This window comes from Sphingobacterium arenae (assembly GCF_014692505.1).
GTDB lineage: Bacteria > Bacteroidota > Bacteroidia > Sphingobacteriales > Sphingobacteriaceae > Sphingobacterium > Sphingobacterium arenae.
Map to the genome: position 1 here is coordinate 173,015 of NZ_JACNYK010000002.1, position 57,671 is coordinate 230,685.

The following is a 57,671-nucleotide window of genomic DNA, read 5'->3' on the forward strand; positions in this document are numbered from 1 at the left end:
ATTTACCTAAATATCCTCCTATCTTTTTCCCTTTCCTCCTTATTTTGTCGTAACATAACACGAAACAAATGGGATGGCTTACAATTTTTAAAAAGAACAAAGATACACGAAAAGTAGCTGAAGTTCCATCCGTTCCGGATAACGTATCACCAGCGTCTGCTGTGAACAACAAGTCGCAACTCAACGGAGCATCCGTACACGATGAGCAAGGTATTTTTCTCATTTATAATTACCTGCAACAGGATTTTGAAACACGAGGATATAACGATGCACTGACCAGCCCGGATGAAGGCTATCGAAATGATAATTTAAAATTGATTAAATACGACTTGGAGATTTTAATCCATCAAGTCAGAACCTATCATGATTCGCTCATGAAGGACATCGAGTTTCACATACATTCTCGTGAACGCGCCGGACTAGTAGATTTGGTTGATGAATTAAGAATCAAACAAACGGATCTAGTCGATCACATAGATAAGGTGAGGACGTTTGAACAAGCATTGCAAACGGATACAGGTCTGTGCGAGCGTGCGATCCTTTCGTACAAACGAGGCTTTATGAAAGGCATGGCTTCCATCACCCAAACCTATTTATTAACGAAGAAATTTTGAGCTTATGAAGGACTGGTGGTTAAAATTCGGGTGTTTTTTAACAGGCTTTAATTATAATCTCGTTAAAAATTCCAGTGAGCAATCGGCAAAAAATGTCAAAAAATACACTTCGGCCATGTTGCTTATTGTTTTGGTGTGGTTTTTCATCGGTTATAGTTTCGCGACGCGTTATCTCCACTTGGCAACTTGGGGTGGCGTAGCCGGAGGGTTATTGATGAGTTTTGTTGTTATCCAAATAGAACGCATTATTATTCTATCGACACGTGTCAGTACCTGGTCCAGCCTATTTCGAATATTACTTGCTTTGGTAATGTCGATACTGGGTGCTTTTATTATGGATCAGATTACCTTCAAAGATGATATTGAATTGCGAAAAGCGCAGGTCATGGATGAACGGGTAAAAATTGCCGTCAAACAATCAGAAGAAGATATACAGAAACAGATTCAGGATCTAGACACCATGATTGCCGTCGCCAATTCAAGATACGAGACCGTAAGCGAAGACCTTAAAAAGAACCCGGTCATTGTAACCTCGTATACCAATCGCAGTGTCACGAGAGATAGCGAAGGAAAAGAAGTAAACAGCACCCACTCGACAAACAAATCAGTCATGGAGAACCCTAAGAAACTGGAAATGGAACAGTTGCACAAACAGATCGAAACGCTACAAAATAAAAAATTTGCATTGGCAGCTTCCATTACATCTATTAAAGAACGAAAAGAACAGGAGTTAAAAGCTTCTACTGGTTTTTTAGATGAACTGACGCTATTGCACGATGTAGTTACCTCGTCCTCCATAGGATTATTTGTTTATTTGCTTTTTCTATTCTTTTTTCTTGCTATTGAATTGTTTGTACTGGTCATGAAATTAACTGACAGCGATTCGGATTATGATAGACTACTTCGACATCAAACAGATATCCGCATGCAAATGTTAGAGAAACTCCGCATACCTTAAACAAAGGTATATTAGAAATTGTTATTCATATATTAAATATCTAAAAACAAATAAATTATGTCATTCAAAGAAACATTTATCGTAAACGGTGAAAACCTGCTAAAAAAAATCAAAGAGATTATTGCCGAGGGCAACGTCACTAAAATTAGTATCTCCGATAAATCTGGAAAAGAAATCATGAGCTTCCCTGTCACTATTGGTGTGGTAGGCGTCGTATTTGCTCCTATCTTTGCGGCCATAGGCGCATTGGCCGCACTTCTTACCGAGTGTAAAATCACAGTGGAAAAACGAAAAGATGACGACGTTCCTCCTTCCAATGAGCCACCAGCAGAAGAGCCACCTCAAGAAGAAGGAACTATTGTAGAGGTAAAGTAGACGCATAAAACTATTTGTCGATTAACATGTTATTATTTAACAAAAGACAAAATAGTTATGTCGTTAAAATTTGAGTACAGCGTACATATTGCTGACAGCCCGTTCTGGGCGTTTGCTATCCATGATGGCCATCAAATCGACCCGGCTGTCGAGCAATTTATGCTGTTAGATGAAACCCAACGTTTAAGAGAGGAAGACCCGTATACGGCCTCGATGGCAGAATTAGGGGTTAATCAACTTGTTGTCGGCACCTCTCGCTTTCAATTAGATATTAACAGAAAAGAAGAGGACGCTGTATATATTAGGCCAGAACAAGCATGGGGATTGACAGTTTGGGACAGTTTACCGTCTACCATTTTAAAAAAGTGCCATGACGAGTATAAGAATTTCTATCAAAACGTAGATCGATACATACACCAAACTATCGATCAGCATGGTTTTTTTGTTGTTTTTGATGTACATACGTATAATGCCCAGCGAATCAGTGAAAAACAATCCATAGATAAGCCCGCCAATCCACAGATAAACTTGGGCACACATTACAATCGTGAAAAATGGAGATTGGTAATTGATAGATTTCTAGATAGTGTGCGAAGTCAGCAATTATTGGGGGAAGCAATTGATATTCGGGAGAATATAAAATTTAAAGGCGGCTATCTCGCACAACACATCCTCCAAAAATTTGGTGAACGGGGTTGTGTTTTATCAATTGAATTCCGAAAAGATTTTATGAACGAATGGACAGGGCTTCCCTATCAGCCTGTTATTCTAGAATACAAACAGTTATTACTCCACGCATTAAAAGATTTGCAAAAATTAGACATATATGGAGTTTAAGGATAAAATATTGCCCCAACTATTACAGGCAATTAAAAGCAGAACACCGATACACAAGCAAATCCCCAATAAAGGAAAAATAGTTTTCAACAAGATCGTTCCTTACCTGTTTATTTATCGTATACCCGATTCTGGCAAAGATTATGTGCTATCGGAATTAACAAAGTCAGAATTAGCCAGTATACTATTTTTACCAAATAGTGTTGATGATCAAGTAAATCTATGGGTTCCGAAATTGGCAACGGCACTAGCAAATGAGTTTGGCACTTGTTTGCTCATTGAAGTATGGAGTGCCACAGAGGACCAAAACACCGATTTCGCCATTCATCTTTCACAGAAAAATGCATTGGTATTAGCAGAGTACCTAAAGAAAAATATAGAAACGGAGGCACCGGAGATCTCGGTTGAACTCCAGAAAGAAACAAAACTACCGCGCCCGCCTAGACTTCCTCTTTTAGTAGATACGACCGACACAAAAAATAATATCGTCCTGTCCTTGGGGATATCGGTTCGGAAAAGATATGAAAATATCGATGGCACACGTTTACCATTACTGGCTCGGGCTTTTCGAGAATCTTTAGCAAAAGGCCTTTCGCGCTTATTCTTTGAATTTGTGCGGCTGTATACGACAGCGAAGGCTGCGCATTTTAAGATGAAAGGCCAAGAAAAGCTTAACGCAGAGATATACGATATCGACCGTGCATTAGCGAAAGAAAGCCAAAAGTTTGATTTTTTATTATTAACGACGCCGACCAACTCTCATGAAGCGTGGCTACAATTTAGAAAAGACAAATATAGAAAGGCGCCGGTTTTTCATTACCGTCCGATTCCGATCGATCCGGATATCGTGAAACGAAATCTGTACGATCTACGTATTGAGGATATTTATGATCCCACGATAGCCTATCTTTTTAGGGATAAACGACGCGAGCTTGATGACATGATGACCATGCTCGCGTCTCGGGGAACTTCCGATTTCAAATACGGAAGTTTAATGGTTTTTGGAAATGTTGATGAGCAACTCTATGAACTGGCAAAGGCCGTTCTTACCGTCATCGAAAGCATCACGCAACCTGAAAGACAAGAGCCGGAAGATGATTTTTTAGATGCTAAAGCGTTTGCGCAACTGGCAGAGGAAGAAATATCTTTTCTCCAACAACAATCTGCTGGTTTTAAAACGAGCGTGCGTGTACGTGATGATATTGCCGGCGTTATGGTTAATCACGGTGTTTTAAATATAAGTAAGCAATACAAAATAAGTAAACGGAGAGCGCAAGCATTGATTCAACATGAAGTGGGTACTCATATCATCACTTATTTCAACGGAAAAGAACAACCATTTAGTTTTTTCAGGTTGGGTGTTCCGGGATACGAACAACTTCAAGAAGGACTTGCGGTACTTGCAGAATATTTGGTCGACGGACTCACCAACGAGCGATTACGCATATTAGCTGGACGAGTAATCGCCGTACGCCATATGCTGCTCGGGTATTCTTTTGTAGAAACATTTGACATGTTGCACGAAGAATATGCTTTCGGTACCGGCACAGCCTTTACATTGACCATGCGGGTATACCGCTCGGGCGGACTCACGAAAGACACCGCTTACCTCCAAGGGTTTAAAGAGCTTATTCAATACATCCAAGAAGGTAAAGATTTAGATCTTCTCATGATAGGTAAGATTCGGGAAGACTATTTGCCCATTGTGCACGATTTAATTCAACGCGGCATACTGAGACCTCCACGTATTAAGCCGCGCTACTTACAGGCCCCCTACACAGACAAACTAAAGGATTTAAATCAGTTTGCCAGTATTTTTAAAATGATTAATTACTAGTATTAGATACAATATATGAACATTGCATTTTTAATCAACCAAACGCACAAAGAGGAAACTATTTTTACAACGACTTTGCTTGCTTTCAAAGCTCACAAGCGTAGGCATACGGTATTTTATATAGGATTAGCTGATTTTACATATCATAATGAACATAATATCGGTGCCCATTGTCGAGTAGTAGAATCATCGGAAAACATAGACAATCAAGAAAGTTTTCTACAAATAGTACGTAAAAAAGAAAAACAGTATATCGACGCGTCGCAAATGGATGTATTATGGATTCGCTACGACCCTGTCGTCGATATGATCAATCGTCCGTGGGCACCTCCTACTGCATTACAATTTGCGCAGCTTATAAAACGGCAAGGAACATGGGTTATCAATGACCCGGATAAGTTGGTAGAGGCAACCAACAAATTATATCTGGAGTACTTTCCCAAACAAATTCGTCCGAAAACGATGATTACCCGCTCTTATGAGGATGTTGTCAATTTTTTAGATAAGCAAGATTATCAAATTATCTTGAAGCCACTGACAGGCTCCGGTGGAAAAAACGTTTTTCTAGTAAAAAAAGATGAACGGCACAACCTAAAACAGACGGTCGAAGTGATTATACGCGATGGCTATTTATTGGCGCAAGAATATCTGCCCGAGGCAGCTAATGGCGATATACGCTTTTTTCTTTTGGATGGCGAACCCATACAGATAGACGGAAAGTATGCATGTGTTAACCGGGTACAGCAAAAAGGTGATATCCGAAGCAATATTCATCAAGGCGGAAGAGCCCAGCATGCACATATTGACGATACTATTTTAGCCACAATTTCCCAAGTCGCTGAAAAACTTAAAGAGGATGGTATGTACTTCGTAGGGCTTGATATCGTGGGAGATAAAATAATGGAAATCAATGTCTTTAGTCCAGGAGCACTCAATTTAGCCTCAAAACTAAACAACGTGGATTATGCAGATATCGTTTTAGATAAGATAGAGAAACAGTTGGAGAAGCAGAAGAAATAAATATTTCTTGTCATAATTTTTGCTAAAAAACTGCCGTTCAATAGAATTAAATTGTTATTTTTAGCAAGAACCTAATGACGTGTTTTATGTTTACTAAATTAATTTCTGTAGATAATCAAAAAATTGGCACTGTCGATTTTTATGCATATGTGATTAAAATACAGAACGACGAGGTCGGTTTTGCCATCTTTATAGATGAGCTTCCAACCCCGTTACTCTATTTTTACCGCGATAGTATAGACAGTATAACATTTAAAATTGATAACGAACAATTTTTAGGTATCGTCAAAAACAGTAAGTTTCCTAGTGAAATGCGAAAAGAACTCTATAAAGAATTTGAATTCTTTCTGCGCACAATGGAACAACGCGCTACTGCTTACTTATTTAAAAATGCTACAGTGAAGTATATAACGAACTCACGCGATATTATCCGGTACAAAAATTATTATATTTCTGCTAGCGTCGATTAGTTCAGGATCACAACTTCTACCCTTCTGTTTTGCTGACGACCTTCTGGTGTTTTATTATCGGCGACCGGATTCATCTGCCCCAAGCCTTGGGTGCTAATACGCGATGGCGAAACGCCTGCATCCTCTAAAAATTTCTTAACAGAATTTGCTCTTTTTTCAGATAACCATTGGTTATAGCCTGCTTCGCCAGTAGCATCGGTATGCCCATCTACACGAAGCTTTTTCGTTGTATCGTTGATCAACAATTTTGATAGTTTACTCAACTCTATCTTTGCCTTATCTGTTAGAAAAGAAGAATTGGTTGGGAACAGAACATCGGAGGAAAGCGTAAATTTAATTCCTTCGCCTGTACGAGTAGCATCTTTAAACTCACCTTTTACATTTTTTAAACCGTCGTCCGTTCCATCCTTGGAAACAACCGCGCCAGAATTGACCATAATAGCTTGTTGCTTACAAGACGTTATACCAAGAGCAACGATAACGGAAAATGCCACAGTACCTAGATATTTCATGAAATTTGCTTTTTTAAGTATTCCTGTAAAGGTAGTAATTTTCATCTAAATAAATTACGTATTAAATCTATAGTGAATCGTTCCACTCGGTTGTACTTTGAAGACGTGCAACCAATGTTCTTTATCGTTTATCTGCTCCGAATAACTTCGTTAATAATGCCTTGATTTCCGGTATTTCTTTATATAAATTCCATATCAGTCCGGAGCGTGCATTTTCTATACAAATAGTAATAGCAGCCTGATTTGTGGCAAAATATTCATCCGAGACGTCACTGTTTCGTAAATCAAGCCATGCTCGAAATCCATATTCCGTAAAAAAGTTCTCCCCGTAATTATTATACAATGCCAATACCGCTTTTTCGCCTTCATCCTTCAACATAAATATGGAAGAAGGTGCAATAGCTGGATTTATACGGTAGCTTCCTATACTATCCATACGTTGATAGAACCCCCACACATCAGAGTTGGTGGATCCTACACCTATTTCATTATCCCGACGTTTACGCACTTTAATATAATTACCTATAGCTTCTTCATAATTGACATTGCTATCGCGCAATAACTTCGGATCGATGGTGAAAAACGGTTTATATAAATCTAATAAAGTTGATCCGGAAAAACCAAACACAAGATGTTCTCCATACATCATCGTATCCTGGAATACAGAAACTCTGGGGGCCATGTTCTCTGTTCTCTTTTGCAAAGGATTCATGGCAAACCGTAAACTCCGCATAAATGTCATGACCGTATCTTTGGCCAAACTATCCATCTTATTATAGTCTGATGAATAGGTCAAATCAATATATTTAACACCATTTTCGTATGCCGAAAGGGGAATAGCATATTTGGGAGAGCTCATGGCCAATAAGTACGCATTCATGGATTCGTTGATACCGCCAAGGGTTGGATAGTGATACGAAGGGTCAACTAGTGATATTTTTTCTACCAGTACGTCGTTATATCCCTCAGCTAACAACTGATTCCATTTGATATTTTCCCACAGGGCCGTTATTCGTTTTCGCAGATCTACTTCTACAGTCTCTTCCTTTGAAAAATACTGGCGCGCGACCAATAGCGCTTCTATCATCGAGGATGTAGCCAATATATCGTAAGTTGCCTCGTTATTACGGTGTTCCGGCAAACCTGTACGGCCATCGAAGTAGGCTGGGAAGACACCTAAATGATTTTGTGCTTTTGCTAGAAAATACACCATACGGGAAATTCGTCCTACTGCCAACGATCGGTTAATCCGCTCTTTTTCTACTCCTACAATAAGACTTAAGATGGCATTCCCGCTTTCTTTCACCGATACGACAGCACGCTCTTTCATACGAAATGGCAAATACATTCCGCTATTAATATCGTAATTTTCCGCAAAATAATTGACATGTGTTTCTTGTACAAGATCCAACAATTCCGCTTTCTCCAACATTTTCGTCTTTACCTCTTTTATTTTGGAGAATGGTGATTCTTCGTAATCGTAATCTACCCAAGCTATTTTATAATAATAGGTTTTATTCACCTCGGGCACATAGTCCAGACAACCTTGCATCGATATAGGACGTATACCCACTGCCTTAAAATTTTCGTTATCTTCAGATCGATAGATTTTAATATAACGGATCGAAGGGGTTAACGGTAATTGCCATTCCAAACGGACTTGTTTGTCATAAGCTATTGCAGAAGAGAGTATGGCGGGAGAAGAGAGTTTTACCCGCGAAACATCTTTTGTCAAAAACTCTACTTGGTCAATAAAAAGATGATGCATCTCGTCGTCAGCGGCATTCTGGGTAAAACGAAGTGCCCTAATCGATTCTTTGACGTGTAGATTTTTAAAATCGGCTATTGGAATCCGAACATCAATCCACTTATTGTAATCGAAATGCTTGACATAAGACCCCAACTGCAGTTGATTTGTCTCGGACTGCTTTTGTTGAATACTTATTTTCGGGAGATTATCCGTCTTTGTGTTTTCAGACTTAATAAACAACTTAAGTACAAGGTAGTGTGAACGCTCGACTTCGTAATGGAGCTTTTGTCGACTATATTGTAGATCGACTTGCCACTCGCCGTTCACAGCAGACTTGTATTGTAGAGAAAGTGCATTACCTGGCGTGAAATACAATGTATCTGATACCAATAAATGATGATTCAAATTCTCCACCCAAGAATACCCTGTATAAGTTACTTTGCTTTTAGCATATATACCTTTTACTAAACTATTGTCGAAAACAACTTCGGGGTAGGTATCGGCATATCCTCTTTCCAAAGTAGCGATACTACCCATTAACACCAGAACAAACAAATAGAATTGCTTCATAACAAATATCGATCTTCGACAAAAATAAGCAAATATTACACCATTTAATTATTATCAGCTACTTTAAAGCCTTCGGTAAGAAAAATATTACGCACATTTTTAGATGGTTAGCACGCGTTGTATTAAAAAGCACAAAAATAATTTCAGGAATAAGATTTTCTCTCTATATTTGCATCGTCGCAAGCGAAAGTAGCTCAGTTGGTAGAGCACAACCTTGCCAAGGTTGGGGTCGCGAGTTCGAATCTCGTCTTTCGCTCAGTTGCCTAGGTGGTGGAACTGGTAGACACGCAGGACTTAAAATCCTGTTCCCGTTAAGGGAGTGCGGGTTCGATTCCCGCCCTAGGTACTTGGGGAAGCAATGCATTAGTATTGTTTCCCTTTTTTATTTATAGAAATCACGAATTAAAGCACTATAGGTAGATTATATTTTCCGCGATCGGCATTATAAACCTCGGTCATAAATTGATAAAATTTCACGTATTTTTCTTTGGGATAGGCTCCTTCATACAGTTGGATCATCCGATAACTTGTCAATACACCGTCCGCTATCGACGTGCGAAACTCATATACGCCCATCTCCGTTTCCAATCGTTTATGGGCCGGTATGGCTAAGGTATCAAGATTGCCCGGCAATGTATAGTGTAGGATATCTATATCTGTATAACCACGATTGATATACAGATCGTTCTCTCGATTTCGTGTTGCTGGTATGGATCGTGCTTGATTGAATATATTTGGATGTAGGATGGCATGTGTTCCCGACATTACCACATAATTTTTTATCTTAAGATCCAATGTTTCACAAAAGGCAATCGAATCTTTATCTTCTGCAATTATTTCGTAATCAATTTTCTGAAAACTGATGTTATCTATGTCGTACCAGTTCTTTAAGTTACGCAACTGATCCGATTGATTTAGAAGGGCATTGTAATAATGGTTATCAAACTGTGCTCCCTTAAACGTGGTCGTTAAATGACCTTCTAATGATCCATCTTCCAGTATTATAAAATGCCCCTCTCTATACTGTAGGCTTTCGTCATCGGAAAATTTGGGTGTACGCAGAAGCTTCCCTCCTTCTTCCGAGCAAGCGATAACTAATCGATCGTCTGTGAAATCGCTTAAGAATCCAAAGGGAATTTTCTGATTGGTACATTCCAGCCAAGTCGTATCATTTTCAAAAGGTATACACAGAATAATATGATTCCCATCAGAAACATTTGCAAAATTGGCCGTAATATCTCTTTTATACGACCCGGCCTCTACAACACAGTAATAAGAAGGAATATCAACAATATCTAATAAACTCTGCATATAGTTCACTAGGGCTTTACAATCGCCATACCCTAGCTGATCCACCGTTTCCGCAGGAAAGGGTTCGATTCCTCCAATCCCTACTTGAATACTGATGTACCGTGTTTTATCTTGCATATATTTATACAGTACCTTCGCCTTATCTTTGGGTGAATCGACACCTCTCGTTAATTCTTGTCCATGTCGAATAGTTGTTTCGGGTAACCTACGTTTATCTGCTAACAGGTGCTCAAAATTCCATTTACCAAACTCTTGCCAGTTCTTAAAATGACCTGTTTTCCTGAAATATTGAAAATTTTCGGGTACAATTCTGATACGCGTCGCCTGAAGATCACGTGGCGGGCTATAAGGTTCGGATCGAAGAGCAGGAATGCTTTTTAACTCCCAAGTATAAGTTTTAGTTTTTCCGAGTTCTTCTACTAACGCTTCTCCATCATAATTTTGCTGGTGTATACGAATCTCATCTGTCGGACGACACCGAAAAATATAGCTACTCTGTTCAATCGCGACGTCGTAAGCATGATCCGGCATCCAAGACGGAATCAACAGGTTTTGGTTCTCGTTAATTTCAACACTGTAAGCAATGGTGTACGGATAGCTATACACCGCTGGATTATACGCTTTCATCCGGGTATCATCATATAGATTACTTTCACCCGAAGCACTTCTATCTCGAAAGTCTTTCAAGGAAAACTTTCCGATTGAAATACCAAATTCATTAAATATCTCCCCCTTTACACTTCTTATTTTTCTAGACTTATTATAATATAACTCGATTCCTCCATGTTCGTCACCGTTTCGATTATAAACAGTCACCGCGCGCATTATCCGGATAGTCATATCGTTGATATCTTTCATATCAATTTCTATCTGCTCGTTTCTAACCGTTGCGTCCGCGCGTTCTTTCAAATGTTCGTCAATTAGATCTACAGAATACCGATTTTGCCCCATTACACACAGGTAAACGGTACCTGTCAATAAGAGAACTAAGCAGAATCTCCTTGTCATAGCTTATTTTTTTTAAACGTAAAATCTACTTTCTGATGTTGAATTATTCTGGAGTAAAACTCCTTGAGATGAAAATATTCTTCGACCTCATAAATAGCTTTATTCAGGTTCAGGTCTTGTTTGAGCACTAAATTACCTTCAACGTATTGCGAGCGAAAGGTGTATCTCGCAGCGGCCTCTGGAAGCGCTAAAGCGATATTTTCCGGTTGATGCTCCATATCAAAGTCTGGTGGTAAATGAATGGCAATGGAGTAGGTTTCTTTCTTCTTAGACCCAAGATCGACAGGATAATTCCGTTCTTCCAAATTAAAGGGGTTCTTTGTCACCCTATTCATTAATATAGGATTGAAGGAGAAATACTTTCCGCGTATGCTATTGGTAAAATCCATACTGATCTCGTAACTTTCGATAAGGTCGTTATCCAGACTATCCAATTGATAGATATTTCCATCTTCAATTTGCATATTGGCCGAGTTGTTCATTCGCTCTTCAATATAGCTATCCAACGATGAAAATTTCTGAATATAATTTCGATGATTCAGCGCATCTAGTCCCTTATAGATAACCCGAAGTTTTCCTTTGAATTGACCTGTTTCATCTATTTTTCCAGTGATATCAAAATGAGTTGCTGCATCGATCTCATTTTCTAACCTTATCCATTCGGAAGATTTTTTTGAATAAATAATACGCCCACTTCCGTTAATACATCGCAGTGGCAACAGACCAAAGGGAAGATTTTCTTCTGATGCATCTAAAAAATAATTTTTACCATTCACTCGAACCTGCGCTACCAAATAATTAAAATCTGATATTACGGGGTGTATAGTTTTCGGCAGACCATTTTCGCGAGTAGATACCAACACAGGGTATACTTCAATTCCTGCCGCAGCACAGGCAGAAATCAGCGCCAGATTAATATCGCCAACATTTCCGTTTCTTCTTTCTAAAGCGTCTTTTACACCAAATTGACTGTATTTTCCGTATACCTTATTCCACCTGATCTGGCTTTTTATGTATTCGTATATTTTACGAGCCTTATTTTCGTCAGAATCACTCTCTGTATATATTCTGGAAAGAATATGCTTAAAATTATTTTCTCGATTAATCTGCCCACCAAACAAACGGTTAGTCAATAACTCCCGATCAACATCCTTCCATTCTTTCGTAAGGTTCTGGCGCGCTCCACTTGTTGAATAATATTGCATGAGTTCAAAGTTGATCGCCGACTTATAATTTTTGGGTGCCAACATATAACTTTCTTCATGAAAGGCAGGGATATCTGCCATAATATAAGTTAATTGTGAACAATCTTGCCGACGTCCGTTCAATAAGAAATAGTCTTTTAGCAATTTTGATTTTTGGTCAGTTAATTTATATGGACCAAGGAGTGTTACATTATAGTTGTAGAGAGCCGGAATTATCGCCGTATATTCACTATAAAGTTTAGGTATATCGTCTTGATATTCCCACGTCCTATAATTAAAAATATCGGGTGATTTTATCTCATATTCAATATCAATAATACAGTTCTCTTTAATGTTCGGTAAGGTGAATTTGCTAAGGTTTACAAATTCATTGATTTTTTCGTGAAAGATGGCTCCCTTATCCATCTTCACTGTATGTATCTTCCCATCTATATAATGTGTATATCCGTGAATCTCATCCACGGTTTCAAATTTATTTCCGATTTTATAGAGGGGAATAACGTAGTTAGCTTCTTTAAACCCTTCTTTATCCAATATCTTAATCCGGACGCCATAACGATGTATGACACGTAACTCTCTTTCTGCTTCGTCCACCTGTATATCCGATTTCCCTTTTTCAATGATAATCACCGCATGTGACGTGGAATCTATTATCGGTGAATTAGGAATTTCGAAATCGCGAAAAGAAATCGAAGGCAATCCACTCGTTTGGGCATAGGTGTCGGATAAAAGCACTTGCAAAAACCAAACAAGGGCAAGGAGTCTATATATCATAATTAGGTATTTTTTTGTGAATATAACAAAAAAATACCTTTAACATAGCTGTACCATTTTTTTTCTAAGATACCCCTGCTATTTTAGTCGTTTTCAGCGCTTTTTAGTATATAAGCAATTGACGCTAAATTACTATCCACGATTTTTCTTTACCCAATCTGCATAAGCATCAATCACCTGTTTGAAAAATCCTTGGCTCTTTTCTAAGACCTTCCCGTTTTCATCAAATAGTTCGTGAGCACTTCCTATATATATCTCCGGTTGCTGCATTACGGGCATATTCAGAAACACCAAGGATTGACGTACCGTATGATTAGCAATAGAAGCGGCTAACGGACTTAAAGAGGCACTTGCTACTGCAGACGGCTTACCATCCCAAACGCTTTGACCGTAAGGTCGAGACGCTACATCTAAGGCATTTTTTAACACACCGGAAATAGAACGATTGTATTCGGGTGTGAACAAAAATACACCGTCATACTTTTTAATCTTCTCTCGAAATGCCACCCATTCCGAGGGGGGATTATCGTTATCCAAGTCTTCGTTATAATGTGGTAATTGTCCGATCTCTACAATTTCCATTTCCAAACTGTCGGGGGCTAACCTAATCAAGTTTTCAGCTACTTTCTTATTGAAAGAATCCTTGCGAAGAGATCCTACTAGGGCTGCGATTTTGTATTTCATAACTGTTCATTTATTTAACTCACATGAATTCATTTTTTATCCCATATAATTGGAACACATCATATAAGAGGATCTGTACAACTTTTAATCCAAATTTATAAATTACAAACTAGGCAATGAAAAACCAAGATTACATAGCTAGCACTTAGGATAGCTTTGGTAACACCTTCTCAATATCCAAACGTTTGTTTTCATATTGTTTTGGAAGCTTCAGATTACTCCCTAACTCTGCCAGCGGTTCATCAATATCAAATCCCGGATTATCCGTCGCGAGTTCAAAAAGAACACCTCCCGGCTCTCTAAAATATAAGGAGAAGAAATAATCTCTATCTATTTTAGGCGTTACAATGAATCCAGCTGACAATATTCTCTCTCGATACTCCATCAGCACGTTATCGTCCTTAACTCGGAAAGCAATATGGTGGTTTGTTCCTGCAGCATTATATCCTTGAGGGGTAGACGGATCTTCAACAAGATCCACAAGATTTGCTGTATCTATCGCACTCGTCGCAAAGCGAAACCTATTATCCTCTTGCTTTTGTAGTTCGTATCCCAATATACCTGTCAATACGTTCGATGTAGCTTCTGTTCTTCGCAATGTCAGCGTGACATTATGAAACCCTTTTAACCCTACATCTTTGTTAATATCTTCTGTCGTCCATGCTTCGCGGTTATCGCTTGTATGGCCTTCGATAAATTGAAGTTGCAATCCGTCAGGATCTCGGAAAGAAATAAGTTTTTCTCCAAAAACACTGTATTCCTCATAAAGGATATCTTTCTTTTTCAGTCTTTCTTTCCAAAAATCCAATGCGCCGTGCGGAAGAGCATATCCGATATGAGTGGCCATCCCAGTCCCATTTCTACCCTGACGTATCCCTTCCCACGGAAAGAAGGTGAGAATCGTTCCCGGAGTTCCAGTTTCATTACCAAAATAAAAATGATAAGTTCCCGGATCATCAAAATTCACTGTCTTTTTTACCAGACGTAGTCCTAACACCTTTGTATAGAAATCCAGATTTTGTTGCGCGTCGTTGGCGATTGCGGTTATGTGGTGCAACCCTAATATGTTGTTTTTCATAACAATTACGATTTATTACATAACGAAGATACAGTTTGCTGAATTGAAAAAAATTGATCTAGGTTAAGAAGAAGGATTTTTGTTTATTTGTAGCGGTATCTGAGAATTTCCACCATAAGATATCCATAAATTGACAAGTTGAATTCAGCAAGTTTCGGGTTTTAAAAAAGCTCTTTTCTGCTGAGATTTGTTAAAAAAACAAGACGGATGAACGCACAACAAGAACTTGATTATAACAGAATTGCTGAGGCAATTGAATACATCAGAAATAACTTCAAAGCACAACCTACGCTTGATCAAATCGCTGATAATGTTCATTTAAGTCCTTTTCACTTTCAACGATTGTTTAGTGAGTGGGCAGGAACAACACCTAAAAAGTTCCTTCAATATATCAGCATTGGACACGCTAAAACATTATTGAAGGATAAACAAGCAACTCTTTTTGACGCGGCTTTTGAAACTGGACTTTCAGGGACAGGGCGACTACACGATTTATTTGTTAAAATTGAGGGAATGACTCCAGCCGAATATAAACATGGTGGAAAAAGTCTTATTATTAATTACCGCTTTGCGAATAGTCCCTTTGGAAACCTCATTGTCGCCTCTACCTCTAAAGGGGTTTGCTATATGGCATTTTACGTCGATAAAACCAATGCAATCATTGATTTAAAGGGAAAATTCCCGAACGCAGAATTTCAACAAAAATCGGACTCCATACAGCAAAATGCGTTGTCTATTTTTCAAAATGATTGGAGCAAACTCGGAGACATAAAATTACATTTGAAAGGGACAGACTTTCAATTGAAAGTTTGGGAAACACTTTTGAAAATTCCAATGGGACGACTTTCTTCCTACGGGAACATAGCGGAACAACTTGGCAATCCAAATGCATCAAGAGCGGTGGGTACAGCCATTGGAAGTAACCCTGTTGCTTTTCTAATTCCCTGTCACCGGGTAATCCAATCATCGGGTAATACAGGCGGTTATATGTGGGGGAGCACAAGAAAAACGGCAATCATCGGTTGGGAAATTGCAAAAACGAAAATGATCGAAGAATGAAGCTATTTGACGAATTCATTGATAGAAAAAAAAATTGGCTGCCCCACGATGGGACAGTAAATTATTACGGGAAGCTATTCAATCAAAAGGAGGCCGACGGTTATTTAGAAAAATTACTAAAGACAATTGATTGGCAGCATGATGAAGCAATTATCTTCGGAAAGAAAATTATTACCAAGCGAAAAGTGGCCTGGTATGGTGAAAGACCTTTCGAATACACCTATTCCAATATAACCAAATTAGCATTGCCCTGGACAACCGAAATTTTGGAGCTCAAAAAAATAGTAGAAAATGAAACAAAAGAAACGTTTAATTCCTGTTTGCTTAACCTTTATCACAATGGAAATGAAGGTATGGCTTGGCATAGTGACGGCGAAACGGATTTGAAAAAAAATGGTGCTATCGGCTCATTGAGCTTCGGTGCCGAACGTAAATTTGCATTTAAACACAAAAAAACCGGGGAGAAGATTGAACTCATTTTAGAGCACGGCAGTCTATTGGTAATGAAAGATACCACGCAGAACCACTGGTTTCATAGGCTTCCTCCTACTAAAAAAGTAATAACACCAAGAATAAATCTGACGTTCCGAACAATAGTCGAATAATCCGAATCTTGATCCTTCTTCCAGAACCGCCCCCTCACAACGCAAAAAATCCCTCATCTCTCAATGAAGGATTTTTCTGCGGAGAGTGAGGGATTGGTTTAGCCCCACTACCCCAAGCTCAACCCTAAACCTCCTTCGGATCGAACCCCAGCCAACCCTTCTGGTTCTCATTCCTAAACGCTATAAAAGTAAAAGTCCATCTTTTGGATGGACTTTTACCTCGCGGAGAGTGAGGGATTGGTTTAACCCCACTACCCCAAGCTCAACCCTAAACCTCCTTCGGATCGAACCCCAGCCAACCCTTCTGGTTCTCATCCCTAAACGCAAAAAATCCCTCATCTCTCAATGAAGGATTTTTCTGCGGAGAGTGAGGGATTCGAACCCCCGAACCTGTGACAGTTAACGGTTTTCAAGACCGCCGCATTCGACCACTCTGCCAACTCTCCGCGACAAAAGTACAAATTTTCTCTTTCATGCAAAAGTTTATTTCAAATTTCTAATATATCCAGAAAGGCGCTTTCAAAGCGGCAGAAAAACTACATGTAAAACACAAAATATATCTTTGATGTGCAAGTAGTTAGTTTAAAACTAATAAAAAGCAGTCGTTTTATTTTGCAAAAACAAGCGTAATTGTCTACTTTTGCTACTCCAAATGGAGGCGCCAATAGCTCAGCTGGATAGAGCAACGGTTTTCTAAACCGTCGGTCTCAGGTTCGAATCCTGATTGGCGTACTAAAAAAGCCGTTCTATTTATTTAGAGCGGCTTTTTTGTTTTATTATTATCAGTTCTTATTGTGTTACATTACCTCGATTACCGTACCTTCTTCCAATGGATGTGATACACAAATTAAACAACGACCATTTTCCACTTCCCGATCCGTTAACACCTCATTGTAATCCATACGCACCCGACCTGTGGTACACTGTGATATACAAGTACTGCACATTCCAGACTTGCACGAGTATGGTAGTTTGATTTTATGTTCCAATCCTACATCCAGTACTGTTTTATTATACGGAACAGTCAATTCATATTCTATTCCCTGAAAACGAAGTTTAATGTCATAGGAAGTCATATCCACAGGTTCCTCTTCTCTTTCGTCATCATCTTCCTCTTCTTCTGGGAAATAGAAGGTTTCCTTCGTTATACAGCTATCGGGAATTCCCATGCCCAACAGTGTAAACCGGACTAAGTCCATATAGAAAACAGGACCGCATGTAAAGAAAAGTGCCTCACCGTCCGACGGCATCTGTTCTCGTACAATACGAATAAGATATTCCCTATTTAAACGTGCGTGTAAAAGATTCTTAGAGCTTGAAAATATCCACTCAATCTCTAACCGATCAGGATATTTCTTTTGCCATTCCAACAGCTCTTCACGAAACACTGTACTTTCTACAGTCCTATTACTGTATATCAGCATCACCCTCGTTTTGTCTTCGCCCATAAGGGCTGTTTTCAAAATCGAATATAGCGGGGTTATTCCAACACCAGCAGCGAAAAGAAACAATGTGCACTTGCGGCCTCTTTGGGGTTCATAATAAAATAAACCCTGCGGTTCTAATACATCAATAATGTCACCTATCTTAATTTGATGATGCAAAAAACGAGATATTTCACCATTATCAACACGTTTCACTGTTACGGCAAGCGGTTCATCTACATCAGGGGAGCTACTGAAGGAGTAAGATCGTCGTACTTCTCGTTCGCCAAAGGTAAAAGAGACAGTCAGAAATTGTCCCGCTTTGGGTTTTGGATAATGACCAGATAAATCTTTAAATATTAGCGTAACGGTATCATTTGGTTGATATATAACGTTTGAAATTTCAAATTTGTACATGCTATAAAAGTAGCTTAATTATTGAAATTAGTCAAATAGATAGCATCTATAGGACATAAAAAATCCCAACTGGAAAGCCTGTTGGGATTATATTTATCAATACGTATCTGTTAAAGCTTACGCTTAACTTCTACTTGCTCATAGGCTTCTACGATATCTCCCACTTCTATATCATTGAAGCGATCGATATTCAAACCACATTCGTATCCTTGTGCCACTTCTTTGACATCGTCTTTAAAGCGTTTCAATGAGGCTAACTTACCCGTATGAATAACCACGCCGTCACGGATAACGCGAATATCATTGTTCCGGTTGATTTTACCTTCACGGACCATACATCCAGCAATGGTACCAACTTTCGAGATTTTGAATGTTTCTCGAATTTCAACCTCAGCGACAATTTTCTCTTCATACTTCGGTGCTAACATGCCTTCCATCGCCGATTTCAACTCTTCAATGGCATCATAAATAATAGAATACAATCGAATGTCAATTTGCTCATGTTCCGCGAGCTTTTTAGCACCTTGTGTCGGACGTACTTGGAAACCAATGATAATAGCGTCTGAAGCAGATGCTAAAAGTACATCGGATTCTGAAATTGCTCCCACAGATTTATGGATAATATTGACTTGAATCTCGGCTGTAGACAATTTGAGTAAGGAGTCAGACAACGCTTCAATCGAACCGTCCACGTCACCTTTAACGATAATATTCAATTCTTTAAAGTTACCGATAGCTAAACGACGACCGATTTCATCGAGCGTAATGTGCTTAGTAGCGCGCATACCTTGCTCACGTTGCAATTGTAGACGTTTATTCGCTACTTGCCGCGCTTCTGATTCGCTTTCCATAACATATAGCTTGTCCCCCGCAGTAGGTGCTCCGGCCATACCCAAGATCTGTACCGGTACGGAAGGCCCTGCCTCTTTCACGCGTTCACCACGTTCATTTGTCAAGGCTTTTACCTTACCTGAATGCGAACCAGCAAGAATAGGGTCTCCTACACGTAATGTACCCGCTTGTATCAATACTGTCGTAACAATACCCCTGCCTTTATCTAACGCAGATTCAATCACCGAGCCAACCGCACGTTTCTTAGGGTCTGCTTTTAATTCCAGCATTTCTGATTCCAAAACAACCTTCTCCAATAACAAATCGACATTCTCTCCGGTTTTGGCAGATATTTCTTGAGCTTGGTATTTACCACCCCAGTCTTCCACTAGAATATTCATACCCGATAATTGCTCGCGTATCCTATCCGCGTTAGCACCTGGTTTGTCCACCTTAGTAAAAGCAAAAACGATGGGAACTCCGGCTGCCTGTGCATGGTTGATAGCCTCTTTGGTTTGTGGCATGACGGCATCATCAGCAGCGATAACGATAATCACAATATCCGTCACTTTCGCACCGCGTGCACGCATCGCTGTAAACGCCTCGTGCCCCGGAGTATCTAAAAATGTAATTTTGCGATCATCTTCCAGTTTCACCGCGTAAGCTCCAATATGCTGCGTAATACCACCAGCTTCACCTTTTGTTACATTAGCCTTACGGATATAATCTAATAGCGATGTTTTACCGTGATCAACGTGTCCCATGACAGTTACAATTGGGGCACGAGAAATTAAGTTGGCTTCATTATCCGGTTCCTCAAGTTCAGTAATTTCCTCATCTTCTGGCTTAATAAACTCTACTTGGTAACCAAATTCTTCCGCTACAATCGCCAAAGTTTCCGCATCCAAACGTTGGTTGATGGACACGAACATACCCAAGCTCATACAGGTCGATATAACTTGTGTAACTTGCACATCCATTAAGTTCGCCAACTCATTTGCGGTTACGAACTCCGTAACACGTAAAATTTTGGATTGTGCTGCTTCCTCCATAGCTGCTTCTTCAGCAGAAAGCGCTATATCGTCGCGTTTCTGGCGACGTAGTTTAGCACGTTGCGCAAATTTACCAGACTTACCGGCGCCACTTAGGCGAGCCAGCGTAGCCTTAATTTGGTCTTGGATTTCTTTTTCTGAAGGTTCTTCTTTAGGCGCTTCTTGATGACGTCCTTTTCCGCGATGATCGTGACGTCCCTTGCCATGCCCGTGCTGTTGGTTACCTTGCCCCTGTTTATAACCACCCGTCTGCTGTCCGCCTCCTTTATTGAAGCCCCCTCCTCCGCTACGATTAGTATTTCCTTCACCCGGACCTCTTTGCCCTGTTACTGCATTAGGATTGACGGGGGCGGTTTTATTCGAACGTTTGCGTTTGCGCTTGTTGTCATTGATATGTGACGGACCTGAGGAAGACGCCACAGGTTTACGCTCCACCGGAAGTTGAATTTTTCCAACTACTTTAGGCCCGCTTAGGGTTTCCGAACGAGCACGTATCACATCGCTCTGGGGTCTTTCAGACACAGCAGGTTTTTGCTCTTCCGTTACCGGAGGTTTAATTTCTTCAGTTTCTTTATTCATGTTAGCCGCAGGCTCTGCTTTTATTTCTTGTTTTTGCTCTTCTTTTGATCGCAGATCCTTTGTATCTTCTTTCTTAGGTTTCACTTCCTGTTGAGGTATTTCCTTTTTGGGCTGTTCTACTACAGGTTTGCTTTCCTCTTTCTTCACTTCCTGCTCAGCAGGCTGAACTTCTGGTTCCGCTGTCTTAAGAGATGTTTCTTGCACTACATCTTCCTTTTCCGATGCTTTCTTAGATTTACCCCGTTTTAGGCTGTCCAAATCAATCTTTCCAACCACCTTTAATGGACTGCTAGCAACCTCTTCTTTTTCCTGCGCTGCAGGCTCCTCCTCAACGGGCTTCGTGGACTCAGACACTGGTGCTGAGCTTGACTCCTTAATCAGAACTTCCTTAGACGTTATATTATCTTCTTCTTGAATATCATCTCTAGATTCCGTAGGATTTGCTCCACTTGGTCCAGCAGCAGACTCATCGCGACGAATTTTACCGATGATAATTTGTTTGGCTTCGTCTTTTACGATTTTATCTCCTTGAAATTCTTTTAGAAGGACAGTGTACATATCTGGAGACAACTTAGTGCTAGGCTTGGATTCTACATCAAAACCTTTTTTTACCAAGAAGTCAACAGCTGTACCTATCCCAATGTTAAGTTCTTTTGCTGCCTTTAGCAAGTTTATGCTTTTTCCTTCTGTCATCTATTATTTACCTTCTATAAATTTTAATACTACAAAAATATGTTTTTTTACACTGAAAAAACAATTTCCGTCCAATTGTTTTTTCAGTGTATAGATACGACGAAACCCTTATTCGAACTCGGATTCGAGGATCCGTAAAATTTCTTGTATGGTATCCTCTTCTAAGTCGGTGCGTCTCACTAATTCTGCTTCTGTCAATGCTAAAACTGATTTCGCTGTATCTAGGCCAACACGTTTCAATTCATCGATAATCCAACTATCGATTTCATCTGCAAATTCTTCAATATCTACATCTTCTTCCACTTCGTCATTCTCTCTATACACATCAATTTCGTACCCCGTCAATTTACCTGCAAGTTTAATATTATGGCCACCTCTACCAATGGCCAAGGATACTTGATCAGGCTTAAGATAAACGGCAGCCGTTTTGTTCTCATCATCAATTTTGATTGAAGAGATGCGTGCAGGGCTTAATGCGCGTGTGATATATAAGTTGTTATTTGATGTATAATTGATTACATCGATATTCTCATTACGCAATTCTCTAACGATACCATGTATACGAGAGCCCTTCATACCGACGCAGGCTCCTACCGGATCTATACGGTCATCATAAGATTCCACGGCAACTTTTGCTCTTTCTCCAGGTTCCCGAACAATTTTCTTAATGGTGATCAGTCCATCAAAAATCTCAGGCACCTCCAATTCGAACAGACGTTGTAAAAATTCAGGAGCAGTACGAGAAATGATAATTTTTGGATTACTGTTCATCATATCTACCTTAAACACTACAGCCCGAATACTATCGCCTTTTTTGAAATAATCAGCTGGAATCTGCTCTGTTTTCGGAAGAATTAATTCGTTTCCGTCTTCATCCAACACCAAGATCTCTTTTTTCCATATCTGATAAACTTCACCAATTACCAATTCCCCTTCACGATCCTTGTATTTCTTGAAGACCTCGTCTTTTTCCAATTCTAACACTTTTGAAACCAATGTCTGACGTGCAGCCAAGATAGCTCGTCTACCAAAGCTTTCTAACGTAATTTGCTCGATATATTCATCGCCCACTTCCAAATCTGGGTCATATCGGCGCACATCGGACAATTCGATCTCTAGATCATCATCTTCTGAAAACCCATCTTCCATCACTACCCGCGTTCTCCAAATTTCCAAGTCGCCATTATCTGGGTTTACGATCACGTCCACGTTCTCATCTGTTCCAAAACGCTTGCGTATCATGCTCCGGAACACCTCTTCCAATACTGTAATAACGGTTGGGCGATCGATATTTTTAAATTCCTTAAACTCTTGAAAAGAGTCGATCAAATTGATATTGCTGCTCATTTTTTATTTAAATGAAATTAACACCTTTGTTTCTGTTATATTATCTAATGGAATTTCAGTCTCCCTTAGGGCGGCTTTCTTCCCCTTTTCTTTTGTTTTTACTTCTATGGTGATGCTTTTATCATTCACCACGATCAGTTTTCCTTCAAATTTCTCATCCTCTCCCCCCTTTATACGAACATTTCTTCCAATATTTTTATGGTATTGTCTTAATGATAACAAGGGCGTGTCGATACCTGGAGACGAGACTTCCAAACGGTAGGCACGATCAATCGCGTCCTCTTCTTCTAAATGAAAACCTACATGACGACTAATTTGCACGCAATCCTCAATAGCTATTCCCTCATCTCCATCCACTAATATCTCCAAAAGACCACTATTGTGCATCTTAATCTGCACAATAAATAAATCTGGCCTGTCGGCAATCTTTTCTTCCACCAGTTCTCGTACTCTTTCCTCTATTTGCATACTCTAATTCGATACGTGAATTAAAAACTTTTCATTTTGGGAATAAAAAAGGGGGCATACCATGCCCCCTCTTATTCAGATTATACAAAGATATAAATATTATTTTAAATAGACAAATGGAATTTATTTGTTATCTACAACCGATTTGATAGTTTTTTGCATTTGTGCCATCATAGAGGTCAATGTTTCCATTGTAGGCTCGGGACTTGGCTCGGGAAGTTCTGTACTAATAAATGCTTTCGCTTTCCAGATCTCGATAATATCTTCTGTACTTACCCAGTAAGGTTCATACGTCTTATTATCGGAAATAAGTTTCAAACCTTTCTCCTCTTTAAATTTGTAGGCAATGCGCTTATACACCACCCCTTCCTCTTTCGATACAATTACATATGTTTGACCAGATTTGATATCATGCCAGTTTTCCACATATTCGCCAATAATAATACTTCCTGACGGTAGCGGCAACATGGAGTCTCCTTTAATTTCAAATGCGCGGTAGGTTCCCTGGTTAAATATGGGCAGTGAGAATTTAGGTAAATCGGCGACATATTCCGGATCTCCATATCCATTTAAATAACCCGCACTGGCTTTAACCGGCACCAGTTCAATATTCTCTCGCTCATTACCGTCTACAGTTATGCTTAGCACCCGCAAATTAGATGCATTGCTTTTGGGTTGGGGTCGCCATTTTTCATCGATGGCATCATGGGCCAACTCATCCATTGTCAGATCATAAAACTGGGCTATTTTTCTGAGCAATTCATACTTCGGTTCAGCACGGTCTTCTTCATAAGCGCCTACAGAAGCCCTTTTTATTTCCAATGCATCAGCAAATTGCTGTTGCGTTAGTCCTTTTCTCTTTCTTAAAAACTTAAGATTCGATGCAATATTTGACATTTTTTTCTAAATAATTTTTATTTACTAAAATAATTAGTAATATTGTGCCAATAAAATTAGCAAATAATATTTAAACAACCAAATTTATTAGTATATAATCATCAAATGACACATGAAAGCACATATTGTATATATTATTACAAATAGTAACCGGGCCTGTTTGGAAGTGGGATGTTGTACCGATATAACTACATGCTTACAGGAATTTCGTTCTGCAGCATCCGGATTTCTCAGTCAAGGATCTCCATTAAATAACATCGTATATATGGAAGCATTTCGTGATGAGGAAAAAGCAATGGCTTACCAACATACCTTACGTCAGTATACACGAATGCAGCGGGAAAAACTCATTCGATTAAAAAATCCTAACTGGCTAAACCTGTGCTATCGTTCCTTGTCAACGCTGGCCACGAGACTACCAACCCGGCATGAAGTTTAACCCAAACGTACCAAATTTCGTTCTAGAGGAAACAAAAGGTATCGCATAATAAGGTTCAAGGATCATGGCGCCAAATAAATTTACGCGCATAGATATTCCCGCACTAAATACCGGCACACGGTAATTCCTATCGTATCCATACACAGGCATTCCATTTTGATCAAGCATCGGTGTTCCATCCTGGTTATATTGTGGTACTCTCGGTTTCTTATCTAAATTGCTCACGATCTTATTACCGTTGTTCCAAGCTAGTCCAGCATCAAAGAAAAGGTTAAGGTCGGAAAAAAGCAATCCTGATTTTATTGCGGCAAGCTTTTCTGGACCTGTAAACGGGAGTCGTATTTCAAAGTTACCGACCAATACGCGAGATCCCATCAAATCATCAAAAGAAATATTTCCAACGCGGTCACGGCTTAGATTATCGTATCCCCTGACAAAAAATGGATAACCGATATAATTCCCGCGCAAGCGATTTTCATCGTCACCTGAACGGATATAAGCGTAAGCTCGTGCAGCTATTGTCACCGGCTGGAAACGCAGATAACGTCGCAAATCAACATTATAAGCCCGCATATTAATATCGCCAAAATATTGTCCTGCCGATAAACGGTAACGAAACCCCTGCAAAGGAGCTGTCAATCCAAATATAGAGTTATCCCCGACAAAGGCTGTACTAACTTGCTGCATAACGAGAGGGTCTAGGCTAAACCCAAGCAGGTTCATAGCTTCCTCATTCGACAGTCGCTTACGATCAACAAAACCGAAACTAAAATAACTTTGCTGCCATTTTTCCACGCTATAACCGTAGCGCGCCAAGGCGCCACCTATCTCGAATCTATGGTGTCTATTGAAAGGATACGCAACGAAGGCGTCAAATTGCGTCTCAAATTGACGGATAATGTAATCGCTTAGCACCAATTCCTCTCCCCGGCCTAAATCGTCCATTTCATAAGCGCGAAATCCACTACGATAGGGAATATGTGAAATAGAGCCTCCCCAATTCCAACGACTTCGCTGGTTTACATAAGCCACTTGCCCACCAAAATCCTGTACTTCTCCATTAATATTTAACGTAGAATAAATCTGATTATACCCCAGAATATCGGAGAATATACCAAATATACCACCTGCCATTCCGGCCCCATAGCGTGTGCCGACAGTCATCCCGACCCCCGAATTAGCTAGATAATCCAACTTAAATTTTGAACGGTAAGGAGTTGGTCTTATCAGGGCAGTATCAATTCGTCGATAAGCGTTAAAATTTTGCAGGTTGGTGTTGACAACGTTAACTCCCCGATCTATATTTGGCGGCAGCATGGCTGCCGTAAAATCGGCAGTACGTGCATCCATTATTTCCGGTTCGAAGTCAGAAGCATTTGCCTTATATATACTATATTGATTTCCCTTAAAATATGAATATACAATATCATCATTGCTCGAGATACTCATTGCTGGCGAATATTCTGTAATACCACTAATCCCCGTAAAATAATCAGTCAGCCTTTCTACCACATCGTCATTCAGTGAATAGCGAAACATATTGCGATAACCATCGCCATTGGATAGGAAATAGATGTGTTTTCCATCTCCAGAGAAATGTGGATTTAGATTATTTGCTCCCGGGAAAATATCTATCGTCGTAACTTCTTTTGTAGCTACATCAATCGTGGCCATTCCCATGGGAATATCAACAGAACGGGAAGCGCTTTCTAAAGACATCCTATCCGTGCTAAAAACAATCGCTCTTCCATCCGGGGAGAAGCTAGGCTGGAAGTCGGAATATTTATCCTTCGTCAACTGTTCCAACTCTTTTGTCTTAAAGTTATAAATATAAATATCACTTTGTCCATCGCGCAGACCTGAAAATGCCACGCGGTCTCCATCCGGTGCAAAGTTAATATTCGTAAATTCAACGATATCGCCCATTGCCTCAAGCGCAACCGTTTTTCCTGTCTGCACATCAATGATCATCAATTTATTTTTGCCTTCGCTGAAAATACTAAAGGCAAAATAGCGACTATCGGCCGAAAAATCTCCTGCCGATTCTAAGTAGCTAAACTCATCAATATCTTGATTCGTTGTCCTGCTTCCCAACTTTCTCAATATCTCACCCGTTTTCGCGTTCGCTAAAAATAGATCAATACCGAATAGATCTTTCTCCGACATAAAAGCGACAAAACGTCCATCTGGAGAGATCGCAGGTGCGACATTCATGCGGCCTCCATTCTTCGACGTAATTAAGGCCTCTCCTATAGGGCGAGAAGTTGTGTCTTTTCCCAAAGACTTAAAAGTCGATTCCATTGTATTCCGCCATAAGGTAGACATGGTCTGGGCATCATAACCAAAAACACGACGTATCCCCATTTCATAACCATATTTTGCCGTTTCCATAAACATCGGCATGATGACCGTATCCCCATAAGTGGCTCCGATAAAAGCTAAAAAAGCTTGACCATAACGATAAGGAAAATAATTATAAGATTGTTCTGTCAATTGCTTTAAGGACGGAATATCATTTCGGGCATAGGCATCCCGCATCCACATCGCGGTGAATGCATCCTTCTTCCCAATAGACAGGTATTCAGCCATTCCCTCCACCATCCATAGGGGGATATTTCCGACATTTTCCAAACGTGTCGTATCTCTACCTTCCATCAACATACGAAATTGGAAAGCGTGCACCATTTCGTGTCCCAACACGTGTCTCGTCTGATGATTAATCTGCATTATTGGCATCACCACGCGCTGCTTAAATGCTTCCGTCACCCCGCCTGTACCGACAGATATTTCACCGGATATAGCCGTTGTCTGTTGAAACTCGGGATGATTATTATAGATGATAAGCGGATTTTTGCGTAAAAAAGTATCCTGAAAAACTTGCTGGTGCATATTGTACCAAACCTCCGATTCTTTTGCCAACCATGTCATCATACTATCGTTTTTAAGATAGCTATACATTTCGAAATGCGGCGTTTCCTTCACATTGAAGTGCAATTTCTTATAACGCATTTTATTCTGCCCAAAATATTGCGCGGAAGCAATATACGGTACAAGCAGTAGCAGCAACATTGCCACAATCGTCTGTTTGATATTCATTAAACACCCTTTAGCGTACATATCCGTTTTTTTTATCTGCTTTTTAATCGTCCGGTATAGAGATGAATATTTCATATGTATATACTATTTTTTTTTATGGCCATATGGAATATCCCATTATTTTCATGCATGTCCGTGTGGTGAACTCGTGGATATTTCATAATTAAAGATTAGTCTTTCCTCAAAAATACAAATTATCTTTCTATTTCAGTTTTTTCCGTATTGTCTACTTCTGGTAACGTTATTAAGATTTGTTCATCGCTATCTTCTATATCTATCTCTGCTGTTATGCTATCGTTTGGTGCTTCTATTCGAATTCGTGGGCTAGGGCAATTATATTTTTTCTCAATCTCCACTTTCGGGTCCGGAAATTTTCCTTCGGTCACTCCTAATTCCGGCCGTTTGTAAAGCGCCTCCATAAATGTCGCGTAAATGGGCAACGCTGTTTTAGACCCTTCTCCGGTCTGTGAATTTTTAAAGCGAATACTCTGCTCATCACACCCTACCCAAACTCCAGCAACTAAGTCTTTGGTAACCCCCATATACCAGCCATCTACATAGTCCGATGAGGTACCTGTTTTCCCTCCAACTTGATTTTCATTACCAAAGAGATCCCATTCCCACAACGCTTGCGATGTTCCTCCCGGCTCTTCTATTGTACCCCGCAACATATAGGTCATCAACCAAGCATTCTCCGGGTCTACTACTTGCTTTTCCGTTGTCTGAAAAGACGCAATCAGCTTTCCGCCATTGTCATAAATCTTTGACACCAAAATCGGATCGACCCTTTTGCCTTCATTCATAAATGTCGCATAAGCATTCACCATTTCAAATACAGATACATCGTTTGAACCAAGCCCTACCGAAGGTACAGACTCCAAGTGGCTCTCAATTCCGACGCGGTGTGCGGTTTCCACAATTTTATCCCAGCCAACGTCTCTCGTTATTTGTGCCGTTATCGTATTTAAAGAACGAGCCATCGCCCAACGAAGCGACATGTTACGATAAGAAAAACTCCAATCTGCATTTTTAGGCTCCCAAACTTCCTTTTCTCCTTCATTATTTATAAAATCTAATCGTACAGGCTTATCTTCATATGTATCACAGGGCTCCATACCATTTTCCAATGCTGTGAGATAAACAAAAGGTTTGAAGGTAGAACCCGCTTGTCGCTTGGCCTGATTTACATGATCGAATTTATAATAACGGTGGTTAATACCGCCTATCCAAATTTTGATTTCTCCGTTGTAAGGATCCATGGCCATCATTCCTGTATTCAACATACTCACATAATGTTTCAGTGAGTCCATCGTTGACATTTCGACGTCCTTTTCTCCCGTCCACGTAAAAACTTTCATTTTTTTTGGCTTTTGCAAAAGTTGAAACACCTGCTCTTCATCGTCGTCATATTCTTTCATCAATGCGAGATATATCGGTAATTTTCGAGCTTTCTCCTCCAAAAATCCGGGGATTACCTTTCCATTTTTATCTCGCCAAGGCTCCTCGTCTCGCCAAGTATTATCCAAGCGTTCTTGTAGTCCCTTCATCTGCTTAGCTACCGTTTCTTCTGCCAATTGCTGCATACGCGAATCAATAGTCGTATATATCTTTAAACCAGCCGTATAAATATCAACGCCTTGTTCTTCACTCCACCTCTCTAACCATTTTTGAACCGCAGCCCGTAGGTAAGAATCGTTTGTCCCCTCTCGATCAGGGTTGTTGATATTCAAACCTAATGGTTCTTTCGAAAATGTATTGTACTGCTCCCCGTCAATATATCCTTCTTTCTGCATCTGCTTCAACACAATATTTCTGCGTTCTATGGATTTATCTGGATTACGGATTGGATTGTAGAGCGTCGTCCCCTTTAACATACCAATAAGTACAGCGGATTCAGAGGCAGATAGTGCATTTGGCTGCTTGTTGAAATAGCGTAAAGAAGCTGATTTAATACCATACGCATTGTTACTAAACGAAACCGTATTCAGGTACATAGTAATAATCTCCTTTTTTTGGTACTTACTTTCCAGTTTATAAGCTGTCATCCACTCTTTAAATTTCGTCACGCCCATACGGACAATCGGGATACGACCAAGTAATCCCTGAGACTGATTATATCGTGTACGGTATAAATTCTTTGCAAGCTGTTGTGTGATGGTACTCCCTCCACGCTTATCGCCTCGTATTGTAGATAAGACACTAGAGAACAGGCCTATAAAATCCACTCCTCTATGTTTATAAAAACGTACATCTTCGGTCGCAATGAGTGCATTTAATATATTTTTTGAAATGCTATCATAGGTAACAGGGTCTCTATCTTCTTCAAAATACCGTCCTATCAATACCGAATCTGCGGTATACAGTTCAGAAGAAACACGTAATGTTGGCAGAAGAATATCTTTTTTCGTTGGGGAATATCCAAACAACCATAAAAAGTTAAGCTGCACAGCACATACCAATAGAATAAGGCTATACACCGTTATGAAAAAATAACGGAAGAATTTGTTTTTAACCCTTTTAAACATACGGTAAATATGGAAATTGTTTTTTTAAAAACAGCTATGCAAGGCGAAAAAACAGAATACGGTTTTTGAAATTAACGTAATTTAACGTTTCCGATATACGCAAATCTCATCTCTATATAAATTACCTATCAATAATTATACCTATGTTAGATTGCTCCCAATACGGTACACTTTAGTTTTCTGATTTATTTAAGTATTTTTACCCTGCAAAAGAAGCACAGAGCATGTTAAAACAGACGTTACAGCAAAAGTTATTACAGAAACTCTCACCTCAACAAATTCAGTTTATAAAACTGTTACAGGTGCCTACCGTTTCTCTCGATGCCCGCATTAAAGAGGAGTTGGAGGAAAACCCAGCGTTGGAAGACGGGAGTTTAACAAATATGAATGACCCCGTAGAGGAATACCCAGACCGTGATCCCGATGATAACTTTGAAAACCAAGAAAACGACTTTGAGGAAGAATTCAGTGTAGACGAATACATACAAGAAGATGATTATAACGATTATTCTACTAATTACGGAGGCGACGATGACGAAGACAGGAAAGAAATCCCTATAGCTGTCCAAGATTCATTCTTCGAGTCATTGCAAAATCAATTGGATTTACTTGCTTTATCAGATAAGGATTATCTTGTCGGACAGCAAATCATCGGTAGCCTCGATGATGATGGTTATCTAAGACGTCCGATCCTTTCATTGATTGATGATCTCGCCTTTTCACAAAATGTAATAGCAGAAGAAGCAGAGGTGGAAACCATACTTAAGTTGATTCAAGATTTTGAACCTGCGGGCATCGGAGCACGTGGCTTACAAGAATGTTTACTTATACAATTACGTAAGAAAGACCAGAGTAATCCCATCATTAACCAAGCCATTAAAGTTGTAGAAGATTACCTTGAAGAATTCACCAAAAAACATTACGACAAGATCGAAAAACAATTAGGCGTAAATTCAGAAGAGCTCAAAGATATCATCAACGAAATACTTAAACTAAATCCGAAACCAGGCGATTCTGGAGCTTCAGCAGGTAAACAACTTCATGTTATTCCGGATTTCCATATTATGAACAATGATGGAACTCTCCATCTCACACTTAATGGAAGAAATGCACCGGAACTACGCGTGTCTCGTTCCTATCAAGAAATGTTTGAACACTACGAAAAAGCCGAAAAAACAGATAAGAAAATGAAAGAGGCGGTACAATTTGTCAAGCAAAAACTGGATTCCGCCAAATGGTTTATAGACGCGATCAAACAACGACAACAGACCCTGTTAAAGACGATGAACGCGATTATGGAGTATCAGTATGACTATTTTCTTACAGGAGACGAACGACTCCTTAAACCCATGATATTAAAAGACATAGCGGACAAGATTGAGATGGACATTTCAACAGTATCACGTGTTGCCAACTCTAAATATGTGCAGACTGAGTTTGGAACTTTTCTCTTAAAGTCGTTTTTTTCTGAAGCTATCCAAACCGATTCAGGAGAAGAGGTCTCCAATAAAGAAGTAAAGAAAATACTAGAAGAATGTATTGCTAACGAGAATAAACGCAAACCGCTGGCAGATGAAAAATTAACAGAAATATTAAAAGAAAAAGGATATACGATTGCCAGACGCACTGTCGCTAAATATCGGGAAGCGATGAATATCCCAGTAGCCAGATTGAGGAAGGAGCTTTAAGCCCTCCTATGGATAACAATAGTTGATTTCCAGGACAATGGACTCGATGGATAAACGGATTGTATTTCGCTACTTAATGGCAGGTGGCGCTGCCCTCGCAGTGGTACACGCTTTGGGGCGTTTTTCATTTACCCCTTTGCTCCCCTATTTTATTGACGATCATATGCTAACGATCACACAGGGTGCTGATCTAGCCACGATCAATTATGCGGGCTATTTAATCGGTGCGCTCATTGCTGTGCGTTATTCTGGTCCGAATGTCATCAAAAAGTTTTTACTTATTGGTCTTTTAGGAAATGCACTCGTAACTGTTATACAGTGCTTTGTCCCGCAATTTGCCTGGCTTCTAGTTCTTCGTCTATTTAATGGCGTATCAAACGGAATTGTATTCGTTTTAGCACCCGCTCTACTTTTAGAATGGCTGATTACGAAGAACAAAGCACATCTTAGTGGTTTGGTTTATTTTGGTGTGGGAGGTGGGCTTTTGGCTGGTGGTGTCTTAGTAGACAGCACAGCCTCTTATTTTACTGCAGAATATCGTTGGATTCCGGTAGCTATCGTTTCTTCAGCGTTGGCGATATTTAGTGCTTTTCGTTTCTATCAACTTAAGATACAGCCTATTGATTACAAAGCATCAAATGGAGCTAAAGCTACGCTTTTTGATCACCGCAGTATTCCTTTATTTCTCTCGTATATTGGTGCGGGTTTGGGCTACATCCTCCCTATGACATTCCTACCTACCCTTGCTCACGAAACCATGCCCGCCGATAGTTTACTCGTTAAAAATGTCTGGGCAATCACTTCCCTATCCTCCCTACTTTTTATCCCTTTATGGAACGGGATTGGTCATCGATTCGGAGATCGGATTAGCTTAATCTATACCTATATTTTACAGGCACTTGGTGTGGGTTCGATATTGTTGTTTCCCTCCACCTGGGGCATCTTAATTTGTGCCGTTTTTATTGGCGGTAGTTTTTTAGGGTCTGTCATGTGTACACAACGGTTGGCCCGATACTTTCAACCGCATCAGGGGCCGAGATTATCCGCTGCACTTATCGCCATTTACGCCGGATCACAGCTCATTGGCCCTTGGCTTGCTAAAGTGTGGATTGAGTATGGGGGAACCTTATTGCAGAGTTTTGCTCTAGGGTTAGGTGCTTTTATCTGGGGGTTATTCTGGACATGGCGAACGCCTAAAGCATAAAACACGAAGTATGGACAAGCTGCGACCACCTATTATTGATTTGTCCCCACACCGAATGTTGCATCAAAAATACCAAAAGCAAGACTATGATTATTCTATAATTACTTTTAAGTTAAAAGTAAAGACCAATGATTCCGACGACACCTCTAGATTCGCACCTTTAATCATCCAGTATAAATCAAGTAGAGATCAAGTAAGGATGAAGTATGGATGAAGTACCATTTGCAATGTACTTAATTTGTATTGGATGCTTAGTGATATTCTATGATCTTCCCTTACGTCCTGTAAAAACAGAACCAAAAATTAACTATTAAGTTAATTATGAGTGGTTCTAAAATACCAAAAGATCAAATCGGCGACTGACCACCGCTAATAATCCGTTTAAATATAAAAACGAACCTTTTCAACAAAGCATTGTTCTTATTAATGGAAACAAAAAAAATAAAATGAGAGCTATTTGGACCGGAGCAATAGGATTTGGATTGGTTAATATCCCCGTTAAGATATATAGTGCTGTGCAAAGCAGTTCATTAGATTTAGATATGTTGGATAGAAAAGATAAATCGAACATCAGATACAAACGTGTAAACGAGAGTACGGGCAAGGAAGTCAAATGGGAAAATATTGTCAAAGGGTACTTGCTTAAAGATAAGTACGTGATTTTAGAAGATACCGACTTCGAAGAGGCCAGTCCTGAGAAAAACAAAATGATTAATCTGCATTCTTTTGTCAAGATGGATGAAATAGATAGTATTTATTTTGATACGCCCTATTATTTAGAACCTCAAAAAGGAGGAACGAAAGCGTACCAACTTCTCCTTAAAGCCCTTGATAAAAGTAAAACGGCGGGATTAGGTTCCTTTGTCATGCGCAATGTAGAACATCTTGTCATTGTGAAACCCTATGAAAATATGCTATTGCTCAATAAAATTAGGTTTGAAGAAGAAATCCGATCAACGGATGATTTAACGTTACCGGGTAGTACGCGATTAAAAAAAGAGGAGATGGATATGGCCCTTCAACTCATCAAACAGCATAGTCAACCTTTTGATATATCAAAATATAAAAATGAATATACGAGTGAGTTGTTGAAAATTATTAAACAAAAGGCTAAAGGAAAACACACCTCCATTCGTAGAATGAAAGTGGAGAATACGAAATCAACAGACTTATTAAATAAATTGAAGGCGAGTTTAGCCTAAAGTTTAGCGAGCACTTGTTTTATATTGACTACGCTATCCCACAAAGTTTTCCAAGGATCGTCTACCTCTTTTACCCGTTTTAACATCGTCTTGATATTGTAATCAGCAATATGCAGTTTAGGCGTTAATTCGTCCCATCGCAACGGCGCACTGACGGTCGCCCCTTCTTTGGGGCGTAAAGAATAAGGTGCCGCAATGGTCTGCCCGCGTCTGTTCTGCAAAAAATCCAAATAAATCATCCCCTTTCTTTTTTTTGGATCTCGTACTAGGCTTGTCGTATCAGGATGTCTTTCTTGAACCATTTGAGCTATTAGCTCAATAAAATCCCTCGCAACATCGTACGTATACTTCTTTTTTAAATAGACGTAAATGTGGAATCCCGTAGATCCGGAAGTTTTCAAAAAAGCCGGAACTTTCAGTTCCTCAAAAGTTTCGTACGCTGTCGTCGCCACCTGTATAAGCTCTTGAAAATCGGCGCCGTTGGGATCTAGATCCAATACGGCAAAGTCCGGGTGTTCGGGCTTTTGATAGGAAGAAAGCCAGGGATTAACTTCAATAGAGCCCAGATTGGCAATATAAAGAAGGGTTGCCTTATCGTTACAAATAATATAATCTGTTTCTTTGCCGGTGCTTTCAGAATGTATCGGAGCTGTTTTTACCCAACGAGGAATATTGTCCGTATCTACGTCTTTTTGAAAAAAACCCTCTGCGGCGATCCCGTTTGGAAAGCGGTGCATAGATATCGGTTTATTCTTAATAAACGGAAGAATATAATCCGCCATTTGTTCATAATACGCAATCATCTGCCCTTTGATGTAATGCTCTTTGGGCCAATATTCCTTGTTTAAATTCGTGAGTTGTACCTTTTTACGACCTATCGTTATTAAATCTTCATTCTTTTCATTTTTCATAGAACTCTCCTTTTCAATTTCTTCTGCATCTTTATCCTGTCGCAACCCTTTGAATACAGGGTGGCGTAAACGACCATCTGTCGTCCACTCGCTATAGTACACTTCACATACCAGCAACGGCCGTAGCCAAGTAACTTCTTTCTCTTTCGCTACCGTCACTTCTTCCTCAAAAGGTTTATATCCGCTCTCATGCTTGTGCATAGTGGTATATATATCTTTAAGACTCTTTGTATTGAATCCCGTACCGCAATTACCTATATACACAAGCTCTCCGTCTCGATAATAGCCTAATACCAAAGCTCCAAAAAATGAGCGGCTTCCTTGGGGTAATGTATAACCGCATATAATGGCTTCCTGACTATTCCGTAACTTGAATTTTGACCAGAAACTACTGCGTTTACCTTGCAAGTAGCTACTATTTACATCTTTTGCAATAATTCCTTCCCATTGTTGCTCTCCGGCTTTGATTTTAACTTGTTGGGCCGTCCCTTGCAGAATCTGCGTTAACTGAACAATTTTAGATTTCTTTATCCGACGGAACAACAACGTCAATAATTCTTCCCGTTCTTTAAGCGCATAATCTGTAACATATTCGTCCTCTAAACGAAGTATATCAAAAACATAATAGTGCAACATGAGGTTACTCGGAATCGGTTCCCCGCTGGCTATCAACTGAAAATGTGGCTTTCTTTGTTTATTCTCGATAACAAGTTCTCCATCAAGCCACACATGTCTGTCCAAGGAAGATAGATCTGTTACCAAAGAAGGAAATAACGTATTCATGTCTTTCCCGTTACGTGAATAAAGTTGAACGCCGGTTTCGTTCCGTACCGCAAGAATACGAAACCCATCATATTTTTTTTCGTACCGCCATTCCCTTCCTTCAGGGAGCTGTTCCACCAATTTTGCCAACATAGGTTTCGGAAATCCTTCCGTTTTGTTTTTTTGACTAACTTTGGGAAGCTTTTTTGGAGCACTACCTTTCTTCTCCTTTTTAAAGTCGACGCCAGCTTGCTTAATCTTTCTTTGCACATTATCCTCGCTATTGTAGGGTTCATCCCATGCATACCGATCTTTATGCTTTATAAGTAACCAGGCATTATCCTCCTGCCCTTTCATCTGCACTAACGCAAATTCACCGCGAAGAATATGACCATGTAATTTAAATTTGAGGGAACCTTTTTCTAAGTCTTGCAAAAATTCTTTTGCATTCTTTGCTGTCGTAAATTCATAGTATCCTGAATCAAAAATAGTAACCACACCCGCACCATAATTACCTTTTGGAATAATTCCCTCAAAAGAGGCATAATCTATGGGATGATCTTCGACTTGCATAGCTAACCGTTTATCTTTAGGATACAATGAAGGTCCCTTGGGAACTGCCCAGCTTTTCAAAACACCATCCAGTTCCAACCGAAAATCATAATGTAAGCGAGAAGCGTGATGCCGCTGTATCACGAACCGTAATTTTTTTTGTTTACTTTTATTGTCGTTGCTGCCACCCTTCGGTTCGTGCGTCTGCTTGAAATTCCTTTTCTTTTTATAATCTGCCAGCTTTGCCATACCTGTTTTTTATGGAAATAAACAAGCTGCTCTTCATAAGGTTTTAAAGTCTCTAGGCTTATCCAGATATCTTCGAAACTTTTTCCATAGGCAACTATTATAAAAACTTGCCTTATGCAAAGTCCCCTATTCAAAAAATTATATAATATTGTATGACGAAAGGCTATAAAAGTATCGTAAAGGATGATGTTAATATAAAAAAAGATATAATGAAAAGAAACATAGCACATTTTGCTTGGGCAGCTTCGTTATTAGTCGCCCTGCTGTTAAACACCCCTCATGTAATCGCGTATAATAACAATACAGATATTATATCCACTAAACAAGACAGTAGTCAAGATATTGAAAAATTACTTGCGCATTACGAAGAGACTGCATTGCATCTAAAGAAGAGTGTGGACGGACTTACAGAAGAACAGTTGCGTTTCAGTCCCGGAGAAGACCAATGGTCTATTAACCAATGTCTAGAACACATCATTTTATCAGAGCCGATGATTTTTGCTATGTTTAAACAGGAAATTTCAAAACCTAATCTGTCTGAAACCCCTCCAAAACCAAGCAACAGCGACGAAGAAATTATCAATAGCATCACAGACAGAAGTGAAAAATATCAAGCCCCTGAGATGCTTAAACCTACCGGAAAATACAAAAATGTAAAGGAGGCTTTGACAGCTTTCGAAGTCGGAAGAGGAGAAATTATCAATTACATCAAAAATGCTGATATAAATGCATTAAGAACCCACACCAGCCAAGGGCCAACAGGTCGAGTAGATGGTTATCAAAACTTGCTGTTTATAACATCGCATTCGGACAGACATATTTTACAGATAGAAGAAATTAAAGCGCATCCTAATTATCCAAAAAATAAATAACACACAAGATTCGTTAAAAACTGTTAATCAAAAGTCATTCTATAATAACAACATATTATACGCCGTTAAATAAGTACTTCGTAATTTAGGTTTATAATTGGTTGATTAGTTTAAAAATACTGGAGTTCCCTACTCCAGTATTTTTTTGTTTCATACTTATCAAATTTTTCTAAACATCTCGTTCTTTACACTGTTTCATATATATGCTACATACAACATAACAGAAAAAATCAATGCATTCATTAAAAACATCTATTATGCAGACAATCGATTTGAAATTACTAAAAGAGTTGACAGCAACTCAGCGTATACCTTGTATCTCATTATACATGCCTACCCACCGGGTGCATCCAGCAAATGCAACGGATCCCATCACCTTTAAAAATCTTTATAAAAAGACTTTACAGTATATCCACAACAATAATCTTCATGAACATGAAAAACTTATCCAACCGTTGGAAAAACTCATAAACGACAAAACATTTTGGGATCATAATGATGAAGGGTTGGCAATTTTTGCATCTTCCGAGGGCATGCAAATATTACGTTTACCCGAAAAAGTTCAAGAAATATCGTGTGTCGCCGACTCCTTCTGCGTCAAACCTCTATTTAAATTGTATTATGAAAACCAACCCTATTATCTTCTTGCGCTGGGTTTGGACGATGTTCAACTCTATCACGGCGACAAATACCAGCTTCAAAAGCTAAATATAAAAGATAACGTACCTACTACCATGAAGGAAGCCTTGGGTGATGAACTAACGGACAATCATCTACATGCTTCGGTTGTACAAGGCGCTGGATTGCACGGATATATGGAAAAAAGCCAAGAAGAAGATATTGATATGGATCGATTTTTCAGAAAAATCGATCAAGCTATCCTTGAACATTATCCTATTCCCCAAGATATTCCGTTAGTGTTGGTTGCTCTTCCTGAACATCATAACCATTTTCTGCGGATCAGCAAACACACCAATTTGTCTCCTATCCACCTACAAATCAATCCGCAATCCTTAAGCAAGGCTGTTCTACTAGAAAAAGTACAGAAAATATTCGATAAAATACTTGAAAAGCGAAAAATAGAGCTCCTCAAACGTTATCAACTTGCTGTTCCGGAAAATTTAAGCAGTTTGGATATAGGCGATGTCGTAAGAGATGTTATTGACGGTAAAGTTGACATATTTTGCTTCGCTCATGGCACATCCATCGACGGACATATTGATGTCGACAGGCGCGAAATAGTACAAAATAATAAACAACATACAGACGTTATTAATGAATTGGGACGTATGGTTTTCGCTTACGGCGGTAGTGTAATCGCCCTTAATGAAAAAGAAATGCCGTCCGAGACGGGGTTTTTCACAATCAATCGCTACTGAAAGAAATACAAAAAATAAAAACAGTAATTCTGGCATAGACATTGCAGATTATACTGCATTCATAATTTAGGTTAATAATTGGTTAGTTGAAAAATTCTGGAGCTCCCCGCTTCAGAATTTTTTTTGTATATTGAATGGTTATAAAATAAGAATGAAACATTTTTTTAAGGATCTATTCGAATATAGCCATCATTGCAACCAACAATTGGCGACCGCTATATCAGAAAACGAAAATATCGTATCGGAAAAAACAGTAAAATTATATAGCCATATAATTAGTGCACATCAAATCTGGAACAACAGGATTCAGCCCACACAAAAGATCTTCCAAGTGTGGCAAGAACATTCCGTTAGAGATTTTCAAGAAATCGACATGATGAACTATAGGGAGTCCGCTTTTCTATTGGAGCAGTGTGACTTGAACAAAATAATAGATTACAAAACCGGGCAAGGGCACATACTTGCTTCCAAGGTACAGGATATCCTTTTCCATGTCATTAACCATTCCACATACCATCGTGCACAAATTGCCTCCGAATTCAGAAGCGCCGGAATTGCCCCCCTAATGACTGATTACATTTTATATAAAAGATAACTGGTATAAAAAGTATACAGCTATATATATCTATTTACCGATACAAAACTTTCCGAAAATTGTACCCAAGATATCCCGATCAACGTCAATATCTCCAGTGATACTGGAAATATGGCGTAAGGCGGCGCGTACATGGTGGGCAAGCAAATCTCCAGGAAGTTGTACATCAAATCCCTGCTCCACCTGTTCAAGATCAGCCAGCGCTTGTTCTAACGCTTCTACATGACGAGTATTGGTAATAATCTGTTGATCTTCGACTGCCATTTCCCGGATTTTTTCTAGAAGCAGGCTCTTCAACCCTTCTACACTATCGCTATCCTTTGCAGATATAGCAACGAGTGAGTCACTATATTCGTCAAATAGCGCTTTTTTAATATGGGAATCCATTTCATTCGGATGATACCCTCCCTGTAAATCAATTTTATTGCGAACTAAAATCACAATAAGGCTAGGGTAATGGAGTTCCTTGACGTGTGCAATCACCTCATTTGCTGTACTGTCTTTATCATCATACAAATACAATAGCACCTTCGCCTGCTGAACCTTTTCTTTTGCTTTTGTTACGCCGATGGCCTCAATAGTATCTGCAGTTTCTCGAAGACCAGCCGTATCGATAAAACGAAAGGTGATCCCATCTAGATTAATAGATTCTTCTATAGTATCTCGGGTAGTTCCTGCAATATCACTCACAATAGCGCGTTCCTCATCAAGCAATGTATTGAGCAGCGTTGATTTTCCAGCATTGGGTTTTCCGATGATCGCGACAGGCACCCCCTGTTTTATAGCATTTCCGTAGGCAAATGAATATATAAGTTTGCCGATGTGCGCCTTCAGCTCCTGCACAAGGGCTACAAATTGTGTCCGATCCGCAAATTCCACGTCCTCTTCTCCAAAATCCAATTCGAGTTCCAGGAGCGCTGTAAAATTAATTAATTGTTCACGCATCTCCTGTAGCTTATTACTGATTCCCCCACGCATTTGGTTCATGGCGATTTCATGGGATGCTTTATTTTCCGAAGCGATCAAATCTGCCACGGCCTCTGCCTGTGAGAGATCCATGCCACCATTTAAAAAGGCGCGCAGTGTAAATTCTCCCGCTTGTGCTGCCCTTGCTCCCTTTTTGATAAGCAATGTCATTAGCCGCTCAATAATATATTTCGAATTATGAGTAGAAATTTCGACTACGTCTTCTTTCGTATAGGAATGCGGCCCTTTAAAAAGAGAGATCAATACCTCATCAATTATTTCTTCCCCATCCCGTACAGTACCAAAATGAATCGTATGAGAGTCCTGATTTAGGAGATCTTTCCCTTTGAAGACCGCGTTGGTAATCCGGATCGCTTGTGAACCAGACAAACGAATAACCGCAATAGCTCCATTTACTCCTGGCGAAGTCGCTAGAGCTACAATGGTATCTTGCGAAACTAATCCTGTTGACATACTGCAAAGGTACATTTTTTATGTGTACCCTCTACTTCTCGTAAAACTCAATCGGTAATCCGTCTGGATCAGCAATGAAAATAAATTTCTTTCCGGTGTTTTCATCCATTCGGATAGGTTCATACGTTATTTCATTTTCCTCTAACGCACGAATAGTCCCATCCATATCCAATACTTCAAAGGCCAAATGTCGTAATCCGGTTGCTTCCGGATACGACAGACGTTCCGGCGGCGATCGGAATGAAAATAGTTCGATGATATATTGGTTGTTTAGTGTTAATTCTGCTTTATGGGAATCACGTTCAACACGATAGATCTCCCGTTGCAATTCCAAACCTAAAATATCGCAATAAAAAGACAGACTACGCACATAATCGCTACAGATAATGGCAATATGGTGGACTTTATTTAACTTAACGGCCATGCCCTATAAAAGTTGAAAGATATCCTGTACCCCCAAGAGTTTGCGAGCAGTGAATCCTTCCGCATATTTAACCTGAATATTCCGGCCCAATTCTGCCGCTCTACCGCGGGTAGATTCCATAAAGGCCGGATTCGAAATATACGTCTGAGGTTCATCGTCATCTGACGACACGTTAAATTGTGTAGTATAAGCTAAAACAGACTGCTCTTTCTGCTGCCAAAAGTCTGTAATATCTAGTATAATATCGGGTTGAATATATTTATCTTGAATCACTTGCAATTGAAGCCGTGGACGAAAAGCCTCCTGTATCTGCCCTTCATAAACAGTTTCGATTCGGCGGAGTCCACTTAAAAAAAGTGCATCATTCACCAGTTTGCTTGCCCGTCCATGATCGGGATGACGATCGTCCAATGCATTTGTTATGACAATTTCGGGTTGATATTTACGGATTGCACGGATAATAACGAGCTGACTTTCTTCATCATTGGTGAAGAAACCATCACGTAGGCCGAGGTTTTCACGAACTTGAACGCCCAAAATATCAGCCGCTCTCGTTGCTTCCTGTTGTCGGGTTTCCGCGGTTCCACGCGTTCCCAATTCGCCTTGTGTCAAATCGATAATACCCACCTTTTTACCTGCAGCAACGTATTTTGCAATCGTTCCGCCCGCTCCTAATTCAGCATCATCGGGATGAACGGTCATCACCATTAAATCCAACTTCATAGTATCTTTCTGTTTGCTCCAAAAGTAGGCATTTAACGAAAATTTGGCAAATGTGCAGAAATGATTATGAATACACTACGCAGTTATCAATTTTTCTATTTTCGTGATCAACCTGTTTGCTTGGGGATTTGTCACACTGTAAAAATAGTCTACGACCTCTCCTTCCCTATTGACGAGATATTTGTGAAAATTCCAGAGAGGTTTGACGTTTACCCTTCCGTTTAGGTTCTTGTCGGATAAAAACTTAAATAGGGGGTCACAATGTTCACCAATAACATGCACACGTTTAAACACAGGAAAAGTAACCTGTTGCTGTAAACGGCAAAAAGTTTCGAGTTGTAAGCCGGTCATCGGTTCCTGTCCTCGAAAATCATTGGACGGAAAAGCTAAAATTTCGAATCCTTGGCCCTTGTATTGTTGATATAATTTTTCGAGCGACTTAAATTGTTTAGTAAAAAAGCACTTGCTAGCCGTATTAACGATCAATAGAACTCTACCGGAATAATCTTGTAACGATTTCTTTTCTCCGTTAAACTGTACACCATGAAAATCATAAACCGTCTGCATAGACTCTCCTTTCCATTAGGTTAATAATTATACAAATTCTTTATAGGACGAATGCGTTCATATCCTCGGATAATATTTTCTATTTCATAATCTTCTACTGGATCATACACCGATTTAAGGTTATGACCAAACACTTTGGCTACCGATTGATAGAAGAAAGCCGAAAGACCTCCTTTCATCTCCCGTACAAGCTCGTAGCTGCTATTGCCAGTTTGGCGCTGAATCAACTTGATCAATATAACCCCTTGCGAGACACTTAGATTTTTTATTTCCGTTCTAAACTTCTCTTTTATTTCCTCCTCACACACTTTAACCAAACGTCTTTCCTCTCTTTTAGAAGACACTAGTGCAATGTCACGATCAAGTTGTTCATAACGCTTCTGTGCATAAATGGCATAGGGCAAAACCCGTAATACATTGCGCTCTAAACGGAGATATTTTAGACGATCATCTTCTGTTTTGAATGTTCTCCTTGCAGTGACTATAACATCTTTAATAGGGAACCAAGGCACTACCTCTCCGCTCTCCAAACGCGTGGTGGGATAGTTTTGCATGATTTCCCCCTCTCCGTCTCCATAATGAGGAACCTGCAAAACTTGACCTCTACCTATAATTGGCATCAGAAAAATCAAAAATACCCCCCATACAAAAGACCGTTTCATCCTCTCTTAAAAAATATTAATCAATTTCCAAGTATGTAAAAAAATCGCTATATTTATCTATTGTTTTCCCCCTGTTTTCATACAAGTGAAAAAACAATAATAAAATTACGAACAAAAAAATATAAAAGCAACTTTTTTCAGTGTGTATATGGAAGAATTCGAGATTGATATAGAGGCAGAAAACAAGGAAATTAGAAAGAGGTACCGCGCACTACTCAGGGCTTGCAAACCCACGTTGCAACGAGGCGATAAACAAGAGATCCGCAGAGCATTTGATCTGGCATTAGAAAGCCATAAAGATATGCGCCGTAAATCGGGCGAACCATACATATATCACCCTATAGCCGTTGCACAGATAGCAGCAGAGGAAATAGGTTTAGGAACGACTTCCATCGTATGCGCATTACTGCACGACGTGGTAGAAGATACATCTATTACCCTACAGGAGATAGAAGCACAATTTGGCAAGAAGGTAGCTCGCATTATTGATGGACTCACTAAAATTTCTGGTATCTTCGACCCCAATAGTTCCATGCAAGCGGAAAATTTTCGTAAAATGTTGCTCACCCTAGCAGACGACGTACGTGTAATCTTGATCAAATTAGCGGATCGCCTACATAATATGCGCACGATGGAATTTATGGCCCGACATAAGCAATTGAAAATTGCCTCAGAGACGAGTTATCTCTATGCTCCTCTCGCACACCGGCTGGGTCTTTACGCCATAAAATCCGAGTTGGAAGACCTTTCCATGAAGTACACAGATCCAGATACTTACAAATTCATCGCTCGAAAACTGAACGAAAAGAAAGCAGAACGGGAAAAATTTGTAGCCGACTTCATCCAGCCGGTAAAAAAAATACTCGAAGAACAAGGCATCAAGGCACAAGTATTCGGACGTCCAAAATCCATTTATTCCATCTGGAATAAAATGCGTAAAAAATCTATTCCATTTGAAGAGGTCTACGACCTGTTTGCTATCCGAATTATCATTGACACACCTACAGAGCGGGAAAAAACAGAATGCTGGAAAGTATATTCCATTGTGACAGATTTGTACCGCCCTAATCCAGATCGTCTCCGCGATTGGATATCTTCCCCGAAAGGGAATGGATACGAATCCCTTCACACTACAGTGATGGGCCCACGAGGTCAATGGGTGGAAGTACAAATCCGGACAAAACGTATGAACGAAATTGCCGAGAAAGGATTTGCGGCACATTGGAAATACAAAGAGTCTAACTCTGACAGTGGTTTAGACCAATGGATTCAAAAAGTTCGAAATCTACTCAGTAGCCCCGAGCAAAATGCGATGGATTTCGTGGACGATTTTAAAATGAATTTATTTTCGGACGAGATATTTATTTTCACGCCAAAAGGCACATTGGTCCAGCTCCCCAATGGAGCTACAGCGTTAGATTTTGCTTTTGAGATCCACTCGGATATTGGGGCTACCTGCATAGGCGCTAAGGTCAATCATAAGCTGGTTCCACTTAGTCATCCACTTCAAAATGGCGATCAGGTTGAAATCATTACATCTAGTAAACAAACACCAAAAGAGGATTGGCTAAACTTTGTTGTTACAGCGAAAGCGAAATCAAAAATACGTTCGTCGCTAAAAGAAGAAAAAAGACGGGTTGCAGAAGATGGCAAGGAGATTTTAGAACGCAAACTAAAATCGTTAAAGATCACCTACAATACAGACAATATCAATAAAATTTCCAACTATTTTAAATACCCTAGCTCCCAAGAGCTCTTCTATAACGTCGCAAAGGGCAATGTCGACATCAAAAATCTTCGCGAATACGCGGAAAGCGAAAAAACAAACACACCCGGTCAAAACCACTTCAGCTCCCATGTTTCTGGCCTCGTAGAAAAGATAAACAAAAAAGAAATCGACACGATCCTGATTGGTGATGATTATCAACAAGTCGATTACACGCTAGCACCGTGTTGCAACCCTATTCCAGGCGATGATATTTTTGGTTTTTTAACCGTTAATGATGGAATTAAAATACACCGTACAAGTTGTCCAAACGCTTCCAAACTCATGGCAAGCTACGGCTATCGAATATTGAAAGCAAAATGGGCTTCTTCTCAACCCAACGTAGCTTTCCTTACGGGATTACGTATCGTAGGAATTGATGACGTGGGACTTATCAACAAGATCACAAACGTCATTTCTCAAGAATATAACGTCAATATACGTTCCCTATCCATAACTAGTAATGAGGGAATTTTCGAAGGGAACATCATGGTGTTCGTCAATCATATCGAACAATTAGAGGACTTGATGAAAACATTGAAACAGATCAGCGGGATAACAGGCATAACGCGCTATGAAACAGATAATTAAAACCCCAAGCACACTTCACAGTTTACCCGTCGTTTTTTACAGAAGAATTTGGTAAATTTGTAGATTAAATCTGGTCGTTCCATATGACTTTTAAAAGACAAATAATATACATATGAATAAAGGCGAAAATTATCAAACTGTAAAAAAAATCTTCGAAGCTTACTTAGAAAATAAGAATCTGAGAAAAACGCCTGAGCGCTATGCTATTTTAGAAGAAATTTATTCACGTTCTGATCACTTTGATGTGGAGTCACTTTACATCCACATGAAGAACAAGAAATATCGTGTAAGCCGTGCTACAGTATATAATACACTCGAATTATTAGTGTCATGCGATTTGGTTACCAAACACCAATTCGGTCGCAACATGGCTCAATTTGAGAAATCTTATGGCTTTAAACAACATGATCACGTTATCTGCATCGAATGTAATAAAGTCGTGGAGTTTTGCGACCCACGCATCAACCAAATCCAAAGTTTGATGGGCGATTTGTTGAAATTTGACATTAAACATCACTCCCTTAATTTATATGGTGTCTGTGAAGATTGTCAAAAGAAAGATACTGAAAATACCGAAAGTATGCCTAAAAAAGGCAGGAGCCCGGTAATTTCAAATTAATGTGGTAATCGCCAATTATTGTATTACCTTTGTTCAGAAAAGACCGGTTTGTCGTGTTTTTTCTAAACGTATCATTTAAATTTTAATATCGATATTTCAAATTATGCAAGTTGATGTGCTTTTGGGCCTGCAATGGGGCGATGAAGGAAAGGGAAAAATCGTGGACGTATTCTGTCCGAAGTATGACTTAATCGCCCGCTTTCAAGGCGGCCCTAACGCCGGACATACATTAGAGTTTGATAACAAGAAATTTGTCTTGAACACCATCCCGTCCGGTATTTTTAATGAAGGTACACTTAACCTTATTGGCGGTGGTGTCGTCATCGACCCAATTATTTTAAAACGCGAGTTAGATAATCTACGTGCATCGGGATTTGATCCAGTAGGCAAAGGTACATTGGTTCTTGCACGCAAAGCACATTTAATCCTTCCTACACACCAATTGTTGGACGCAGCTTCCGAATCCAAAATGGGCGCTGGTAAAATCGGTTCTACTCTTAAAGGAATCGGTCCGACCTATATGGACAAAACTGGCCGAAATGGTTTACGTGTAGGAGATACAACCCTTCCAGATTTTCAACAACGCTATGAAAAATTAAAAGCCAAGCATTTGGAGATTCTTTCCCATTATGGGGAAATTCCTGATTTTTCTGAAAAAGAAGCGGCTTTCATGAGCGCCATTGATTTTATCAAAACGATTCCACACGTAGACGCCGAACATTTAGTCAACAACTATTTAAAAGAAGGAAAAAAAGTCCTTGCCGAAGGTGCACAAGGTACATTACTAGATGTAGATTTCGGTTCTTATCCGTTCGTTACCTCATCCAATACGACTACTGCCGGAGCATGTACGGGACTTGGCATCGCACCCAATAAAATCGGTGCAGTATATGGTATCTTCAAAGCTTATGCTACCCGTGTGGGCGGCGGACCATTTCCAACGGAACTGGATGACGAAACGGGTGAAAAGTTACGCCAGATAGGACATGAATTTGGTGCAACTACCGGGCGTTCGCGTCGTACGGGATGGATTGATATCCCTGCTTTGAAATATGCCATCATGTTAAATGGCGTAACCGAATTGATCATGATGAAAGCCGATGTATTGGATACATTTGAAAAAATCAATATTTGTACACATTACAAACACAACGGTGAAACCATCGATTACATGCCTTACGAAATCATAACCAATCAAGCGGAGCCTGTCTTGGAAGAAATAGAAGGATGGAATCAAGATATTACGGGCATTCGTTCGAAAGACGAGATTCCTGCAGCATTAAAAAATTACATCGCTTATTTGGAAAAAGCGTTGGAGGTCCCTATTAAATATTTATCTGTAGGCCCCGATCGTATTCAGACAATCGAACTGTAATATCATATACAAATGGCTACAGCCGTATTTCAGGTTGAAAGGCAGCTATTCGAAAAACAAGCGCTTCAGTGGGCGCAACAATTTGATGAGGCTTGTTACTTTCAATCTAATGACTATCGTGATGAGTATGCACAAATAGATAGTTTACTTGCCGTAAAGGCTTTAGACAGCTTTGTCAGCGGGCAAACAGATACATTCCATGCCTTGGAAAAATTTAGAGCCAAGCATCCGAATAGATGGATGCCTGGCGTTTTTAGTTACGATCTTAAAAATGAAATTGAAGATTTAACGACGTCTTTCCCTAATCGGCTAGATTTCCCAGAAGCTTTTTTTTTTATTCCAGCCATCGTTTTGCATTTCAAAGACAACCAGGTAAAAATTGAAGCTGCCAATCCAAAAAATATATATAATGATATTTTAACCAGTAGCCATACCGCAGGTGAGGAAATGATAGAGCCAGAAAACATCCATTTTAAAAAACGGATGTCGAAACCAGCGTATGTACGCGCGTTTCAGCATTTGTTAAAACACATCCAACAGGGTGACATTTATGAAGTCAACCTTTGTCAAGAATTTTATGCTGAAGACGTTACGTTGTCACCAATAGCCGTATACCAAAAATTGAACAGGATTTCCCCTACTCCATTTTCCTGTTTTTTCAAAATCAACGACAACTATATTCTATCCGCATCGCCTGAACGTTTCTTAGCAAAGCGGGGGGATACGCTGATTTCTCAGCCTATTAAAGGTACTGCCCCCCGTGGAAAGACTATGAAAGAAGACCATCACATTATCGAGACATTGAAAAACAGTCCGAAGGAAATTTCAGAGAATGTGATGATCGTGGATTTGGTTCGAAATGATTTAACACGCAGTGCACAAAAAGGTACCGTAAAGGCAGAAAAACAACTGGAAGTGCAGACGTTTGAGCAAGTGCATCAATTGGTTTCCACCATCACCTGCCAAAAGAAAAGTGGCATATCAGACATAGAAGTTATCCGTAACACTTTCCCCGCCGGTTCGATGACCGGAGCACCGAAAATCAGTGCGATGAGATTATGCGATCGTTACGAAAACAGTAAACGGGGCATATACGCGGGTGCTGTAGGCTATTTTAATCCAGAAGGTGATTTTGATTTCAACGTAGTTATACGTTCCTTACTTTACAATAGCAAAAAGCAATACCTATCTTTCCATACGGGAGGCGCAATAACTATTGATGCGGATCCGGAAAAGGAATACGAAGAATGCCTATTGAAAGCTTCTGCCATACTCAAAACCTTGAACGCAAAGTTAGTAGAGTAATTAATTCCTTCGTGAACTAATTACTCAGATTTTTTCCCATCGGCACTCGTGAATGCAATGCATTTTGTTTAGGTTTGAGTATGTCTACACCCTACATCAACATACACACGCATTGCACCCATGCGCCGACAGAACAAATCTTTCCGCTTCCCAATGTTATTATATCAAAGGACTATTTGTCCCCCTATCCCTGTTCATTAGGCATACATCCTTGGTATATCGAGCTTAATACCAAGGCACAATTAGATGCCCTTCATCAATATGGAACCAAGAAACAGGTTTTGGCTATTGGTGAGTGTGGTCTTGATAAACGCTGCGATACCGAATGGTCTTTGCAGGAATTGATTTTTCGAAAGCAAATCAATTATGCCAATAGTATCCAAAAGCCTTTAATTATACATTGTGTCCGTGCTTATCAAGAATGTCTGGAAATACTTTACGAAGAAAAAGTATCCGTCCCTGTTATCTTTCATGGATTTGAAAAAAAACCTGCTTTAGCAAAACAAATTCTTAGTCTAGGTTATTTTATTAGTTTAGGAAGCGCCATCCTTTCAGAGCAGAAAGGCGAACTTATCCGACAAGTACCACTTAACAAAATTTTATTAGAAACGGATGATAAATCTGTCAATATCATTGATATTTATGCTTATTTTTGCCGCGTTCGAAAAATAGAGATGCAACTCTTAAAAGAAGAATTGTATCAAAATTTTATGCATATATTTAATTATCCGATAGGAAAATGAAAGATTTATCTTGGTTATCAAGAACAGAAGCTTTAACAGGACGTGAGGCATTGGAAAAATTAGCAAATTCACATGTGATGGTTCTCGGTTTAGGAGGAGTAGGTTCGTTTGCGGCAGAATTCATCTGCCGTGCCGGAGTAGGCAAAATGACCATTATTGATGGCGACACTGTAGATCCATCCAATCGAAATCGACAATTGCCAGCCCTTGCCACCAACCATGGTGAAGCCAAAGCACAAATCATGAAAGATCGGTTATTAGCCATCAATCCCGAGCTAGAACTTCATGTTGTCCAAGATTTTATCATACCGGAAAAAATCCCAGCTCTTTTAGCGTCAATTCCCGATTATTGTGTGGAGGCGATTGACAGCATTACGCCAAAACTTTTTTTCATCCGGCATGCACTAGAAGCAAAAATTCCCTTTGTCAGTTCGATGGGTGCTGGCGGAAAAGTAGACCCTACCAAAATCCGCATTGCCGACATCAGTAAATCATACAACTGTAAACTTGCCCACCATATCCGTAAGAAACTTCGCAAGCACGGCATCCGTGATGGCGTTAAGGTAGCCTTTTCAACGGAGCTTCCCGATAAGAAATCCCTACTGTATACCGATGGCAGTAATTTCAAGAAATCTGCTTATGGAACGATGTCCTATTTACCAGCTGCGTTTGGTGGAGCCATCGCTTCCGTGGCCATTCGTGACTTGATTGGCAAGAAAGTTAATTAACATCAACACCCTTCCGTATTACTAATTAAATTAGTAATATTGTATCGTGAACAAACAAAAACACTTTGCTATAGTCGATATCGAAACAACCGGAAGTCACGCGGGTGGAAGTCGTATTACGGAAGTTGCCATTTTGATACATAACGGAAAAAAGGTCGTCGAACGGTATCAAAGCCTCGTTAATCCGCAATGCCCTATCCCTTTCGCTATTCAGATGCTAACGGGTATCACGCCTGATATGTTAGCCGATGTCCCTACTTTCGACGAAATTGCAGAAGATGTATACCACCTTTTGCAAGGCAGAATTTTTGTTGCCCATAATGTAAATTTCGATTATTCCTTCCTGGTGAAAGAACTAAAGCAAGCAGGCTATGATTGGCAAGCACCAAAACTCTGTACTGTTCGGCTATCCAGAAAAATCTTTCCTGGACACCGTTCCTACAGCTTAGGAGAGTTGTGCAAAGTACGCAATATTTCTATTACCGCACGACATAGAGCCATGGGAGATGCTGAAGCAACCGTCGAACTTTTTTCGCAACTTCTTGCACACGATAAAAATCAATATTTGCAAGAGAGCCTGGGCAGAAATATTGAACATCGGCTACCAACTCATCTTTCTTTAGCTCAATTCCAAAGATTGCCGGAATCTACCGGAATCTACATTTTCCGGAATAAAAAAGGGAAAATTATCTATGTAGGGAAAGCAGTCAATATTAAAAAACGTGTGTTGAGCCATTTTGAGGGTATTAGTAGCAGTCTTAGGCGACAACAATTTATCAACGATATTGCGACGATAGATTTTGAGGAATCGGGCACTGAACTCATGGCGCTTCTCATGGAATGCCAAATGATCAAAAAATATTGGCCTATCCATAACCGTGCATTGAAACGCTACGAGCCGAAATTTGCACTTATTCAGTACGAAGATATGAGAGGATATATCAGGCTAGCGGTAAGCAGGGTAGCTGATCATGCTAACAGCGTCCGTTATTTTGAGACCGTACAAGAAGCAAATCAATTCTTAGCTAATTTGTTGGAAGAATTTAACCTGGCTGCTACGCTCTGTACATTCTACTCCCCCGCTACAGAGAAGAGCGAAGACAGAAAAGTAGTTAAAGAAACACTCCCCTCACTGGATGAACACAACCAAACTATAGCTTTTATATTTCAACAACTAACCACCCGTACACGGTCCTTCCTGCTGATCGATCGCGGACGAAACGATGAGGAAAATAGCTACATCTATTTTAAAAAGGACAAGCTCTATGCTTTTGGGTTTGTCGAATATGCCCAACAATGGTCACAAGTGGAGGATGTTGTTTCCTATACCGATAAATGCATCAGTAATTTTTATATGCAACATATTGTCCTACAATATGCAGAGCGCTTTCCGGAGAAAGTCACCATCCTACCTCCATCAGCGCAGCAGTGAGTTTTCTTTCTTAAAACTGAGCACCTTATCTACCATGTTTTTACTTCCGATAACAATAGGTGTCCGTTGATGTAGATGAGACGGTTTGATTCCCAATACGCGCTCTTTACCAGATACTGCCTTCCCTCCCGCTTGTTCTATAATAAATGCCATGGGATTACATTCATAAAGCAGCCGTAACTTACCACTGGGATAACTAGATGTCTCGGGATAAAGAAATACACCTCCCATAATTAAAGTGCGATGAATATCCGCCACCATAGAACCAATATAACGGGAAGTATAGGGTCTCGATGTTACACTATCTTCCTCTTGACAATATTTGATATAATCTTTGATATATTGTGGGAATTTTAAATAATTCCCTTCGTTTACGGAATAAGAATTACCATCTACAGGAACTTGCATATTTGGATGTGACAAACAAAATTCTCCAATAGATGGATCCAATGTAAAGCCATTCACACCTTTACCTGTAGTGTAAACCAACATCGTGGACGAGCCATAAATAACATATCCCGCAGCTACCTGCTCATGCCCATATTGCAATATCTCTTCTTCAGACACGGGGGTATCAAGCCTCTCCCTTCGATAAATAGAAAAGATAGATCCAACGGAGACATTTAAATCAATGTTTGCTGACCCATCCAACGGGTCCATACAAACCATATATTTACCTTTACTTACCGAGTTTTTCAAAGAAACTTCAATACATTCTTCATGCTCTTCAGAAGCAATATAGCAGCATTCTCCCCCTCGTGTCAACGCTTCAACAAATTGTTCGTCGGCATATACATCCAATTTTTTTTGGGCTTCACCTTGTACGTTATGATTCCCATTCTCTCCCAATATATCCACCAGTCCAGCTTTGTTAACCTCACGATTAATCATCTTTGCCGCGATCCCAATATCTCGCAACAACCTCGAAAGTTCCCCTTTTGCATATGGGAAATCAGCCTGTTTTTCAATAATAAATTGACCTAATGTTTTGAATGCCATGATATATAGTTGTTCAGTTTGGTAACAAATTTCACGGTGCAAATCTACACAAGCTAACCTAATTAAAAAACTGATTTTCAGCTTATTGTACGATATACACATATTTATCAGACTGATATTCAACTGCTTATTTTTTATAAAAATTTTCTTTAAACAACTTTTTTCTAAAAAAAAGTTGTACAAAAAAAGCGTCACTTTAAAATTTTGATGCGTCCCACTACCCCGCACTTTTCCCGCATAGAGAATAGTTTACATGTGGCATTAAGAGATTAAGGAAGGGGCAATACAATTGTATGATCCCTCTCCTTAACACTAAAGGTCGCATCCAGATTTTGAGGCTGTAGGAACTCATCCTTACTACTATCCCTATCCTCAAAGATTTGAAGCGACGAGGTTTTGCTTCTTTTGCGGGAAAAAGAAGTTAAAGACAATTAATATTTTCATTATATTTAAGACACATTAGGGAGGTATATTTAAAACATCCAAACAGTGACAAAGAAAAAGAAGATGATAAATAGGTTTATTCCCCGCGATATCAGTTGGTTGAGTTTTAATGACCGGGTATTGCAGGAAGCTGCCGACGCAAGCGTCCCTCTTTCCGAAAGGATTAAGTTTTTAGGTATTTTCTCCAACAATCTTGATGAGTTTTTTCGTGTAAGAGTAGCTGGGTTAAAAAGGGCATTAGCGTTTAACGAAAAACAAGCTAAAGAAATTTTCTTCGAAAAACCACAAATTATCTTAGACCAGATTAACGATATTGTCATTCAGCAGCAACAACAATTTGATCATATCTGGCTAAAAGTGCAAGCTGAAATGGCGAAGGAAAGGGTTTTCATCAAGACCGATGAGGAACTGAATAAGGAACAGCAACAGTTTGTCAAGTTTTATTATGAAGAAGAAGTTGAGTCAAACGTTATCCCATTAATGCTTGACGACGCGCGCACGATGCCCTATCTGCGTGACAAAAGTCTATACCTAGGTATTGCCATGCGGAAAAAAGATTGGGAGTACGAAACACGTTTTGCCATTATTGAAAACCCTACCCGACGCAATGGTCGTTTTTTGCTTCTCCCTTCTCCGGAAGGAGAGAAACACGTCATCCTTTTGGAAGATGTCATCAAATTTAATATACCGTATATTTTTTCTTATTTCGGTTTTGACTCTTTTAAGGCACATGCGTTCAAAATCACCAGAGACGCTGAATTCGATCTTGATAACGACATCAATACCACCTTGGTGGAGAAAATCGAAAAGGGAATTAAAAACCGTAGGAAGGGGAAGCCTACTCGTTTCGTCTTCGACAAGGATATGGATTCGTCTTTAGTGGCTTTCCTGATTAAAAAGCTGAATCTTTCTAAAAAAGATAGCATCATCCCTGGGCAGAAAATTCATAATTTCAAGCATTTTATGGATTTTCCGAAGATTTTTGAATCGGAAAAGCAATCCAAAGTGCGCAGTTCCTTCGTCCATCCTGATTTCGCCGGACGACAACGTATTAGCGACGTCGTTGTTAAAAAGGATGTCCTACTATCCTTTCCATATCATACTTTTCACCCGGTCATTGACCTACTTCGCGAAGCAGCTATGGACCCTGAAGTACGTTCAATATATATCACTATTTATCGTATGGCGGAAAACTCTAAGATAGCCAATGCGCTTATTAATGCTGCAAGAAATGGAAAGGATGTGACCATCATGCTCGAACTTCGGGCCCGTTTCGACGAGGAGCATAACATCATTTGGAAAGAACGTTTCGAAATGGAGGGCGTTAAAGTGCTTTTGGGTATCCCGGAAAAAAAAGTACACGCTAAACTCTGTGTTATCAAAAAAAGGCTGAACAACAAAACAATCCAATATGGCTTTGTCAGTACAGGAAATTTCAATGAAAAAACAGCTAAGATCTATGGTGATTATTGCTTGATGACCAGCAATAGAACAGTGATGGCGGATATCAACAGGATTTTTTCCGGACTAAGAAAGTATAAGGAAGATTTATCACAAGTTTTCAAAGCTTGCAAAAATCTACTTGTCTGTCCGACCAATATGCGATCGACCTTCCTTATACTTATAGATAAAGAAATAGCAGAAGCTCGCGCGGGCAATAAAGCACGTATTATAGTCAAAATAAACTCTTTAAGTGACAAACAGCTTATTAACAAAATATATGAAGCAGCCGCCCAGGGTGTTAAGATTGAAATGATCGTTCGAGGGATTTATTGTGCTGTGAACCAAAAAAATTTTGCCAATCCCCTTCATGCTATCAGCATTGTGGATGAATACCTAGAACATGCCCGTGTGGTATATTTTTACGCAGGGGGCAAAGAACTAGTATATATTTCTTCCGCTGATTGGATGCCTCGGAATCTCGATTTCCGTGTGGAGGCCGCCGTACAAATTACCAACAAAAAAATTAAGCAAGAACTTATTGCGATGTTAGAAATACAATTGAAAGATAATGTTAAAGCTCGGCTTTTGAACAATAAGTTGGACAATACTTACGTGCAAAACGACAAACCGCCCCAACGATCACAATTTGAATTGTATAAATATTTACGAAAAAAAACGAAATGATCATTAATCAATGCCGCTCACACCACCAGAGACAACTAATTTCATCGCATCGGTTGCGCTCATGTCTAAACGTTGTACGTGAGCCGCTTTCACGACGACTACTTGTCCAGCAACCGAGTAAGAATATGGAAAGTAAACAATTACATCGTCAGGTAAACCAATTTTATGAAGGTCGCGCTGTGTGAGAAAGCCGATTTTTCGCAATCCGGTCTCGTTGACCAGTACCAACACCGGTTCATTGAACTTTTTTGCATCACCCACAAAAGCTTCTGTAAAATCCTTGATCGAAGAATGAAGCGTATTAAACAATGGAATCTTATCAATAGTACGTTTTAACCATGCGCGTATTGGTTCAGTTACGAAAGTTGTAAAAACCACCCCTACCAGAATCAAAATAATGAGCACCGTCAAGATTCCAATACCCGGAATATAAAGAGGATGCCCCTGTTCATCTTCTAAAAAATGGGTTGTAAGATTTAAAGCATTATCCAACGATGCAAAGACCCAGACTATAAGAAATATAGCTCCAGCGACCGGTACCGTAACTAATGTACCTTTTATAAGGTAATACAATATTTTTTTTTGTGTAAACTTTTTCATCATAATCTATTTGTCTATCCGTAGAAATATATTCTTTTCACCCTATCGGAAATGTTCACCAGTAATTCATAAGGAATCGTATCAATGCGTTTTGCTGCGTCCATCAAATCCGGAAATACCACAACCTCATCCAATTCGTGTGCCATAATATCCGTGACGTCAAGCATACACATATCCATACAAATAGATCCGACTGTCTTTACTCTCTGTCCGTTTATAGACATCTCTCCTATACCTTCACCAAACCGTCTGCTATAACCATCTGCATATCCTATTTTCACTGTCGCAATCCGGCTTGGTCGATGCAAGAGTCCTTTCCTGTCATAACCAACTGTCTCTCCAGCAGGAAGTTCTTTAATTTGGGTAATGGTCGTCTTTAATTCACCTACTTTTTCCAAACCCATTTCTCCACTCATATCCACTCCATAGAGACCAATTCCCAAACGTACCATATCCATATATGCAGACGGCCAATTTACGATACCTGAAGTATTTGCAACATGACGGATAACTTTATAACCCAATATTGCTTCCAGCTCGTTTACACTTGCCGAAAACATAGTAATCTGTTGCATCGTAAAATCACGATGGTGCCTATTGCCAGCAGCTACCAAATGTGAAAACGCCGTCTTGACCTCTACCTCCGTCGTTGTAGACAATAACGTTGCTAATTCTGCTATCTCATTCGATAAGAAACCCAAACGATGCATGCCGGTATCAATTTTTATATGGATGGGGACAGCTTTCTGTTTACGAATTCGTAGAAAATCTATCAAAGCTTTTAAAATTCGGAAACTGTATATTTCCGGTTCCAATTTGAAGATTAGCAAACTTTCAAACGCTTGCTCGTCCGGGCTCAATACCATTATCGGTAAATCTATGCCATGCTGGCGCAATTCAACACCCTCATCCGCAAATGCGACCGTCAAATAGTCTACCTTATTAAACTGCAAAAGGTTTGCCACTTCATAACTTCCACTCCCATAAGAAAAAGCCTTGACCATAGCCATTAGCTTGACATGGGAAGGTAACATGGAGCGGTATGCTTTCAAATTGTGTTCCAATGCACTAAGATTTATCTCCAGGACAGTTTCATGCGATTTCGCAACCAACAGCTTGCTGACGTCCTCCAAATGATACCGCCTGCTTCCTTTAATGAGAATAGATTCATTCTCTAACGAGATCTCATGCAGATTTTGAACCAGCTCTTCGGTAGAAGCAAAAAATAAAAGTGGCATCTGCAATTTACCCTGCAAGTACCTCAAGGCGCTGCCCACT

Annotated in this window: 47 protein-coding genes and 4 tRNA genes (1 of these 51 cut by a window edge); 28 read left to right on the forward strand and 23 right to left on the reverse strand. The window is 39.7% G+C overall.

Annotation, left to right across the window (positions count from 1 at the left end; translation table 11 throughout):
• The first annotated feature begins 68 nt into the window (after window positions 1–68).
• The 7 genes from H8B17_RS07200 to H8B17_RS07230 all read left to right on the forward strand — a co-directional run bounded on the left by H8B17_RS07200 (window position 69) and on the right by H8B17_RS07230 (window position 6,111).
• Entirely contained in the window at window positions 69–614 is a 546-nt protein-coding gene (locus H8B17_RS07200) for a hypothetical protein (RefSeq protein WP_190308534.1), read from the forward strand.
• 4 nt (window positions 615–618) lie between these two features.
• Window positions 619–1,572: a DUF4407 domain-containing protein gene (locus tag H8B17_RS07205; RefSeq protein WP_190308535.1), complete on the forward strand. Its 954-nt coding sequence runs from the start codon at window positions 619–621 to the stop codon at window positions 1,570–1,572.
• Between the two features lie 57 nt (window positions 1,573–1,629).
• Entirely contained in the window at window positions 1,630–1,947 is a 318-nt protein-coding gene (locus H8B17_RS07210) for a DUF4342 domain-containing protein (protein WP_190308536.1), read from the forward strand.
• Window positions 1,948–2,004: 57 nt separating this feature from the next.
• The gene (locus tag H8B17_RS07215) at window positions 2,005–2,784 is read left to right on the forward strand and encodes an N-formylglutamate amidohydrolase (RefSeq protein ID WP_190308537.1); all 780 of its coding nucleotides are present in this window, start codon (window positions 2,005–2,007) and stop codon (window positions 2,782–2,784) included.
• A complete protein-coding gene (locus H8B17_RS07220) occupies window positions 2,774–4,621 on the forward strand; it encodes a flavohemoglobin expression-modulating QEGLA motif protein (RefSeq protein ID WP_190308538.1) in 1,848 nt (615 codons plus the stop codon). Before H8B17_RS07215 ends, H8B17_RS07220 begins: the two co-directional genes overlap by 11 nt.
• Before the next feature lie 15 nt (window positions 4,622–4,636).
• The gene (locus H8B17_RS07225; protein WP_190308539.1) at window positions 4,637–5,641 is read left to right on the forward strand and encodes an ATP-grasp domain-containing protein; all 1,005 of its coding nucleotides are present in this window, start codon (window positions 4,637–4,639) and stop codon (window positions 5,639–5,641) included.
• Between the two features lie 86 nt (window positions 5,642–5,727).
• Window positions 5,728–6,111, forward strand: a complete 384-nt coding sequence (locus H8B17_RS07230) for a hypothetical protein (RefSeq protein WP_190308540.1) — start codon at window positions 5,728–5,730, stop codon at window positions 6,109–6,111.
• On the opposite strand, the gene H8B17_RS07235 is transcribed toward H8B17_RS07230, so the two are convergent.
• Window positions 6,108–6,623 (reverse strand): OmpA family protein, encoded by a 516-nt coding sequence (locus H8B17_RS07235; protein ID WP_190308541.1) that lies wholly within the window; start codon window positions 6,621–6,623, stop codon window positions 6,108–6,110. The two genes, H8B17_RS07230 and H8B17_RS07235, sit on opposite strands and share 4 nt — an antisense overlap.
• Window positions 6,624–6,744: 121 nt before the next feature.
• A complete protein-coding gene (locus tag H8B17_RS07240) occupies window positions 6,745–8,943 on the reverse strand; it encodes a glucoamylase family protein (RefSeq protein WP_223816415.1) in 2,199 nt (732 codons plus the stop codon).
• Window positions 8,944–9,126: 183 nt separating this feature from the next.
• Here H8B17_RS07240 and H8B17_RS07245 point away from each other — a divergent pair.
• Both H8B17_RS07245 and H8B17_RS07250 read left to right on the forward strand, forming a co-directional pair.
• Window positions 9,127–9,199: transfer RNA gene (locus tag H8B17_RS07245), tRNA-Gly, on the forward strand.
• 5 nt (window positions 9,200–9,204) lie between these two features.
• Window positions 9,205–9,289, forward strand: a tRNA-Leu gene (locus tag H8B17_RS07250).
• A 56-nt stretch (window positions 9,290–9,345) separates the two neighbouring features.
• Here the strand turns inward: H8B17_RS07250 and H8B17_RS07255 are convergent.
• The 4 genes from H8B17_RS07255 to H8B17_RS07270 all read right to left on the reverse strand — a co-directional run bounded on the left by H8B17_RS07255 (window position 9,346) and on the right by H8B17_RS07270 (window position 15,003).
• Window positions 9,346–11,262 (reverse strand): DUF3857 domain-containing protein, encoded by a 1,917-nt coding sequence (locus tag H8B17_RS07255; RefSeq protein WP_190308542.1) that lies wholly within the window; start codon window positions 11,260–11,262, stop codon window positions 9,346–9,348.
• Window positions 11,259–13,241 (reverse strand): DUF3857 domain-containing protein, encoded by a 1,983-nt coding sequence (locus H8B17_RS07260; RefSeq protein WP_190308543.1) that lies wholly within the window; start codon window positions 13,239–13,241, stop codon window positions 11,259–11,261. Before H8B17_RS07260 ends, H8B17_RS07255 begins: the two co-directional genes overlap by 4 nt.
• Window positions 13,242–13,373: 132 nt before the next feature.
• Window positions 13,374–13,925, reverse strand: a complete 552-nt coding sequence (locus tag H8B17_RS07265; RefSeq protein ID WP_190308544.1) for an NADPH-dependent FMN reductase — start codon at window positions 13,923–13,925, stop codon at window positions 13,374–13,376.
• Between the two features lie 145 nt (window positions 13,926–14,070).
• Window positions 14,071–15,003, reverse strand: coding sequence for a ring-cleaving dioxygenase (locus H8B17_RS07270; protein WP_190308545.1), 933 nt, complete (start codon window positions 15,001–15,003; stop codon window positions 14,071–14,073).
• A 207-nt stretch (window positions 15,004–15,210) separates the two neighbouring features.
• Between H8B17_RS07270 and H8B17_RS07275 the strand changes: the two genes are divergently transcribed.
• Window positions 15,211–16,062 carry a bifunctional helix-turn-helix domain-containing protein/methylated-DNA--[protein]-cysteine S-methyltransferase gene (locus tag H8B17_RS07275; RefSeq protein WP_190308546.1) on the forward strand — a complete coding sequence of 284 codons (852 nt, stop codon included), beginning with the start codon at window positions 15,211–15,213 and terminating at the stop codon, window positions 16,060–16,062.
• Window positions 16,059–16,667, forward strand: a complete 609-nt coding sequence (locus H8B17_RS07280; protein ID WP_190308547.1) for an alpha-ketoglutarate-dependent dioxygenase AlkB family protein — start codon at window positions 16,059–16,061, stop codon at window positions 16,665–16,667. The genes H8B17_RS07275 and H8B17_RS07280 overlap by 4 nt, the downstream gene beginning before the upstream one ends.
• Window positions 16,668–17,028: 361 nt before the next feature.
• On the opposite strand, the gene H8B17_RS07285 is transcribed toward H8B17_RS07280, so the two are convergent.
• Window positions 17,029–17,113, reverse strand: a tRNA-Ser gene (locus H8B17_RS07285).
• 212 nt (window positions 17,114–17,325) lie between these two features.
• Here H8B17_RS07285 and H8B17_RS07290 point away from each other — a divergent pair.
• A tRNA-Arg gene (locus H8B17_RS07290) sits at window positions 17,326–17,399 on the forward strand.
• A 65-nt stretch (window positions 17,400–17,464) separates the two neighbouring features.
• Here H8B17_RS07290 and H8B17_RS07295 read toward each other — a convergent pair.
• The 5 genes from H8B17_RS07295 to H8B17_RS07315 form a co-directional block, all read right to left on the reverse strand.
• Window positions 17,465–18,508, reverse strand: a complete 1,044-nt coding sequence (locus H8B17_RS07295; protein ID WP_190308548.1) for a ferredoxin--NADP reductase — start codon at window positions 18,506–18,508, stop codon at window positions 17,465–17,467.
• Between the two features lie 110 nt (window positions 18,509–18,618).
• Window positions 18,619–21,663 carry a translation initiation factor IF-2 gene (infB, locus tag H8B17_RS07300; protein WP_190308549.1) on the reverse strand — a complete coding sequence of 1,015 codons (3,045 nt, stop codon included), beginning with the start codon at window positions 21,661–21,663 and terminating at the stop codon, window positions 18,619–18,621.
• Window positions 21,664–21,771: 108 nt separating this feature from the next.
• On the reverse strand, window positions 21,772–23,010 hold the full coding sequence (gene nusA, locus H8B17_RS07305) for a transcription termination factor NusA (protein WP_190308550.1): 1,239 nt from the start codon (window positions 23,008–23,010) through the stop codon (window positions 21,772–21,774).
• Between the two features lie 3 nt (window positions 23,011–23,013).
• Window positions 23,014–23,478, reverse strand: coding sequence for a ribosome assembly cofactor RimP (rimP, locus tag H8B17_RS07310; RefSeq protein ID WP_190308551.1), 465 nt, complete (start codon window positions 23,476–23,478; stop codon window positions 23,014–23,016).
• 123 nt (window positions 23,479–23,601) lie between these two features.
• The gene (locus H8B17_RS07315) at window positions 23,602–24,375 is read right to left on the reverse strand and encodes an XRE family transcriptional regulator (RefSeq protein ID WP_190308552.1); all 774 of its coding nucleotides are present in this window, start codon (window positions 24,373–24,375) and stop codon (window positions 23,602–23,604) included.
• Between the two features lie 112 nt (window positions 24,376–24,487).
• Here H8B17_RS07315 and H8B17_RS07320 point away from each other — a divergent pair, with 112 nt between their 5' ends.
• Entirely contained in the window at window positions 24,488–24,814 is a 327-nt protein-coding gene (locus H8B17_RS07320; protein WP_190308553.1) for a GIY-YIG nuclease family protein, read from the forward strand.
• Here H8B17_RS07320 and H8B17_RS07325 read toward each other — a convergent pair.
• Window positions 24,791–27,985 (reverse strand): basic secretory protein-like protein, encoded by a 3,195-nt coding sequence (locus H8B17_RS07325; protein ID WP_223816416.1) that lies wholly within the window; start codon window positions 27,983–27,985, stop codon window positions 24,791–24,793. The two genes, H8B17_RS07320 and H8B17_RS07325, sit on opposite strands and share 24 nt — an antisense overlap.
• Window positions 27,986–28,104: 119 nt before the next feature.
• Complete coding sequence (locus H8B17_RS07330) at window positions 28,105–30,387, reverse strand: penicillin-binding protein 1A (RefSeq protein WP_317170996.1); 2,283 nt, start codon at window positions 30,385–30,387, stop codon at window positions 28,105–28,107.
• 272 nt (window positions 30,388–30,659) lie between these two features.
• Between H8B17_RS07330 and rpoN the strand changes: the two genes are divergently transcribed.
• The 4 genes from rpoN to ku all read left to right on the forward strand — a co-directional run bounded on the left by rpoN (window position 30,660) and on the right by ku (window position 34,529).
• A complete protein-coding gene (gene rpoN / locus H8B17_RS07335) occupies window positions 30,660–32,123 on the forward strand; it encodes an RNA polymerase factor sigma-54 (RefSeq protein ID WP_190308555.1) in 1,464 nt (487 codons plus the stop codon).
• 46 nt (window positions 32,124–32,169) lie between these two features.
• Window positions 32,170–33,327 carry a YbfB/YjiJ family MFS transporter gene (locus tag H8B17_RS07340; RefSeq protein ID WP_223816417.1) on the forward strand — a complete coding sequence of 386 codons (1,158 nt, stop codon included), beginning with the start codon at window positions 32,170–32,172 and terminating at the stop codon, window positions 33,325–33,327.
• Window positions 33,328–33,337: 10 nt separating this feature from the next.
• Window positions 33,338–33,541 carry a hypothetical protein gene (locus tag H8B17_RS20585; protein WP_223816418.1) on the forward strand — a complete coding sequence of 68 codons (204 nt, stop codon included), beginning with the start codon at window positions 33,338–33,340 and terminating at the stop codon, window positions 33,539–33,541.
• A 232-nt stretch (window positions 33,542–33,773) separates the two neighbouring features.
• Entirely contained in the window at window positions 33,774–34,529 is a 756-nt protein-coding gene (gene ku / locus H8B17_RS07345) for a non-homologous end joining protein Ku (protein ID WP_190308557.1), read from the forward strand.
• Here the strand turns inward: ku and ligD are convergent.
• A complete protein-coding gene (gene ligD / locus H8B17_RS07350; RefSeq protein ID WP_190308558.1) occupies window positions 34,526–37,003 on the reverse strand; it encodes a DNA ligase D in 2,478 nt (825 codons plus the stop codon). The genes ku and ligD overlap by 4 nt on opposite strands.
• A 209-nt stretch (window positions 37,004–37,212) precedes the next feature.
• On the opposite strand from ligD, the gene H8B17_RS07355 reads away from it, so the two are divergent.
• From H8B17_RS07355 to H8B17_RS07365, 3 genes are all read left to right on the forward strand, one after another.
• Window positions 37,213–37,875, forward strand: a complete 663-nt coding sequence (locus H8B17_RS07355; protein WP_223816419.1) for a DinB family protein — start codon at window positions 37,213–37,215, stop codon at window positions 37,873–37,875.
• Between the two features lie 257 nt (window positions 37,876–38,132).
• Window positions 38,133–39,254 carry a baeRF3 domain-containing protein gene (locus tag H8B17_RS07360; protein WP_190308560.1) on the forward strand — a complete coding sequence of 374 codons (1,122 nt, stop codon included), beginning with the start codon at window positions 38,133–38,135 and terminating at the stop codon, window positions 39,252–39,254.
• 151 nt (window positions 39,255–39,405) lie between these two features.
• Window positions 39,406–39,849, forward strand: coding sequence for a DinB family protein (locus H8B17_RS07365; RefSeq protein ID WP_190308561.1), 444 nt, complete (start codon window positions 39,406–39,408; stop codon window positions 39,847–39,849).
• Between the two features lie 30 nt (window positions 39,850–39,879).
• Here H8B17_RS07365 and mnmE read toward each other — a convergent pair whose 3' ends face one another.
• The 5 genes from mnmE to H8B17_RS07390 all read right to left on the reverse strand — a co-directional run bounded on the left by mnmE (window position 39,880) and on the right by H8B17_RS07390 (window position 43,665).
• Window positions 39,880–41,289, reverse strand: a complete 1,410-nt coding sequence (mnmE, locus tag H8B17_RS07370) for a tRNA uridine-5-carboxymethylaminomethyl(34) synthesis GTPase MnmE (RefSeq protein WP_190308562.1) — start codon at window positions 41,287–41,289, stop codon at window positions 39,880–39,882.
• A 31-nt stretch (window positions 41,290–41,320) separates the two neighbouring features.
• Window positions 41,321–41,713: an SMU1112c/YaeR family gloxylase I-like metalloprotein gene (gene gloA2, locus H8B17_RS07375; protein ID WP_190308563.1), complete on the reverse strand. Its 393-nt coding sequence runs from the start codon at window positions 41,711–41,713 to the stop codon at window positions 41,321–41,323.
• Window positions 41,714–41,716: 3 nt separating this feature from the next.
• Entirely contained in the window at window positions 41,717–42,436 is a 720-nt protein-coding gene (bshB1, locus tag H8B17_RS07380) for a bacillithiol biosynthesis deacetylase BshB1 (protein WP_190308564.1), read from the reverse strand.
• 75 nt (window positions 42,437–42,511) lie between these two features.
• The gene (locus H8B17_RS07385; protein WP_190308565.1) at window positions 42,512–43,003 is read right to left on the reverse strand and encodes a glutathione peroxidase; all 492 of its coding nucleotides are present in this window, start codon (window positions 43,001–43,003) and stop codon (window positions 42,512–42,514) included.
• A gap of 20 nt (window positions 43,004–43,023) precedes the next feature.
• Entirely contained in the window at window positions 43,024–43,665 is a 642-nt protein-coding gene (locus H8B17_RS07390; RefSeq protein WP_190308566.1) for a DUF4294 domain-containing protein, read from the reverse strand.
• A 148-nt stretch (window positions 43,666–43,813) separates the two neighbouring features.
• On the opposite strand from H8B17_RS07390, the gene H8B17_RS07395 reads away from it, so the two are divergent.
• The 7 genes from H8B17_RS07395 (at window position 43,814) to H8B17_RS20595 (ending at window position 52,223) form a co-directional block, all read left to right on the forward strand.
• On the forward strand, window positions 43,814–46,021 hold the full coding sequence (locus H8B17_RS07395) for a RelA/SpoT family protein (protein WP_190308567.1): 2,208 nt from the start codon (window positions 43,814–43,816) through the stop codon (window positions 46,019–46,021).
• Between the two features lie 112 nt (window positions 46,022–46,133).
• Window positions 46,134–46,640, forward strand: coding sequence for a Fur family transcriptional regulator (locus H8B17_RS07400; protein WP_190308568.1), 507 nt, complete (start codon window positions 46,134–46,136; stop codon window positions 46,638–46,640).
• A 103-nt stretch (window positions 46,641–46,743) separates the two neighbouring features.
• Window positions 46,744–48,015, forward strand: a complete 1,272-nt coding sequence (locus H8B17_RS07405) for an adenylosuccinate synthase (protein ID WP_190308569.1) — start codon at window positions 46,744–46,746, stop codon at window positions 48,013–48,015.
• Between the two features lie 12 nt (window positions 48,016–48,027).
• Window positions 48,028–49,320 (forward strand): anthranilate synthase component I family protein, encoded by a 1,293-nt coding sequence (locus H8B17_RS07410; protein WP_190308570.1) that lies wholly within the window; start codon window positions 48,028–48,030, stop codon window positions 49,318–49,320.
• Window positions 49,321–49,400: 80 nt separating this feature from the next.
• Window positions 49,401–50,063: a TatD family hydrolase gene (locus H8B17_RS07415; protein WP_190308571.1), complete on the forward strand. Its 663-nt coding sequence runs from the start codon at window positions 49,401–49,403 to the stop codon at window positions 50,061–50,063.
• On the forward strand, window positions 50,060–50,791 hold the full coding sequence (locus H8B17_RS07420) for a tRNA threonylcarbamoyladenosine dehydratase (protein ID WP_148918772.1): 732 nt from the start codon (window positions 50,060–50,062) through the stop codon (window positions 50,789–50,791). Before H8B17_RS07415 ends, H8B17_RS07420 begins: the two co-directional genes overlap by 4 nt.
• A gap of 46 nt (window positions 50,792–50,837) precedes the next feature.
• Window positions 50,838–52,223, forward strand: a complete 1,386-nt coding sequence (locus H8B17_RS20595; protein WP_190308572.1) for an exonuclease domain-containing protein — start codon at window positions 50,838–50,840, stop codon at window positions 52,221–52,223.
• Here H8B17_RS20595 and fbp read toward each other — a convergent pair.
• A complete protein-coding gene (gene fbp, locus H8B17_RS07430; RefSeq protein ID WP_190309443.1) occupies window positions 52,209–53,225 on the reverse strand; it encodes a class 1 fructose-bisphosphatase in 1,017 nt (338 codons plus the stop codon). The two genes, H8B17_RS20595 and fbp, sit on opposite strands and share 15 nt — an antisense overlap.
• A 504-nt stretch (window positions 53,226–53,729) precedes the next feature.
• On the opposite strand from fbp, the gene ppk1 reads away from it, so the two are divergent.
• Window positions 53,730–55,793, forward strand: coding sequence for a polyphosphate kinase 1 (gene ppk1, locus H8B17_RS07435; protein ID WP_223816421.1), 2,064 nt, complete (start codon window positions 53,730–53,732; stop codon window positions 55,791–55,793).
• 3 nt (window positions 55,794–55,796) lie between these two features.
• Here the strand turns inward: ppk1 and H8B17_RS07440 are convergent, their stop codons facing one another.
• Window positions 55,797–56,396, reverse strand: a complete 600-nt coding sequence (locus H8B17_RS07440; protein WP_380933483.1) for a DUF502 domain-containing protein — start codon at window positions 56,394–56,396, stop codon at window positions 55,797–55,799.
• A gap of 11 nt (window positions 56,397–56,407) precedes the next feature.
• Window positions 56,408–57,671, reverse strand: partial view of a bifunctional UDP-N-acetylmuramoyl-tripeptide:D-alanyl-D-alanine ligase/alanine racemase gene (locus H8B17_RS07445; RefSeq protein ID WP_223816422.1) — the 3' portion only. Its footprint extends 1,226 nt past the window's final position; 1,264 of the gene's 2,490 nt are visible here — the last part of the coding sequence; the start codon falls outside the window, past its right edge; its stop codon occupies window positions 56,408–56,410.

Bases quoted from the DNA above. Each gene is read 5' to 3' on its own strand.
- H8B17_RS07210 (WP_190308536.1), top strand. From the start codon at position 1,630: ATGTCATTCAAAGAAACATTTATCGTAAACGGTGAAAACCTGCTAAAA.
- H8B17_RS07410 (WP_190308570.1), top strand. From the start codon at position 48,028: ATGGCTACAGCCGTATTTCAGGTTGAAAGGCAGCTATTCGAAAAACAA.
- H8B17_RS07215 (WP_190308537.1), top strand. From the start codon at position 2,005: ATGTCGTTAAAATTTGAGTACAGCGTACATATTGCTGACAGCCCGTTC.
- infB (WP_190308549.1), bottom strand. From the start codon at position 21,663: ATGACAGAAGGAAAAAGCATAAACTTGCTAAAGGCAGCAAAAGAACTT.
- H8B17_RS07260 (WP_190308543.1), bottom strand. From the start codon at position 13,241: ATGATATATAGACTCCTTGCCCTTGTTTGGTTTTTGCAAGTGCTTTTA.
- rpoN (WP_190308555.1), top strand. From the start codon at position 30,660: ATGTTAAAACAGACGTTACAGCAAAAGTTATTACAGAAACTCTCACCT.
- H8B17_RS07415 (WP_190308571.1), top strand. From the start codon at position 49,401: ATGTCTACACCCTACATCAACATACACACGCATTGCACCCATGCGCCG.
- mnmE (WP_190308562.1), bottom strand. From the start codon at position 41,289: ATGTCAACAGGATTAGTTTCGCAAGATACCATTGTAGCTCTAGCGACT.
- H8B17_RS07230 (WP_190308540.1), top strand. From the start codon at position 5,728: ATGTTTACTAAATTAATTTCTGTAGATAATCAAAAAATTGGCACTGTC.
- H8B17_RS07315 (WP_190308552.1), bottom strand. From the start codon at position 24,375: ATGTCAAATATTGCATCGAATCTTAAGTTTTTAAGAAAGAGAAAAGGA.
- H8B17_RS07340 (WP_223816417.1), top strand. From the start codon at position 32,170: ATGGATAAACGGATTGTATTTCGCTACTTAATGGCAGGTGGCGCTGCC.
- H8B17_RS07255 (WP_190308542.1), bottom strand. From the start codon at position 11,262: ATGACAAGGAGATTCTGCTTAGTTCTCTTATTGACAGGTACCGTTTAC.
- H8B17_RS07400 (WP_190308568.1), top strand. From the start codon at position 46,134: ATGAATAAAGGCGAAAATTATCAAACTGTAAAAAAAATCTTCGAAGCT.
- H8B17_RS07365 (WP_190308561.1), top strand. From the start codon at position 39,406: ATGAAACATTTTTTTAAGGATCTATTCGAATATAGCCATCATTGCAAC.
- ppk1 (WP_223816421.1), top strand. From the start codon at position 53,730: ATGATAAATAGGTTTATTCCCCGCGATATCAGTTGGTTGAGTTTTAAT.
- bshB1 (WP_190308564.1), bottom strand. From the start codon at position 42,436: ATGAAGTTGGATTTAATGGTGATGACCGTTCATCCCGATGATGCTGAA.
- H8B17_RS07270 (WP_190308545.1), bottom strand. From the start codon at position 15,003: ATGAAAAACAACATATTAGGGTTGCACCACATAACCGCAATCGCCAAC.
- H8B17_RS07295 (WP_190308548.1), bottom strand. From the start codon at position 18,508: ATGTACAAATTTGAAATTTCAAACGTTATATATCAACCAAATGATACC.
- H8B17_RS07235 (WP_190308541.1), bottom strand. From the start codon at position 6,623: ATGAAATATCTAGGTACTGTGGCATTTTCCGTTATCGTTGCTCTTGGT.
- nusA (WP_190308550.1), bottom strand. From the start codon at position 23,010: ATGAGCAGCAATATCAATTTGATCGACTCTTTTCAAGAGTTTAAGGAA.
- ligD (WP_190308558.1), bottom strand. From the start codon at position 37,003: ATGGCAAAGCTGGCAGATTATAAAAAGAAAAGGAATTTCAAGCAGACG.
- H8B17_RS20585 (WP_223816418.1), top strand. From the start codon at position 33,338: ATGGACAAGCTGCGACCACCTATTATTGATTTGTCCCCACACCGAATG.
- H8B17_RS07355 (WP_223816419.1), top strand. From the start codon at position 37,213: ATGAAAAGAAACATAGCACATTTTGCTTGGGCAGCTTCGTTATTAGTC.
- H8B17_RS07320 (WP_190308553.1), top strand. From the start codon at position 24,488: ATGAAAGCACATATTGTATATATTATTACAAATAGTAACCGGGCCTGT.
- H8B17_RS07220 (WP_190308538.1), top strand. From the start codon at position 2,774: ATGGAGTTTAAGGATAAAATATTGCCCCAACTATTACAGGCAATTAAA.
- rimP (WP_190308551.1), bottom strand. From the start codon at position 23,478: ATGCAAATAGAGGAAAGAGTACGAGAACTGGTGGAAGAAAAGATTGCC.
- H8B17_RS07205 (WP_190308535.1), top strand. From the start codon at position 619: ATGAAGGACTGGTGGTTAAAATTCGGGTGTTTTTTAACAGGCTTTAAT.
- H8B17_RS07275 (WP_190308546.1), top strand. From the start codon at position 15,211: ATGAACGCACAACAAGAACTTGATTATAACAGAATTGCTGAGGCAATT.
- H8B17_RS07395 (WP_190308567.1), top strand. From the start codon at position 43,814: ATGGAAGAATTCGAGATTGATATAGAGGCAGAAAACAAGGAAATTAGA.
- H8B17_RS07280 (WP_190308547.1), top strand. From the start codon at position 16,059: ATGAAGCTATTTGACGAATTCATTGATAGAAAAAAAAATTGGCTGCCC.
- H8B17_RS07405 (WP_190308569.1), top strand. From the start codon at position 46,744: ATGCAAGTTGATGTGCTTTTGGGCCTGCAATGGGGCGATGAAGGAAAG.
- H8B17_RS07440 (WP_380933483.1), bottom strand. From the start codon at position 56,396: ATGATGAAAAAGTTTACACAAAAAAAAATATTGTATTACCTTATAAAA.
- H8B17_RS07325 (WP_223816416.1), bottom strand. From the start codon at position 27,985: ATGAAATATTCATCTCTATACCGGACGATTAAAAAGCAGATAAAAAAA.
- H8B17_RS07390 (WP_190308566.1), bottom strand. From the start codon at position 43,665: ATGAAACGGTCTTTTGTATGGGGGGTATTTTTGATTTTTCTGATGCCA.
- H8B17_RS07385 (WP_190308565.1), bottom strand. From the start codon at position 43,003: ATGCAGACGGTTTATGATTTTCATGGTGTACAGTTTAACGGAGAAAAG.
- H8B17_RS07225 (WP_190308539.1), top strand. From the start codon at position 4,637: ATGAACATTGCATTTTTAATCAACCAAACGCACAAAGAGGAAACTATT.
- ku (WP_190308557.1), top strand. From the start codon at position 33,774: ATGAGAGCTATTTGGACCGGAGCAATAGGATTTGGATTGGTTAATATC.
- gloA2 (WP_190308563.1), bottom strand. From the start codon at position 41,713: ATGGCCGTTAAGTTAAATAAAGTCCACCATATTGCCATTATCTGTAGC.
- H8B17_RS07360 (WP_190308560.1), top strand. From the start codon at position 38,133: ATGCAGACAATCGATTTGAAATTACTAAAAGAGTTGACAGCAACTCAG.
- H8B17_RS07265 (WP_190308544.1), bottom strand. From the start codon at position 13,925: ATGAAATACAAAATCGCAGCCCTAGTAGGATCTCTTCGCAAGGATTCT.
- H8B17_RS07420 (WP_148918772.1), top strand. From the start codon at position 50,060: ATGAAAGATTTATCTTGGTTATCAAGAACAGAAGCTTTAACAGGACGT.
- H8B17_RS07240 (WP_223816415.1), bottom strand. From the start codon at position 8,943: ATGAAGCAATTCTATTTGTTTGTTCTGGTGTTAATGGGTAGTATCGCT.
- H8B17_RS07200 (WP_190308534.1), top strand. From the start codon at position 69: ATGGGATGGCTTACAATTTTTAAAAAGAACAAAGATACACGAAAAGTA.